Annotated in this window: 35 protein-coding genes, 3 pseudogenes and 2 CRISPR repeat arrays (2 of these 40 cut by a window edge); of the genes and pseudogenes, 22 read left to right on the plus strand and 16 right to left on the minus strand. The window is 32.8% G+C overall.

The features are described from left to right. Window positions 1-274, minus strand: partial view of a sugar ABC transporter substrate-binding protein gene (locus COB47_RS00475; protein ID WP_013289474.1) — the 5' portion only. 701 nt of this gene lie to the left of the window's left edge; the window shows 274 of its 975 coding nt (coding positions 1-274); its start codon is at window positions 272-274; its stop codon lies off the left edge, out of view. A gap of 214 nt (window positions 275-488) precedes the next feature. On the opposite strand from COB47_RS00475, the gene xylF reads away from it, so the two are divergent. The 5 genes from xylF to COB47_RS00495 all read left to right on the plus strand — a co-directional run bounded on the left by xylF (window position 489) and on the right by COB47_RS00495 (window position 6,570). Beyond that, window positions 489-1,541, plus strand: a complete 1,053-nt coding sequence (xylF, locus tag COB47_RS00480) for a D-xylose ABC transporter substrate-binding protein (protein ID WP_013289475.1) — start codon at window positions 489-491, stop codon at window positions 1,539-1,541. A 101-nt stretch (window positions 1,542-1,642) separates the two neighbouring features. After that, window positions 1,643-3,160 (plus strand): xylose ABC transporter ATP-binding protein, encoded by a 1,518-nt coding sequence (locus COB47_RS00485; RefSeq protein WP_013289476.1) that lies wholly within the window; start codon window positions 1,643-1,645, stop codon window positions 3,158-3,160. A 3-nt stretch (window positions 3,161-3,163) separates the two neighbouring features. After that, on the plus strand, window positions 3,164-4,285 hold the full coding sequence (locus COB47_RS00490; RefSeq protein WP_013289477.1) for a sugar ABC transporter permease: 1,122 nt from the start codon (window positions 3,164-3,166) through the stop codon (window positions 4,283-4,285). 160 nt (window positions 4,286-4,445) lie between these two features. Then, window positions 4,446-4,826 (plus strand): hypothetical protein, encoded by a 381-nt coding sequence (locus COB47_RS12400; protein WP_237698930.1) that lies wholly within the window; start codon window positions 4,446-4,448, stop codon window positions 4,824-4,826. Further along, on the plus strand, window positions 4,786-6,570 hold the full coding sequence (locus tag COB47_RS00495) for a methyl-accepting chemotaxis protein (protein WP_237698932.1): 1,785 nt from the start codon (window positions 4,786-4,788) through the stop codon (window positions 6,568-6,570). The genes COB47_RS12400 and COB47_RS00495 overlap by 41 nt, the downstream gene beginning before the upstream one ends. Before the next feature lie 71 nt (window positions 6,571-6,641). Here COB47_RS00495 and COB47_RS00500 read toward each other — a convergent pair whose 3' ends face one another. From COB47_RS00500 to COB47_RS00515, 4 genes are read right to left on the minus strand one after another with little or no spacing between them, the layout of a single operon-like run. After that, window positions 6,642-7,685, minus strand: a complete 1,044-nt coding sequence (locus COB47_RS00500) for a sugar ABC transporter substrate-binding protein (RefSeq protein ID WP_013289478.1) — start codon at window positions 7,683-7,685, stop codon at window positions 6,642-6,644. Window positions 7,686-7,701: 16 nt separating this feature from the next. Further along, the gene (locus COB47_RS00505; RefSeq protein ID WP_013289479.1) at window positions 7,702-9,234 is read right to left on the minus strand and encodes a response regulator transcription factor; all 1,533 of its coding nucleotides are present in this window, start codon (window positions 9,232-9,234) and stop codon (window positions 7,702-7,704) included. A gap of 23 nt (window positions 9,235-9,257) precedes the next feature. Then, entirely contained in the window at window positions 9,258-10,709 is a 1,452-nt protein-coding gene (locus COB47_RS00510) for a sensor histidine kinase (RefSeq protein WP_013289480.1), read from the minus strand. A gap of 14 nt (window positions 10,710-10,723) precedes the next feature. Further along, a complete protein-coding gene (locus COB47_RS00515; protein WP_013289481.1) occupies window positions 10,724-11,689 on the minus strand; it encodes a substrate-binding domain-containing protein in 966 nt (321 codons plus the stop codon). A 232-nt stretch (window positions 11,690-11,921) separates the two neighbouring features. Here COB47_RS00515 and COB47_RS00520 point away from each other — a divergent pair, with 232 nt between their 5' ends. The 3 genes from COB47_RS00520 to mglC all read left to right on the plus strand — a co-directional run bounded on the left by COB47_RS00520 (window position 11,922) and on the right by mglC (window position 15,666). Further along, on the plus strand, window positions 11,922-12,992 hold the full coding sequence (locus COB47_RS00520) for a galactose ABC transporter substrate-binding protein (RefSeq protein WP_013289482.1): 1,071 nt from the start codon (window positions 11,922-11,924) through the stop codon (window positions 12,990-12,992). 117 nt (window positions 12,993-13,109) lie between these two features. Beyond that, complete coding sequence (locus tag COB47_RS00525; protein ID WP_013289483.1) at window positions 13,110-14,627, plus strand: sugar ABC transporter ATP-binding protein; 1,518 nt, start codon at window positions 13,110-13,112, stop codon at window positions 14,625-14,627. Window positions 14,628-14,652: 25 nt separating this feature from the next. Beyond that, window positions 14,653-15,666, plus strand: a complete 1,014-nt coding sequence (gene mglC / locus COB47_RS00530) for a galactose/methyl galactoside ABC transporter permease MglC (RefSeq protein ID WP_013289484.1) — start codon at window positions 14,653-14,655, stop codon at window positions 15,664-15,666. A gap of 131 nt (window positions 15,667-15,797) precedes the next feature. Here the strand turns inward: mglC and COB47_RS00535 are convergent, their stop codons facing one another. Then, window positions 15,798-17,003: an ABC transporter permease gene (locus COB47_RS00535; RefSeq protein ID WP_013289485.1), complete on the minus strand. Its 1,206-nt coding sequence runs from the start codon at window positions 17,001-17,003 to the stop codon at window positions 15,798-15,800. Continuing rightward, window positions 17,000-17,725, minus strand: a complete 726-nt coding sequence (locus tag COB47_RS00540) for an ABC transporter ATP-binding protein (protein WP_013289486.1) — start codon at window positions 17,723-17,725, stop codon at window positions 17,000-17,002. Before COB47_RS00540 ends, COB47_RS00535 begins: the two co-directional genes overlap by 4 nt. Window positions 17,726-18,014: 289 nt before the next feature. Between COB47_RS00540 and COB47_RS12180 the strand changes: the two genes are divergently transcribed. Further along, complete coding sequence (locus COB47_RS12180) at window positions 18,015-18,176, plus strand: hypothetical protein (protein ID WP_154646006.1); 162 nt, start codon at window positions 18,015-18,017, stop codon at window positions 18,174-18,176. A gap of 994 nt (window positions 18,177-19,170) precedes the next feature. On the opposite strand, the gene COB47_RS00555 is transcribed toward COB47_RS12180, so the two are convergent. After that, on the minus strand, window positions 19,171-20,052 hold the full coding sequence (locus COB47_RS00555) for an ABC transporter ATP-binding protein (protein ID WP_013289489.1): 882 nt from the start codon (window positions 20,050-20,052) through the stop codon (window positions 19,171-19,173). Beyond that, on the minus strand, window positions 20,049-20,438 hold the full coding sequence (locus COB47_RS00560; RefSeq protein ID WP_013289490.1) for a GntR family transcriptional regulator: 390 nt from the start codon (window positions 20,436-20,438) through the stop codon (window positions 20,049-20,051). Before COB47_RS00560 ends, COB47_RS00555 begins: the two co-directional genes overlap by 4 nt. Before the next feature lie 266 nt (window positions 20,439-20,704). On the opposite strand from COB47_RS00560, the gene COB47_RS00565 reads away from it, so the two are divergent. The 10 genes and pseudogenes from COB47_RS00565 to COB47_RS00610 all read left to right on the plus strand — a co-directional run bounded on the left by COB47_RS00565 (window position 20,705) and on the right by COB47_RS00610 (window position 44,125). Continuing rightward, a complete protein-coding gene (locus COB47_RS00565; protein ID WP_013289491.1) occupies window positions 20,705-21,295 on the plus strand; it encodes a hypothetical protein in 591 nt (196 codons plus the stop codon). 193 nt (window positions 21,296-21,488) lie between these two features. Next, entirely contained in the window at window positions 21,489-22,274 is a 786-nt protein-coding gene (gene cas6, locus COB47_RS00570) for a CRISPR-associated endoribonuclease Cas6 (protein ID WP_013289492.1), read from the plus strand. Window positions 22,275-22,305: 31 nt separating this feature from the next. After that, window positions 22,306-23,961, plus strand: coding sequence for a type I-B CRISPR-associated protein Cas8b1/Cst1 (cas8a1, locus tag COB47_RS00575; RefSeq protein ID WP_013289493.1), 1,656 nt, complete (start codon window positions 22,306-22,308; stop codon window positions 23,959-23,961). After that, window positions 23,954-24,883, plus strand: a complete 930-nt coding sequence (cas7i, locus tag COB47_RS00580) for a type I-B CRISPR-associated protein Cas7/Cst2/DevR (protein WP_013289494.1) — start codon at window positions 23,954-23,956, stop codon at window positions 24,881-24,883. The genes cas8a1 and cas7i overlap by 8 nt, the downstream gene beginning before the upstream one ends. Window positions 24,884-24,885: 2 nt before the next feature. Then, on the plus strand, window positions 24,886-25,632 hold the full coding sequence (cas5b, locus tag COB47_RS00585) for a type I-B CRISPR-associated protein Cas5b (protein WP_013289495.1): 747 nt from the start codon (window positions 24,886-24,888) through the stop codon (window positions 25,630-25,632). Further along, window positions 25,622-27,955, plus strand: coding sequence for a CRISPR-associated helicase/endonuclease Cas3 (locus COB47_RS00590; protein WP_013289496.1), 2,334 nt, complete (start codon window positions 25,622-25,624; stop codon window positions 27,953-27,955). The genes cas5b and COB47_RS00590 overlap by 11 nt, the downstream gene beginning before the upstream one ends. Before the next feature lie 21 nt (window positions 27,956-27,976). Then, window positions 27,977-28,489, plus strand: a complete 513-nt coding sequence (gene cas4, locus COB47_RS00595; RefSeq protein ID WP_013289497.1) for a CRISPR-associated protein Cas4 — start codon at window positions 27,977-27,979, stop codon at window positions 28,487-28,489. 4 nt (window positions 28,490-28,493) lie between these two features. Next, window positions 28,494-29,474: a type I-B CRISPR-associated endonuclease Cas1b gene (gene cas1b, locus COB47_RS00600; protein WP_013289498.1), complete on the plus strand. Its 981-nt coding sequence runs from the start codon at window positions 28,494-28,496 to the stop codon at window positions 29,472-29,474. A gap of 24 nt (window positions 29,475-29,498) precedes the next feature. Next, window positions 29,499-29,762 (plus strand): CRISPR-associated endonuclease Cas2, encoded by a 264-nt coding sequence (gene cas2, locus COB47_RS00605; protein WP_013289499.1) that lies wholly within the window; start codon window positions 29,499-29,501, stop codon window positions 29,760-29,762. Between the two features lie 237 nt (window positions 29,763-29,999). After that, a CRISPR array of direct repeats spans window positions 30,000-41,685; the repeat unit is 29 nt; unit sequence GTTTTATCTGAACTATGAGGGATGTAAAC. Window positions 41,686-41,764: 79 nt separating this feature from the next. Further along, a CRISPR array of direct repeats spans window positions 41,765-42,652; the repeat unit is 29 nt; unit sequence GTTTTATCTGAACTATGAGGGATGTAAAC. A 187-nt stretch (window positions 42,653-42,839) separates the two neighbouring features. After that, a pseudogene (locus COB47_RS00610) lies at window positions 42,840-44,125 on the plus strand (IS110 family RNA-guided transposase). Between the two features lie 834 nt (window positions 44,126-44,959). Here the strand turns inward: COB47_RS00610 and COB47_RS00615 are convergent. Beyond that, window positions 44,960-46,203, minus strand: a pseudogene (locus COB47_RS00615) (IS256 family transposase). Between the two features lie 84 nt (window positions 46,204-46,287). On the opposite strand from COB47_RS00615, the pseudogene istB reads away from it, so the two are divergent. From istB to COB47_RS00625, 3 genes and pseudogenes are all read left to right on the plus strand, one after another. Further along, window positions 46,288-47,032: pseudogene (gene istB / locus COB47_RS00620) on the plus strand (IS21-like element ISCsa9 family helper ATPase IstB). A gap of 218 nt (window positions 47,033-47,250) precedes the next feature. Then, on the plus strand, window positions 47,251-47,802 hold the full coding sequence (locus tag COB47_RS12405; RefSeq protein WP_237698935.1) for a hypothetical protein: 552 nt from the start codon (window positions 47,251-47,253) through the stop codon (window positions 47,800-47,802). 24 nt (window positions 47,803-47,826) lie between these two features. Next, on the plus strand, window positions 47,827-50,409 hold the full coding sequence (locus COB47_RS00625; protein WP_237698936.1) for a hypothetical protein: 2,583 nt from the start codon (window positions 47,827-47,829) through the stop codon (window positions 50,407-50,409). A gap of 262 nt (window positions 50,410-50,671) precedes the next feature. Here the strand turns inward: COB47_RS00625 and cmr6 are convergent, their stop codons facing one another. The 6 genes in view from cmr6 to cas10 are tightly spaced (at most 28 nt apart) and all read right to left on the minus strand, a layout consistent with a single transcriptional unit that may run on beyond the window. Continuing rightward, complete coding sequence (gene cmr6 / locus COB47_RS00630; RefSeq protein ID WP_013289500.1) at window positions 50,672-51,742, minus strand: type III-B CRISPR module RAMP protein Cmr6; 1,071 nt, start codon at window positions 51,740-51,742, stop codon at window positions 50,672-50,674. Beyond that, entirely contained in the window at window positions 51,720-52,091 is a 372-nt protein-coding gene (gene cmr5 / locus COB47_RS00635) for a type III-B CRISPR module-associated protein Cmr5 (RefSeq protein ID WP_013289501.1), read from the minus strand. The genes cmr6 and cmr5 overlap by 23 nt, the downstream gene beginning before the upstream one ends. A gap of 19 nt (window positions 52,092-52,110) precedes the next feature. Then, the gene (gene cmr4 / locus COB47_RS00640) at window positions 52,111-53,166 is read right to left on the minus strand and encodes a type III-B CRISPR module RAMP protein Cmr4 (protein ID WP_013289502.1); all 1,056 of its coding nucleotides are present in this window, start codon (window positions 53,164-53,166) and stop codon (window positions 52,111-52,113) included. A 28-nt stretch (window positions 53,167-53,194) separates the two neighbouring features. Further along, complete coding sequence (gene cmr1 / locus COB47_RS00645; protein WP_013289503.1) at window positions 53,195-54,430, minus strand: type III-B CRISPR module RAMP protein Cmr1; 1,236 nt, start codon at window positions 54,428-54,430, stop codon at window positions 53,195-53,197. A 2-nt stretch (window positions 54,431-54,432) separates the two neighbouring features. Beyond that, window positions 54,433-55,689 carry a type III-B CRISPR module-associated Cmr3 family protein gene (locus COB47_RS00650; RefSeq protein WP_237698938.1) on the minus strand — a complete coding sequence of 419 codons (1,257 nt, stop codon included), beginning with the start codon at window positions 55,687-55,689 and terminating at the stop codon, window positions 54,433-54,435. Window positions 55,690-55,714: 25 nt separating this feature from the next. Then, window positions 55,715-57,671: the 3' portion of a type III-B CRISPR-associated protein Cas10/Cmr2 gene (cas10, locus tag COB47_RS00655; protein WP_013289505.1), read on the minus strand. 1,001 nt of this gene lie beyond the right edge of the window; only the last 1,957 of its 2,958 coding nucleotides appear in the window; its start codon lies beyond the right edge, outside the window — the gene reads right to left on this strand; the stop codon is at window positions 55,715-55,717.

Below are 57,671 nucleotides of genomic sequence, written 5' to 3' on the forward strand. Positions count from 1 at the left end.
TGTATGCATCTTTTGGAGTGTTATAAAAAACAATGTCTGTTATAATTTTCTGTTTTTCCGAGATATCTTTATACTCATTCAAAAACCAGTCCCAGTATGTTTGGTTTTGCGGCAATATCATCATGATCCGAACAGAGTTTTTAAAATTTGCTTTTTTCTCAGAGATGTTAATGAACCTTATATTATAGATATCATATAACGCAATTAATACAAATATAATTACACTGAAAAATACCATTATTCTAAAACTCAGGTTTTGCAATCTTTTTTTCATCTTTGATTTTTGCCTCCCTCAAAAATCATTATAACATTTACATATAGCTTGCCCTATAGTAATTTTTTGAGTTCAAAAAAGTGCTATTCATTTTGTAAGGAAAGTTTAATAATTCCACCAATATGTCAAAAAATAATAGTGTTTTTGATAATATTTGTTGTTAAAATGATATTGCAAATCAAACAAAAAAATCTAAGAGGGAGGTCAAATTGTAATGAAAAAGTCACTACTAAGAATTGTTTCCATTGTTGTTGCGGTAGCTTTCATAATTGGTATAGGCTTTGCAGTTGTTCCAAAGTATGCAAAAGCAAAAACTTCAAAACAGATTAAAATTGGTTTATCTCTTGCAACATTGCAGGAGGAAAGATGGCACAAAGACAGAGACGAGTTTGTAAAAGCAGCTCAAAAGCTTGGTGCAAAAGTTTTAGTACAAGCTGCTAACATGGACGATGTCAAGCAAAAAGAACAATGCGAAAATCTTATCAGCCAGGGTATAGATGTTCTGGTTATAGTTCCAAACAACGCAGAAGTTTTTACATCTATCATTGATGAAGCTCATAAAGCTGGCGTAAAAGTTATATCATACGACAGATTAATCAAAAATGCTAATGTTGACCTTTATGTTTCATTTGACAATGTAAAAGTTGGTGAGCTTCAGGGCAAATACTTGACATCGAAGGTTCCAAAGGGGAACTATTTCGTGTTCAGAGGTGCTCCTACAGACAACAATGCAACACTCTTTTACCAAGGTGCTATGAAGTACATCCAACCACTTGTAAAGAGCGGCAAAGTAAAAGTTCTCTTTGACCAGCCAGTAAAAGACTGGAAACCAGAAGAAGCATTGAGACTTTGTGAAAATGCACTCACTGCAGCAAAAAATAATGTCCAAGGAATCTTAGCACCAAATGATGGAACGGCAGGTGGAATTATTCAAGCTCTCAAAGCTCAGGGACTTGCTGGAAAAGTTGTTGTAACAGGTCAAGATGCTGACCTTGCAGCAGTTAAGAGAATCGTTGAAGGAACACAGACAATGACAGTGTTCAAAGATGTAAGACTTCTTGCTAAAAAAGCAGCAGAGGTTGCAGTTGAGCTTGCAAAAGGCAAGAAAGTTTCTCAGCTCAAAGATGTAAACGGCAAAGTTTACAATGGAAAATTCAATGTTCCATCAATACTTTTAACACCTGTTGCAGTTGATAAGTCCAATATCGATAAGGTATTAATCCAGAGTGGTTGGTTTACAAAAGAACAGGTTTATGGGAAGAAATAATCTGGAGGGTTAGCTATAAAATCTGTTGTTTTTCTGGGGAGGGGAAGCGTTTTTCCCCTTCTCAGAATTTAATTTTGAATGGGTGAAGGTGGTAAGTCGAGATGAGCGAGTATATTCTTGAAATGGTTCACATAACAAAGGAATTTCCGGGCGTCAAAGCACTTGACGATGTAACATTCAAAGTTAAAAAAGGCGAAATCCACGCTCTTGTTGGTGAAAATGGTGCGGGTAAGTCAACTTTGATGAAGATATTAAGCGGTGTGTATCCATATGGGACTTATTCGGGGGATATCTTTATTGAAGGCAAAAAACAACATTTTAGAAACATAAAAGACAGCGAACATGCAGGGGTTGCAATAATTTACCAAGAGCTTACTCTTGTAAAGGGTATGACTGTTGGCGAAAATATCTTTCTTGGCAGAGAACCTGTTGTAAACGGGATTATAAACTGGAACAAGGTTTATGCAGATTCCAAAAAACTTTTTGAAAAGTTGAACATTGAGATAGATGTTTATGAAAAGGTTGAAAATTTAGGAATAGGCCAGCAACAGATGGTAGAAATTGCAAAGGCTATTTCAAAAGATAGTAAGATTTTAATACTTGATGAACCAACAGCAGCACTTACAGAAAGTGAAACAAAACAGCTTTTTAGAATTTTGAAAGATCTCAAAAACCACGGTGTAACATGCATATATATATCTCACAGGCTTGAAGAAATCTTTGAGATAGCAGACACAGTAACAGTTTTAAGAGACGGCAAGACAATCTCAACAGATCCAATATCAGCATTAACAGAAGATGAGATAATACGAAGAATGGTAGGTCGTGAACTTACCCAAAGGTTTCCAAAAGTACCGCACAAGGCAAAAAGAACGATTATGGAAGTTAGAAACTTTTCTGTTTATGACAAAGACAATCCAGAAAAGAAAATTATTGATAATGTAAGCTTTGAGATAAAAGAAGGAGAGATTTTAGGGATTTCAGGTCTCATGGGGGCAGGAAGAACAGAGCTTTTTATGAGCATATTTGGTGCATATCCCGGAAGAAAAGAAGGAGAAATCTGGCTTGATGGAAAGAAGATAGAGATAAATAATCCAAGAGAGGCGATAGAGCACGGGATATGCTATCTTTCAGAAGACAGAAAACGATATGGGCTTGTGCTCATGATGGATATAAAGGACAACATTTTACTCCCGAACTATCAGAAGTTTGCCAACGGCGGGATAATAAATATTCCAAAGTCGCTTAGCACAGCTTTAGATTATGTTGGGAAGCTCAGAATAAAAATAGCTTCACCTTTTCAGAGAGTTGAAAACCTAAGCGGTGGTAACCAGCAGAAGGTCATCATAGCTAAATGGCTTTTGGCAAATCCAAAGGTCTTGATCTTGGATGAGCCTACAAGAGGTATTGATGTTGGTGCAAAGTTTGAGATTTATAATCTTATGAACCAGTTTGTAGAACATGGTGTTGGAATTGTCATGATTTCATCAGAACTTCCTGAGATTTTGGGTATGTCTGATAGAATACTTGTTATGCAAAAGGGCAAAATTGCAGGAGAACTCATGGCCGATGAGGCAACTCAGGAAAAGATTATGACTTTAGCAACAGGAGGAAGATAAGGTATGAATTTGAAAAAGAACTTGCGTACTTACACTCTTATCATTGCCATACTTCTTATCTGGACCATATTTACAATACTTACTGATGGAAATTTTTTGACCCCAAGAAATCTTTCAATGCTTGCAAGACAGATGGCGATCACCGCACTTGTTGCAATAGGAATGGTATTTGTCATTGTTGCAGGACACATTGACCTGTCAGTTGGTTCTGTTGTTGGATTTACAGGAGCAATTGCAGGTGTATTGCAAGTATGGCATGGCTGGTCAACACCAGCAACAGTTCTTGCAGTAATTGTGATAGGCATATTGATTGGTATCTGGCAGGGGTATTGGATAGCATACAGAGGTGTTCCAGCATTTATTGTTACTCTGGCAGGAATGCTAATATTCAGAGGTGGCGTGCTTTTAGCAAGCAAGGGTATCACTATCTCACCCTTTAAGGAGAGTTTTACATTTATCGGTCAAGGATATTTAAATAAAGCTTTGAGCATTGTGTTTGGAGCTGTTTTAATTGTTGGATACTTGCTTTTGACAATTAATCAAAGAAATAGAAGAAAGAAATATAACCTGGAAGTATTGCCGATGGGCTTAGAGATTGCAAAAGCAGCTGTTGTAATTGCATTGATAGCAGCATTTACAGGTGTTATGATAAGCTATGAAGGTATATCAATTCCTGTTCTCATATTAGTTATATTTACTATACTACTGACTTTTATTTCACAAAACACAACATTTGGTAAATATGTTTATGCGATAGGAGGAAACAAAGAAGCTGCAAGCCTTTCTGGTATAAATATTAAAAATATTACAATGAAGATTTTTATCCTGATGGGATTTTTATCTGCTTTGGCAGGAATTGTATTAACATCAAGACTTGACGCTGCAACCTCCGGTGCGGGAACAAACATGGAACTTGATGCAATTGCTGCTGCAATACTTGGTGGCACAAGCACGCTTGGTGGTGAAGGAACAGTTCCGGGTGCCATCATTGGTGCTTTAATTATGGCAAGTATCGACAACGGTATGAGTCTTTTGAATATGGAGTATTCATACCAGCTTATTGTAAAAGGTCTTGTCCTTGTATTTGCAGTATGGCTTGATATTATGTCAAGAAAGAAAGCATAAAATATCAATTTTGAAAGGCCATAGCTTTAAACGGGTATTATTATATTCCATAAGATGAATATATTCTAACAAGTTTGAAAGCTATGGCCTTTTAAACTTTTGGGTGCAATTTAAAAATTTGACTTTAGAATCTGAAATATATTAAGAAAGGTGGCTGTTTATGAACTCATGGATAAAACTTAGAACAAATGCAATACAAAAGTTATCCAAAAAAGGTAGCCTTGCTCAAAAACTTAGTATTTTTGTATTAACATTGCTATTAATACCAATAACTATTATTGATATATTTTCTGTGTCAAAAGCAGTAAATGCAGTGATAAGCGAAAGCAAAAAGTCATATTTGATTGCGACAAACTCAACAGCACAGTATTTTCAAATCTTATTTGAAACAGCAAAAAACGCTGCAATTCAGATTATGTCAAATGACAGCATACAATCTTTTTGCACAGGAGAAAGCCAAAATCTAAAGGACGAAAATGAAAAGGCAAAAATAGCCCAAGATGCAAAAAAATATTATTGCAAATCTTGTAGTTACATCTGAAATGTTCTCTGGTGCGTACATATTAACAAATAGACAAACTTCATTGATGTTTCCACCTTTAGTTTTAGATTATTTTGATTTTCAGAAAATAGAAAATTCAAAATGGTACAAAACGATTATGGATTCGGCAGGATATGTTTTGATTGATTCTCATAGAGAAAACTTTGATGAGGTTGCTGAAAATAACAACAGTCAGATTCCTGCTTATGCATGTTCAATTGGATTTCAATTTAGAGATTTGAAAACTAACCAGATAAAAGGCGTAATGCTTTTGGATATAAAGGAAGAGTGGCTAAGAGAAAAGCTTCAATCTACAGAACTCTCAAAGCAAGGCGTCACAACTATAGGTCTTTTAGCTGGTGGCAAGATAGTGCTTCCATTAGATTGGGAAAACAAAATGAATCAAAAGCTAAAACCAAACGAAAGACTTGTACAAAAAGTTTTATCTCAGGTTGAGGCTGGCAAAAAAGGAGGGGCTTTTGAAACAGTTTATCAGCAAAAACCATATCTTATAACTTTTTCAAAAACTCAGTATTTTGACTGGACTGTAGTGGGTATGATACCGGTTAGTGCAATAGTAAAAAGTGCACGCAGTATGGAAAGCGTAATTATATTACTTACAGTTGTATTTACATTAATTGCTATTGTGTTTGGCATCATCTTTGCTCTAAAAATAGTAAAGGATATTGAAAAAATAACCGATGTTATGGCGATAGCAGAAAAAGGCGACTTAACAAATACCATTAATATAAGGCGCAGTGATGAGATAGGGAGTCTTTCACGAAGCTTTAACAATATGACCAAGAACATTAAAAAACTTATAGAAAAGGGTGTAAATTTGACACAGCAGGTAACATCCTCAATAACTTCCCTGACAACAATAGCAAGTGAAACGTCGGCTGCTTCAAACGAAATAGCACGAGCAATTCAAGAGATCGCTGAGGGTGCAGGCAATCAGGCAAAAGAAGCTACAAATGTTTCTGAAATAGTATCACAGTTTGGTCAGAAAATAGAAGCTATTGTTTATTCAATAGAACAAATAAATAAACTTTCAAAAGATGTATTTGAGCTTTCAGAAGATGGCTCCGATGCTGTAAAAAGCTTAGATAAAGCAACTGTTGACACTGTAAATATTACAGATTCAATGATAAGAACAATAAATCAATTGACCGATTATTCAAAATCAATTGGGAAAATAATTAATCTTCTTGGTAGCATATCTGAGCAGACAAAACTGCTTGCACTTAATGCATCAATAGAGGCAGCAAAGGCGGGTGAGGCAGGAAGAGGCTTTGCAGTTGTTGCGAGCGAAATTCGCAAACTTGCTGATATGTCAAAAGAATCAACGCGCGAGGTTGATGAGATAATAAAGAAAATAATAAATCAAACAAAAGAAGCACAGGAGATAGCAGACAAAGTGGAACTTGTTATAAATAATCAAAACACAGCTGTTGAGACTGTCACAGGTGCGTTTGGTAAAATAAAGTCTGCAATTGAAGAATTATTCGAAAAAGTAGAAAGTATAAATAAATTAATCTTATCAATAGACAAAGAGAAAACATCTATAATTGAAAGTATAGAAAATATTTCAGCTATTTCTCAAGAAACTGCAGCCTCAACCCAAGAAGTTTCAGCATCAACTGAAGAACAATTAGCTGCAATTGAAGAACTAAAAGCCATGATTGAAAGACTAAATATTTTAGCCCAAGACCTGTATCAGGCAATGCAGGTGTTTAAGGTTTGAAAAATGGAGCAGGCATGTACTCTTAAAAACAGTGCCTGCTCTTATTTATGATAAGATTATATGATTTGTTTTTATTTTCCGAATATCTCTTCATATGAATGATAATTATCTTTGATAATAAGATTTATGTTATTTTTTGTAACAGCAACAGGCTCAACCAAATATGCCGGAACCATTTTATACCCGTTATTAACAAAATTCTTAGTATAAGGTAATTTATCTTTTTTAATAATCTTTTCAGCAATTTCTATTGTAAGATCAGATAGCTTTTTGATTGGTTTGTATACTGTCATGAGCTGATATCCATTTACAATCCTTCTGCAAGCGCTAAGCTCAGCATCCTGCCCAACAACTGGAACTTTGCCTGCAAGTCTTTTTTCAGCTAAAGCAGAAATAGCTCCTTCTGCTAAGGAATCATTTTGTGCCAAAATTGCGTCAATACGCTTTCCTGCCTGAAGAAGTTTTGCAACATATTCATATGCATATTCTTTTTTCCATTTATAACAGTAATCTTCAAGAAGAATATTGATTTTGCCGGAGTTTATATATGATCCTAAAATTCTTCTATATCCTTCTCTTATTTGATAAGTATTATAGTCTCTGGGATTTCCCAAGATAAAAACATAGTTACCGGAAGGTGACTGTTTAAGCAGGTATTTTGCCATAATTTCGCCGATCTTTTTATTATTAAATCCTACATAGGCATCTATGTTTGCATCTAAGGCTATTCGGTCGTAGCATATAACGGGGATGTTTTTCTGGTTTGCAAGTTCAATTGCATTTTTTGCAGAGTCGTAACTGCTGGGAACTATGATAAGTAAGTCTATACCTTTTGCAAGAAGGTATTTAACCTGCTGATACTGGGTCATATCATTTTCGTTTGCATTGGTCCATTCTACTTCAAAACCTTTCTTTTTTGCAGTATCAATGAGATATTTTCTATCAAAAAACCATCTTTCTTCTTTTAGTGTACTCATTGCAAATCCAATTTTGGGCGGCCGGTTAATACTAATCTTTTTTAAAAAGTGAATATAAGCAGACAAAAAAAGAGCGATAAGTATTATAACAATAGTGAGTGTTATCATGACTACTTTAAACTTTAATACTTTTTTCATTGTTATTTCCTCACCTTTATTTATTTCTGTTTCTTACCGAAGCAGGTGTTGAACCTGTATATTTTTTAAATGCTTTGATAAAGTAATTAGGGTCATCAAATCCAACTTCATAGGCTATTTCTTTTATTGGCATATTTGTCTCTATTAAAAGCTTTTGTGCATGCTCTATTTTCATTTTTATCAGGTATTCTTTAAAATTTATACCAACCGACTTTTTAAAAATTTTACTGAAATAGTAAGGGCTTATATTCAATACTTGGCTCATCTCTTCTAAAGAGATATTTCTTTTAAAATTGTTTTTGATATATTCAATTGCTTGTGAAACTATGTTACTTGAACTGTATGTTTTCTTTTGTATTGCTGCTTCGCTGATAATTATCTGAATTATTTCGGATGACTTTTGAGTTAACTCATTTTCATTGTCGATTGTAATAATATCTTTCAAAAATTTTTCCATTACATGTATAGCTTTTGCACTTTCTTTAATGTTAATTTCAATTAATAACTGGATTACAAAAAGAATTACTTTGTATCTTGCCTGATTGATTCCATATGCCGTAATATATTTTTTTATAAGTTCTGAAATCTGCTGTTGTTTTTGAATAATGTTAGTAGTTTTTAAAAGCGAGTTTAAAAGTCTTTTTTCCATTATCTCTATTTCAACGTACAAATCTGTTACATCTTGGTTATCATCAGAAATTATATTGCTATAGCTTTCGTAAAATGCTTCTTCAAAATCATCATAAAGGTTGCATAAACTGCTCAAACCTATCTGTATTTCGGCATCTGTTTTGGCTTTGATTATCTTCTGTAGTTTGTCTTTTAAAACATCTTTATAGGTCTCATTTTCAGCTGAGAATATACATAGGAGTGAGCTTGGGGATAAAAAAGAGACAACGCATTTATTTGAAAAAGCTGATTTAATTTCAGTTTTAAGATCATTTAAAATGTCTATATTATTTAATGTATTTTCCTGCTCTAACCTCACAATTGCAATAATGCCATACTGAAGGCTCTGAATTTCGAGAAACTGCTCTATTTGCCTTAGGTTAAGGTCAGAAAAAAGTTTGTTGTTCAAAATAAAAAACAAAAGTCCATTTTCTATTAAAGATTGCATAGCCTTGATTTTTCTTTTTTTCTCCATTTCCTCCTTTTGCTTAGATAGGATATTATCAATTTCTTCAAAAGCTTTTTTTGTTATGTTTACAATATCAGATACCAGGTATGGTTTTAGAATATAAGAAAATGCACCAAGTTCAACCGATTTTCTGGCATATTCAAATTTATCATGTGCTGAAATTATTATAAAAAGAGGAAAAGGTTCTTTTTTTGTTTTTCGAATTTCTTCCATAACTTCTATTCCACTCATGTCAGGCATTTGAATATCTATAAAAACTATGTGGTAATTTTCAAACATTAGTTTTTGCAGTGCTTCTTCTCCATCATAAGCTTCATCAATAGTCATCTGCTCAGAAAAATTTTTTCTCAATATATGCGAAATTGATTCAATTACTATAGACTCATCATCACAGATAAGAATTTTTTTCATTTTTTTCAACTCCTTATAAATAATTAGTTTATATAGGGAATAGTGATTGTCACTGTTGTTCCAATATTTTTCTTTGACTCAATAAAAATAGGCTCTTTTATTCCAAAGAAAAACTCAAGCCGTTTTTTGATATTTTCAATACCTATACCTGTAGAAGTCTTAGAAACAAAAGATTTTTTTGTAATTTCTTCTAATACTTTAGGTTCTATACCACTGCCATTATCAATAATTTGAATTTTTACATAATTAGAGTAATGTTTTTTTGCAACTATTTTTATTGTTCCTTCTCTCTTTTTTGCAAATCCATGAACGATAGAATTTTCAACTATGGGCTGAAGTATCATGCTTGGTATTTTTGCATCTTCAATATCTTTTTCGATATCAATTTCAAGATTGATTTTATTTCTAAATCTTATATTATGAATAAATACATAATTCTTCACATTTTCAATTTCTTCATTTAGCGTTACAAGTTTATTAATGTTTTGGACAGAATATCTGAGATAATTAGAAGTTTTTATAAGCATATCATAAGTTTTATCTGCATTTTCCAGCATTGCCATTTGAGCAAGGGTATTTAGTGTATTGAATAAAAAGTGAGGATTTATTTGAGATTGAAGTGATTTTAACTCAGCTTCTTGTAGAGCCTGTTGATACCTCACCATTTCTATTTCTTTTTTTGCAAGTTCTTTTTCAAGCTCAGCTTTATCTTCAAGTCTTTTGAGCATGTCTTTGATGTTTTCAAGCATGTCGCTAAATGAATTATTTAAAATTCCCAGTTCATCTGTAGGTTCAACCTTTGGTATTGAAAAATTGAGTTCTCCTTTTGCAACCTTATTTGAATAATGTGCAAGCCTTGATATTGGTTCGGTTAACTCTTTTGTAAAAAGGAGACTCACAACTATTGATAGCACAAACCACAATACTATTACTACATAATTCGTATTTGTAATTTTTCGAATAGAACTTTTCAAACTATTATAATATTCAACGCTGTGATTTATTTTACTTTGTGTAAACTTTTGCAAAAAATAATTTGCATATTCTAAGCTTTCAATGGTTTCAGAAAGTTTTTTTGTGTAATCTTTTCCCTGTTTCTTAAAAAGTATCACCATATCAATATTGTCATTTATTGTTTTGTATATATTAGTTATACTTCTTTTATAAACAATTTCGTCTTCGCTCTGACAACTGAGCTGATTTAGTTCATAAGATATAGAATTCAGGCTATCATAAACGTTTAAAATAGAATCTGAGTCTCCTGAAATAACATAAGATTGAATGCTCCTTCTTATTGTTCCAAAGTTATTTGTTATGGTATTTATGCTTTCTATGTTGTGGTATGTTCTATCAAAGTAGTTATGAAGAAAATTGACATTAATCTGAATCAAAAGATTTATTGTAATTGTTATAAAAACAAATGTTAAAATAAAAAATATAAGTTTTGCCCTGTATGTGTTAAAAAAAATTTTCATTTATAATCACCAGCCTACTTAACAATTATAGATATAGGAATAAATTCTCCTTTAGAAGATAGCTTTTCAAAGTCTTTCATAATCAAAATAGATCTAATTGCAAGTTCATCGTAATTTGGCATAACAAGCCTATCAATAAGTCCTTCATCTCTGTATCTTAAAAGCCGGGAATCATCCCCTGCTCCAATAAAAATAAAGTTTGAGTCTTTAGGAGATTTAACAAAACTATCAATAAATGCAAATGTCTCAAGCTCTTCTGTTGTATAATAACAGTTGTATTGCTGAGCAGTTATTATGTTATTTAAAAGTTTCTCTGAGATGGCATTTCCATATTCTATTGAAAATAAATCTACAGAAAAAGCTATTCCTTTTTCTTTTAAATAGCTTTTTATACCTTCAACTTCAAGCGTATCAGATATACTTTTGTTAATTGTATTTGTTATGACTGCAATTTTGAGCTTATCTAAATTTTTCTTTTTTGCTGTAGTTTCGATGTTGCTTGCAACAACTCTGCCTTTTTGAAAGTAATCAAAACCCAGCGTAGTATCAAAAAGGTCTTTGTTTTTGCTGCTTAAGATAGATATCACTTTAATTTTTTGCATTTTCAGCTGGTCAATTAAAGATTTAATCTCCTTGGTGGCAAAAAGATCACAGATAATGACAAAATCAAACTTTGAAAAAAGAGCCAGTTTTAACCCAAAAACCTCCTCCTGTTCAGATTCATAAAAGATTGTTTCTGATAAAACCTTTTGTGCCTGAGCAAATTGTTCAAACTCACCTAAAAATTCTTTCCAATACATTTCATTTTTAGGCAATATAACGGCGCAGTTTATATAATTGTTTTGTGAAAAGTTATTTAAATTGCCCATTTTACGAATGATTAGAAAATCACTTGCAGACAGCCACACCAGAATAAGCGCGAGTAAAATAAAAACTGTGATTATAAAGTATTTCAATATGAAATTTTTTGTTGAGGTCATTTTTTTACACACTCCTTTAAAAATTATTTTAACATCTGAATTCAGCAAGTTAAACTCTAATATACAGCAAAAAATTGACCACAAAAAATTGCAGTAAGTTTTTCATTTAGTTTGTTCATAAAACTGAAAAGTTGACAAATAAATTTAGTGATTTGCTATTAATTTTGATTTAAATTTGATAGTGTAATCAAATTTTATAGAAAAACTAAATAGTATAAGGAGGTTTTGGTAAATGTTAAACAAAAAGAAATTCTGGGTTGTTTTAGTATCAATTGTTTTAGCTATTTCACTTGTTCTTGTTGGTTGTGGCAAAAAGAGCACAAATGAAAATTCGGGTGGAACCTCAGAGGACAACAAACCTTATATCGGTGTTGCCATCTACAAGTTTGATGACACATTTATGACTGGTGTTAGAAATGCAATTGCAAAAGAAGGCGAAGGAAAAGCAAAGCTTGATTTTGTTGATTGCCAGAACTCTCAGTCTACTCAAAATGATAAAATTGACCTGTTCATAACAAAAAAGGTTGACGCTCTTGCAATCAATCCTGTTGACAGAACGGCAGCAGGTGTGCTGATTGACAAGGCAAAACAGGCAAACATTCCGGTTGTATTTTTCAACAGAGAACCGCTTCCTGAAGATATGAAGAAGTGGGACAAAGTTTACTATGTTGGTGCTAAAGCTGAACAGTCTGGAACTCTGCAAGGTGAAATTATGGCAGAGTACTGGAAATCACACCCTGAAGCTGATAAAAATCATGATGGTATTATGCAGTATGTTATGATTACTGGCGAGCCTGGGCACCAGGATGCAATCCTGAGGACTGAATATTCGATCAAGGCAGTTGAAGCAGCGGGAATTAGAGTAAAATGCCTTGCACAGGATACAGCTATGTGGGATAGGGTAAAAGGACAAGAAAAGATGCAGGCTTTCTTGGCATCATTTGGTGATAAGATTGAAGCAGTTTTCTGTAACAATGACGATATGGCGCTTGGAGCAATTGAAGCACTGAAAGCAGCAGGATATTTCAAGGATGGCAAATACGTTCCAGTTGTTGGTGTTGATGCAACAACACCTGGACTTCAGGCTCTTGAAGAAGGGACACTTTTGGGTACTGTTTTGAATGATGCAAAGGCACAAGGAAAGGCTACGTTCAATTTAGCGTATGTTCTTGCAAAAGGTGAAAAACCAACAAAAGAGAATGTTGGCTTTGAAATAACAGATGGAAAATATATCTGGGTTCCGTATCAGAAAGTTACAAAAGACAATTTAGAAGAGATGAAGAAATATGTTAATGAACAGTAATTTATAAAAACTTAGGATTGCCACCTTGTCAAGCAAGTCTTTTTTAAGATTGGCAAGGTGGCAGTAATTTTGATTTTGTTTTGTTGAGGAAAAATTTTTTCAAGAGGTGTATTTGTTATGGCAAAACCCGAGTATATTTTAGAGATGAACGGTATTACAAAAGAGTTTCCAGGGGTTAAAGCTCTTGACAATGTGACAGTAAAGATTAAAAAGGGAACTGTTCATGCACTTTTGGGTGAAAATGGGGCTGGAAAGTCTACCTTAATGAAATGTTTATTTGGAATTTATAAACCTGACAGTGGCGATATTATTTTAGATGGACAGCATGTTCATATCCACAGTCCGATAGATGCAATAAAGCTTGGGATTTCAATGATTCATCAGGAACTTCAACCAGTAAACCAGCGTAATGTGATGGAAAATATATGGCTTGGAAGGTTTCCACGACTTACCATTGGACCTTTTAAATTTGTCAATCACAAAAAGATGTATGAATATACCAGACAACTTTTACAAAAACTTGAGATTGACGTTGACCCGAAAGCCATTGTTGGTCATCTTTCTGTGTCAAAGGTACAGCTTGTTGAAATAGCAAAGGCTGTATCTTACAACTCAAAAGTAATAGTGATGGATGAGCCTACTTCTTCTTTGACAGAAAATGAGGTTGAACATCTGTTTAGAATAATAAGAGATTTAAAAGCAAAGGGTGTTTCGATAATTTATATTTCCCATAAGCTTGAGGAAATCTTTGAAATAGCCGACGAAGTGACAATAATGAGAGATGGCAAGGTTGTAGGTTCATGGTCAATATCAGAACTTACCCCTGACATGATGATTGCGAACATGGTTGGAAGACAGATGTCAGATAGATTTCCGCAAAAGACAAATAAACCAGCTGAGGTTATCTTGAAGGTCGAAAATTTAACTTCTATTGATTCAAAGTCATTTAAAAATGTTTCATTTGAACTTAGAAAAGGTGAGATTTTAGGTATTGGAGGTCTTGTGGGGGCTCAAAGAACAGAACTTATAGAAGCTATTTTTGGATTAAGAACTATCAAAGAAGGAAAAATTTTTATAAAAGGCAAAGAAGTTGTCATAAAAAATCCGCAAGATGCTATCAAAAACAAAATTGCATTGCTCACAGAAGATAGAAAATTAACCGGGATTATTCCAGAATTAAATATATTGGAAAATACAACTTTAGCAAGTTTGAAAAAATATTTAAATGGTTTTGGGCTTTTGAATGATAAAAAGAGGGTCCTTGATACACAAAACTTTATAGATATACTGAGGATAAAAACTCCGTCATATAAAGCTCTTATAAAAAATCTGTCAGGAGGAAATCAACAGAAGGTATTAATTGCCCGCTGGCTCTTGACAGAACCCGAGATACTGCTTTTAGACGAACCAACACGCGGTATTGACGTTGGTGCAAAGTTTGAAATTTATAACCTTATTAACCAGCTTGCAACAGAAGGGAAAAGTATTATTATGATATCATCAGAGATGCCAGAACTTTTAGGAATGTCAGACAGAATTCTTGTTATGTGTGAGGGACGAGTTTCGGGTATTTTAGAGAGAAATGAGGCAACAGAAGAAGAGATTATGAAGCTTGCAACTAAATTTTCAGCATAAAATGATTCAAGGAGGTTATTTTAAAATGTCATTTACAAAGAAAGCAAGACAGGTATTATCTCAAAACGCAATCTATTTTATTTTGCTTGCTTTAATAGTGGTTATTGCATTTATAAGTCCGGACTTTCTTTCATGGAGATGCTTCAGAGACATACTTTTGCAGTCATCGACAAGAGCAATCATCGCACTTGGTATGAGTCTTGTTTTGATTACTGGCGGGGTCGATTTGTCAGCTGGAAGAGCAGTGGGGCTTGCAGCAGTTGTTTCTGCTTCAATGCTTCAGACTGCTGACTATGCAAGAAGATTTTTCCCTGATCTTCCTCAGCTTCCGCTCATAGTTCCAATTTTGATAGCTATGGTAATAACATTGTTGTTTGGTATTATAAATGGTGTTGCAATCTCTCGTTTAAATTTACCACCGTTTATAGCAACATTAGGATCAATGGTTATTATCTATGGTGCTAACTCTTTGTATTTCAATATGCCACCCAACAATTCCCAGCCAATAGGCGGACTGAGACCTGACTTTACAAATTTGGGAACGGGTTATATTGGGATTTCAGGTGAGTATTCAATTCCATATATTTTAATAATTGCTCTTATAGTTGCACTTGTGGTATGGGTATTGCTTAATAAAACAGCTCTTGGGAAGAGTATATATGCAGTTGGCGGCAATGTGAATGCAGCAAGAGTTTCTGGGATAAATGTAACAAAGGTCTTAATTTTTGTATATGCATTTGCGGGACTTTTGTATGGGCTTGCAGGTGTGCTTGAAGCTGCAAGGACAGGTGGTGCGACAAATAACTATGGGAATATGTATGAACTTGACGCTATTGCAGCCTGCGTTGTTGGTGGTGTTTCAACAACTGGTGGAATTGGAACTGTTCCAGGTGTGCTTGCCGGTGTGTTGATTTTTGGGGTTATAAATTATGGTCTTACATTCATTGGAGTTGACCCTTACTGGCAGCTTATTATAAAAGGTCTTATCATAGGTGTTGCAGTTGCTCTGGATATAAGAAAGTATCTTGCAAAAAGATGATATTTTTTAGACTTGAATTTGGCACCTTTTAATCTTACACTTGCTCAAAGGCATAAAAAGATAGTTTTTAGAGTTTTTCAGAGGCAAAGAGGGGCTATCCAGTTATTTTTTTGGACAGCCCCGTTGTTTTCTTAATTTCTAAACAGCACCTTTTCATTTTCAAACATTCTTGAGGCAAACATTATTGATATCACGATGTAGACAATAGAAGAAATCACAAAAAGTCCAAGATGTTGAAGATTTACAATGTCATAAATTAGCTCTTTCAACACAGATATGGCATTTACAATTGGTAGTAAAAAGTAGGTGTCTGTAAGTTCATTTGGCATTTTGTACATTGTAAAATAAGGTGGAATTAAAACTATGATACTTATTGGAGAAAGATAAGTTTGTCCTTCTTTGAACGAGCGGGCATAAGATGCCAGGGCAACTTCAATTGCTGCAAAGATTATTGCTGTCAGGATCACAACAAGAAGCATTATCAGCACAGTCAATGGCGAAACTGAATAGCCGTAAAACGGACTATTTTTAAAACTTTCACCCAAAACTGACGGCAGAAGTACAAACGATGCAATAATGCCAAAAAGAGAAGAAAGTCCTGCTAAAAGTGCCATGATACTTACTGCAAGGTATTTTCCTGTTACAAGTGACGACCTTGTTGCTGCTGTTGTCAAAAGAGGCTCTAAAGTTCCTCTTTCTTTTTCACCTGCAGTTAAATCAATTGCTACATTCATTCCGCCGAGAGTTGCCCAGAGTGTCAAAAACATAGGAATCAAAAATGATAAAATTGTTGCTGATTGTTTTTTAGGTGGTGCAACATTTTCTTTGTTTATAACAACAGGTTCAATTATAGATGGGTCTAAGTTCTTTTGAATAAGCCTTTGCTTTACTATCTGCTTTGAAAATTCGTTTATCATATTGCTGAGGATATTTCCTACATTGGATGATTTCATATCAGCTTCGTTTGTAAGAATCTGTATGTTTACCTGTTTTCCTTGAGAGAGTAGCTTTTCAAAGTCCTTAGGGATTATTAACACGGCTTTTATTTTACTATCCTGCAGGTCTTTTTTGGGATTGGTTGATTTTACAATATTGAATTCTGATTTTTCAATCATTGAAGAAATTAATTTTGAGTTTTCTAAACCTATGACACATATAGGTGTCTTTTCAGGTTTTACTTCAACTGCGGATTTTGCAGCTATGGACGAGATTATGAATATCACAGGGATAAATATCATTGGCAATATTATGTTCACAAGCAGAGCCTTTCTATCTCTGAAAGCATCTTTTAGCTCTTTTTTAAGCACAATCCAGACATGTTTGAAATTTATTTTCATCTTTCATCACCTACCAATCTTAAAAATACTTCTTCAAATGAAGCTCCAGTAAATCTGTGTTTTATCTCATCAATAGTCCCAAGCGCAACAAGTTTTCCTTTGTGTATTATTGCAACTCTATCACACAGCTTTTCAACCTCATTCATCGAATGGCTTGAAAAAATTATTGTTCTTCCTTCCTGTTTACAAAGCTTTATAAAGTCATGCACTTCTTTGGCTGAAGAAACATCTAAGGAGTTTGTTGGTTCATCAAAAAGCATCACTTCCGGGTTATGGATGATAGACCTTACAAAACAGACCTTTTGTTTCATACCTTTTGAAAATGTCCCTGCAGGTTTGTTTATATAATCCTGCATACCAAATCTTTCAGAAAGGTCATCAATTCTTTTTTTCAGCTCATTTTTGTCCATGTCATGCAAAAGTCCAAAATATTCAATGTTTTCACGTGCAGAAAGCCTTGCATAAAGTCCACTTTCACTTCCAAACAGAATTCCTATTTTTCTTCTGACCTTTTCGGGCTCTTTTGTGATGTCAAGCCCAGAGATGATAGCCGTTCCAGATGTTGGTTTTAGCATTGTTGCAAGCATTCTAAGAGTTGTTGTTTTTCCAGCACCATTTTCACCAAGGATTCCAAAGATTTCGCCTCTTTCAATTTTAAACGACAGCCTGTTGACAGCTAAAACCTTTCCAAAGTCTTTGGTAAGCTCAATTAATTCAACCATAAAATTCCCTCCTGTTAAGTATTGTAAAAATATTATCAGTATTTTGACTATTAAAAGCTTGGATTTTTGAAATTATTATATATTTTAGCACAAAATATAACAAGATCTTTTCTTTATTAATTAGAAATCTTTTGAGTAAATGATTTTTATATTAATCCATAGAGCACATAAGAATAAAATTACTGAGCAAATAGAAAGTAATAAAAGGTTTTTAGGATTGTAATATAAATATGATAACAGGGAAGTATTATTTTTTGTTTTGCTCAGTGGAAAAATAAAAAAGTAAAAAGTGCAGAAGAATAAAGAATTAAGCACACCTAAAAGTATTGATGCAAAATTTTTAATTTTAACAATAGATACTAAAACGGCAAGTATTGAATATACTGAATATATTCCAATAACTACTGTTAATGGAAATACAAAAAGGGGCATATTTAAAGATTTTGAGTAAAATATATAAGGTATGTTAAGGACAAAGATATATATCAGAATAAGGATTACTTCTGATAAAAACTCCATAGTAACGATTGTTATTCTTTTAATTGGCAAAGATAATAGCAAAGATAAAAATGATAGAGATACAGTATTATTTTTTCTGGTCATCTCAGCATTTAAGTAAAATCTGCTTTGAACAAGGATGGTCAATATAAATATTTCGCTCAGAGAAAAAACTATCTGGTTTATCCTTTGAGGAATTAAAACAAAAAGGAGAATATTTAGCAATAGCAATATTAAAAGAAAAATAATTCTGCCACGAAAATTTTTTATATATACCAAATATGTTTTTATTTTTGACACCCCCTGTTTTTCAAAATTCTTTTTTTGAAAGTAGATAGGATGCTAAACCAAAAGAAATAACAAAGATGAAGATGATGTAAATGACAGATGGTAACATTTTATACAAATCAAAAAACTGAGGTTGTAAATTATTTAAAGGCAAAAGCATAATTATGATGATTAGGATTGACACTATATATAAAATTAAATTAGATAAGTAATTTTTAATTATTTGTACTGAACTCAAGATATTAAAAGGCACTACTAATAATGCTACCCCAATATTGCAGAATACAAAACCTAAAAACTGAGTTATAAACATATTTCTGTAGATGTCCGATTTTGGTGAGAAGAAAATAAGTAAGCCAAAGAATAATAATCCAATCAGTTGGGGTATTGCAATAAGCAGGATATTTCTTATCATGAAGAAAGCTACTATTTTCTTTACTTTTATTGGTATTGACAAAATAAATCTAAGAGTTGCTTGAAAATTTTTTTCATTGTAAAATACAGAAGCCAGAAAATAGATGATAGTACCTATCAAAAACATATTAAAATAATCATGTGAAGCCTTGCATATTAATATTGCATCTTTAAACGGGAAGTTTATTAGACACGTGACTACAATATATATTAACGAAAATATTCCGAATAGAAAAATTTCTCTTTTACATAATATCAAGTACTTTTTCATCGTTATCATCCTTCCTGACAAGCATAACATAGAATTTTTCAATGGAAGGTTTTTCAAAAACAAAGTAACTTCTAAACTCATCTTTTAAGCAATTTTTTTTGCACAGAGCTTCAAATATCATTGATGATTTTTTCAATGCAATTATAGAACTTTTTAAAAGCTTATCAACGTCAGCGGCAGAACCTTTTACAATACAGAAGCTATTTTGAATCTCTTCTGTATTTGTGCTGCAGATGATTTTCCCTTTGTCAATTATTGTTACAAAGTCTGCAACATTTTCAATGTCAGACACAATGTGTGTTGAGTAAAAGACAGCTTTTTCTTCAGACTGGACAAAACTCTGCAAAATCTCAACGAACTGATTTCTTGCAACAGGGTCAAGTCCGGAAGTTGGTTCATCTAATATTAAAAGGTCAGGTTTGTGTGCTAAAGCCAGAGCAATTGAAAGTTTCATAACAGTTCCTTTGGAAAGCTGAAAAATACTTTTATTTTGCTCAATTTCAAAAAGATCACATAGATTTTTGTAGAGTTTTTCATCCCACGATTTGTAAAACCCTTTCATTATTTCTTTCAGTTCTTTTGGCTTTAAATGAGTAGGAAATACAGGATTTTCAAATACAATTCCTATACGCTGTTTTATATCTACTTTATCGCAGTCAAAAGGCTGCTGAAAAATAAAGACTTCTCCACATTCTTTTTTTGCAAAATCAAGAATACATCTGATCAGTGTGGTTTTCCCCGCACCATTTCGACCAAGAAGGGCCATAATGTACCCACTTTCAAGAATAAGTTCTGGAATTTCAAGCTTGAAATTTTTATACCTCTTTACAAGGTTTCTTACTGAAAGAGCAATCATTTTTGAAATTCATCTCCCTTATAGAATTTGTCAACCATATCTATTAATTTATTCAATTCGATACCTAGTTCTTTAGCTTTTAAGACAACTTTTTCTAATTCTTCTTCTACTTCTTTCGTTTTGATACCTACAATTTTTTCTCTATCAATCTCAGCAACAAATGTTCCTCTTGCCGGAACTGTAATTATAAACCCTTCTTTTTCAAGCTCTTCATATGCCCTTTTTGTTGTGATGACGCTAACGTTTAGTTCTTTTGCCAAAACCCTGATTGATGGCAAAGCTTCTCCTGCCTTGAGACTTCCTTCTATTATCTGTTTCTTTATTTGATTTTTGATTTGTTCATATATAGGTTGTGTTGATGTATGCGAAATCAAAATTTTTATCACATTTTGCTTACCCCTTTTATATACTGTATATATACAGTATATACAGTTTTGGTTTAGCTGTCAATATTTTTTGCAAAGTATATTGAAATGATATAAAAATTATGGGAAAATAGTGTCAGAGTATGTAATCAAATAGTAATATCAAAGACAATTTAAAATTATACAAAAAGCTGCTATCAAGTATGGTTTTATTTAAATATCGTGAATTTTTTAATTTAATAGTAGTTTTAACTCTCAATTTTACCATAAAGAGGAGGAATTGAAAAATGAAAAAGAAAAGTTTTGAAAATCCTTTTCTGATAGCATTTATAGTGTATTTGGTTATGAGCTTGGTTGTTATTTTTATTTTTACTGCTAAAATGAACAGATTAGAAGTATTCAAGACAAACTACAATGCCAAAATACCTAATATCTTTTTTGCTGAATACTCGCACAATCTCTCTGATGCAAAGGATATACTAAAGCATCTTGTAGAAGATCAAAATGTTGATTTTTCGTACCTGAGAGGGAGAACAGAAGAATATTTTTTAAACAATACATTGACAATGTCAATTGCAAAAGAACCAGATATCTTTGAAGAAAGGGATATTGGCAGGATAATTGATGAGAGGTATGAACTTGTTGTTAATGTGAGAGATTTTTTAAAAAAGATAGACGAAAAGATAATTGCGCACAAAGACAAAAATCTTATCCAGAAAACCAAACCCGATATTGAAAAGATAATATTTTTACTTGATGCTTTGAATGAAGATTTACAATCATTCAGAGATGAAAATACAAAAAAGGTTTTCAAAGAGTATGAGAAGGAGCTATTGGAGTATTTAAATAAGGCTGATAAAATGATTTTGCAAAGCTAAGTACAATTCAAACTGAGACTGCCTTAATAGGGCAGTTTTTTTATTGTTCTTTATTGACCCAATAGAGCATCTTTTGAACATCTAAAAAATTAAAAATTTTTCAAAAATAAAGAAGGGTTTTAGAAATTAATGTCGAAATATAATATTAAATCCCAGATTGATGCAAATTATTATAATAGGTGGGATATTATACATGAGAGCAAAATTTATTTTTGAAGTAAGTGAAAGTCAAAGTGAGTTACATAATCTTCCTGTCTATTACAGAACTGTTTTCATGAGCTTTTTAAAAAGAGCACTATCGCTATATAACAAGGATTACTTCGATAGAATTTACTGGTGGGGTGAAAAAAAGAACAAGTGGCAAAAACCTTTTGTCTTTGCCCTAAATCTTCCAAATATGAATTTTCAAGATGATACAGTTTATTTCAGAGGAGATATCATGTTCAATCTTTCAACATCTGACTATGAGTTTTTTGTAAACATGTATAACAGCTTACTCAATAGCAATCTTTATCCGTATCCTTTAACAGATAACTGCAAGATTGCACTCAAGCGAATGTATTTAGTAAAAGAACCGGAAAAGTTTGACTCAAAAATGGTCTTCAAAACATTTTCACCAATTTTGATTGAGAAAAAAGAAGGCAACAAAAAGGTGCCTGTTTTGCCTTTTGATGAAGGGTTTGAAGATGTTTTCAACGAAGTTGTTGATTTTGAAATAAGAAATGTTCGGCTTTTAAGAGGGCAAAATAAAGGACTGCACAAAAGACTAACTTTCAGACCAATAAATGTTCAAAAGACTGTTGTAAAACATAGAATCTCTGAGTTTGTTGAGAATACAGGTAAAGATATAATGTTTTTGACAGGGTTTTCTGGAATATTTGAACTATCAGGAGACCCGGAAGATTTAAAAGAACTGTATCAAAACGGCATAGGATTTAGGCGTGGCCAAGGGTTTGGATTTGTTGAGGTGGCAAAGTGAGCAATATAGTAAAAAAGGGGAATATTCAGAGATGTTGGAAAGAGTATATTTAGGAGATTGGGCTTATAATGCAGGAATAATTGGTTTTATTGAAATTATGCTGGATGGAGAAGATATAGCTTCTCAAAATATCATCACAATTGGCTCAAACTATATAGAGTTTGACAGAAATAATTTAAAAGGGTTTTCTGACAAGTTTTTTAAAAAAGCTTATCAGAGGTATCCCAGAACAGATGAGTTACTTGATTTGGGGAATAAATTATTGCAAAGATTAGAAAATAATGATTTTGATAAAAATTTAAAACAAGAAATAAGTAACTTTAAAAAGAGAGTAGAAGGATTTTCCAAGTTAAAGCAATTGGTAGATAGCTATAAGCTAACTTTGCCAAGAAATTTTAATAACGTTGACGCTGAACAGTATATATCTCAAATAATTGATTTATTGAATGCAAATAAACAAGAGTTAATCGAAGATAATGTTAAAACTTATCTTAAAAATACAAGTTCAATATGTGGTGATAGAAGTTTTCTAAATAGGAATTTTAAAGGAGAATTAAAAAAGAAATTTTTTGATGATTTTGAAGGACCAATAGTTAACCAAACAAATAGGCAAGACAAAAATCATGATTGCATCTTTTGTGGACTAAGACCTGCAAAAAAGGATGCTTTATTAGACACGGGACTTGTAAGCTTTTTGGGTGCTAATAAAGATAACAAGAATTTTTTCTGGAATTTCAAGCCGCAGCTGCCTATTTGTGAGATTTGTGAATTAATATACTTTTGCATATTTGCAGGCTTGACCGAATTTAGAATAGGACAAACCAAAAAGTTTTATTTTGTAGATAGGAATACCTCTGTGTTGGAGCTTTATCAAACAAATAAGCTGTTTATGGAGATGATGGCAAAAGAAGAAAACATATTAAAAGAAAAAGGTATTTTGAATTTTATTAATGACTATTTGTTGACAAAATTTAAAGAAGAAAGTAAATTTAGATTAACCAATAATATTATGTTCATTGAAATAGATTTAACTTCTTCTGTAGCACCAAAGCTTTATGGCTTTAGTATCACAAAACAAAAAGCAGAATTTATAAATTCAAACTATGATTTACTTAAAAAAACAACGGGAAGTTACATTAGAATTAAAGAAAATGTTTTATATCCTTTTAGCGAATTTATGCAAAAGTTTATAAACAATACATTAAGCTCTCAATTTTTATCGTTTTTAGAATACCAATACTTGAATTCCCAAAAACCAAATTCCAAGATAAAAACAAATCTTTCTCCTTATAGGTTACAAATTTACAACATGCTCATATATAAATATCTAAAAAGTGTAAAGAGAGGTGAAGATTTAATGGATGAAAAATGGTTGTGGAAAATGTATTTCTTTGGTCAAGAGCTGAAGAAAAAATTCTTGGAATCAAAAGCTGAAAATAAAGTGACCAGCCTTGCTTACAGATTAATTTCAGCTCTAAGGATTGGCGATATAAATACATTTATGAATCTTATTATTAGAACGTATATGAGCTATAGTATGGAAGTTCCTGCTTTGTTTGTGTCGTGTATCAAGAATGAAGAAAATTTTTGTGCACTTGGTTACAGCTTTGTAAATGGACTTCTTGGTGTTGAAATTGAAAAGGATGGAGAGATAGAAAACAGTGAGGAGGTTGAAGAGAATGTTTAAAAATGCAGGAATTACATTGACAGTTGTGTTTGAAGCGATGAGCTTGAACTATGGTGAGAGTATAGGAAACATTTCAGAGCTTAAAAAGCTTACGAGAGAAAATAAGGTATATACTTATATGTCGAGACAAGCTTTGAGATTTGAAAAGTACAAATTTATGATGGAAAACGCTGGTATCAAGGAAACTCCAGTAACAGGTGATGAGCAGGTGGTCCAGTTTAAAAAAGAAGCAACAATTACAGAGTATCCAGAGATAGACTTGTTTGGTTACATGAAAACATCAGGGCAAGGTCAAAATGCGCAAACACGAACAGCAGTTGTAAAAATCACACCAGCCATTTCTTTAGAAGAGTACAAGAATGATATGGAATTTGCTACAAACTTAAATTTGGCAAAAAGAGCAAATACTAATCCAAATCCATATCAGCTTGAACAGCACAAATCCTTATACACTTATACAGTAGCAATTGACTTGGACAGACTGGGTAAAGATTTTAATGAAAAGGGAGAATTGGTTGAAGAGATTCCAGCTGATGAAAAACTTAAGAGGCTTTGTAGCTTATTTGATGCAATAAAGTTTTTGAGCAGAGAAATTAAGGGAAGAAGAGAAAATTTAAGCCCGCTTTTTGTGATAGGAGGGCTTTATCCAGTAAAAAATCCATTTTTCTTAAATAGAATAAAGCTTATAAAAGAAGATTCAGCCTATGCAATTGATCCAAGGCTTCTTCGTAGCACATGTGAGCTAACTCTACCAAATGGGAAAAAGGTCTTTGATTACACTCTATTGGGAATATTAGAAGGCTTTTTTGTAAATGAGGAAGAGTTCAAAAAACTTCTCCCAGCTTCAAGTGGCACAATTGATTACTTCTTTGAGAATTTGAAGGAAAGAGCAAGAAAATATTATGAAGAGGGGACAGTTTAAAGATGCTCAATAGCCTTTTAAAAATTAAGATTTATCAGCCTTTTGCAAATTTCAGAAAACCATTTTCATATGGGATAGTAGACTCTTATCCTCTGCCACCACCATCTACTGTGAAGGGGTGGCTTCACAATATTTTAGGTGCTAAAAATGGTGAGTATTATGAAATGGCAGTATCAGTATGTGGGAGATTTAATTCTATTTCATATGATATTCAAAGGATAGTAAAATTTGATAGACTGAGGAAAGAAGACACTATTGCTCCTGTTGTAAATGAGGTTTCTGCAAGAGTACAGAATAGCATTATATATGTGACAAACCTTGTTGATGTGCAGCTGTGTATTCATGTAAATGCTGAAAGGAATGTTTTAGAAAAAATATACAAAAACATCTTTGATTCTTACTGGGGTTTGGGTCGAAAAGAGGATTTGATGAGGATAGACGAGATAAAATTCTTTGAGCCAAGAAAAGTAGAGTACAGAAAATATATAAAGAAAAGACCTCCAGAGATAGGAATGTATTTGAAAAGCTCAACTGCTGAGACACTAATGATTGATGGAATCAGATTCAGGCTCAACAATAGATATGAAAAGACCAAAGATGGTTTGAGGATATTTACTGACAAAAAAGATGTTGTTTTTGTTGAAACGTTGGTTCAGTTAAACCCAATGGCAATCATTGAAAAAGAGGTTTTTGTAGATGATGAGGACATTATCATTGATTTAATAGGTGATGAGATGTATGAAAATTGATATATATAAGGATATAGAACTTTATGCAAAGAGATTTAAAAGTAATAAGGGAAATAAGTATCAAACTATCTATCAACACACGATGGATTTATTAAACAATATGGAAAAACTATTTGAAGAGTATAATGAAGAGATTGAGGAAAGTTGCATAAAACTGCAAATAAATTACCAAAAGCTCAAATATCTTTTAAAATTAGCAATAATATATCATGACTTGGGCAAGGCAAATTCGAAATTTCAGCAAAAAATAAGGGATAAGACAAGAGTAAAGGAGGTACCTCAAGTTAAAGGTTTGTCTAAAGAGGTGCCTCATAACTTTATATCTATAGCTTTTGTCGATTTGGAAGATGAGATAACAGCAGGAAATATCACTGTTGAAGATTTAGAAAATCTACTTTTTGCAATTGCGTTTTCGCATGATAGAGATTTTGATTTTAATTGTCAGTATTTTGAAAAATATATTTGTGAAGATGTTTCAAAGTATATAGAGAATAAGACATTAAAACCATTATTAGAACTCCTTCCCTCAGTTCTTGATAGGGATTTAATAATAAATAATTCAAACTATACATACAGAGTAATTAACCAATTAAGAGAATTAATGCTCAAAGATTCATATAATTTTTCCAACAAAAATACAATTTTCAGGACATTTTTGAAAGGTTTATTGCACAGACTTGATCATTCAAGTTCTGCAGGAATTAGCACAGAAGAACCAAAAATTAAAAATTTTCCTGAAAAGGTTGAAGTTTATTTAAAAAGCAAGGGGAGTTTTAGTGGGTTTAAGGATTTTCAGAAAAAAGCAGTGGAACTTTCAGGAAGAAATATTATTTTATTTGCTCCGACTGGAAGTGGGAAAACAGAGTTTGGAATAAACTGGGCATTTAAAAGTAAGTTAATTTACACTCTTCCAATTCGTGTTTCGATAAATGCAATGTATGAAAGACTTGCGAAAATCTTTGGTGAAGATAAAGTTGGAATTTTACATTCTGATAGTATGATATATCTGCTTGAAAGATATATGGAAATATATCGTGAAAATCAAGAATTAGAAACTCTATTTGATAGTGTTGATCTTGCTAAGAATATGAGTCTACCAATAATTGTTACCACAGGAGACCAGATTTTTACCTCGGCTTTGAAGTGGCCAGGCTTTGAAAAGATTTATTCTCTGTTTTTATATACAAAGATTATAATAGATGAGCCGCAGAGCTATTCACCAGAATCTTTGGCAATTATAATAAAAGCATTACAAGAAATTATAAGTTTAAACGGCAAGTTTTGTTTGATGAGTGCAACAGTTAATCCACTTATTTTGAAATACCTTGGGAATTATGCTGATTATATACAAGCATATTCAGATGAGGAATTAAAAAAGAAATATTCTCATATTATTAAAATCAGGCAACTTTCAATTTTAGATTGTATTGATGAAATAATTGAATGTGGAAGGCGAAAAAATGTACTTGTTATATGCAATACCGTAAAAAGGGCACAGGAAGTTTACAAGGTTATACATGAAAATTTAAGAGGATTTGAAAAAATTCATGTTGAGCTTTTACATTCACGCTTTTTAGAAGGGCAGAAGACACAGAAGGAAAAAATTATTATTTCAAATCAGATGAGAAACGGGATTGTAATTTCAACTCAACTTGTTGAAGCATCGCTTGATATAGACTATGATATATTGTTTACCGAGCTTGCCTCAGCAGATTCTTTACTTCAACGAATGGGAAGAATATATAGAAAAAGACAATATGAAGAAGCGGTTCCGAATGTCATCATTTTAACAAAAGAGCCGAGTGGAATTGGAAAGGTATATCAGAAAGAAATTGTTGAGAGGACAGAAACATTTTTAAAAAAATTTCACGAGAATAAAATTACAGAGTATGATAAAAAAGAACTTAATGAGTATGTATATGATATCGATGCACTTTCAGCTACAAATTTTATAAACAAATTTAATAAAGCATATGAAATTTTAAAACTTGGATTTAGATCGGAGAAAAAAATTGAGGCTCAAAAAATTTTTAGAGATGTTGTTACGATATCAGGGATACCAAGAGAGGTATTTAACAAAAATATTGACGAGATAGAAGAAATTGTTGATAAGATAAACTCAAAAGATTTGAATTCTATTGAGAAATTAAAGTTAATTTCTCATATCAGAAAATATACAGTAACTGCCCCGCTATACTTTTTTGAAAAAGGTGGAATAAGCTGTTATGATAAAAAGTTAGGATTATATCTTCTTGATTGTGAATATGATGAACAATTGGGTTTAAAGCCACCAAAAGATATAGAAAAATCTGATATATGGTAAAAACCAATTGGAGTGGTGAAAGTGGAAGACGCCATGGAATTTTCTGACCTCAAGTTCCAAGGAATAAAAATCAACTACCTTTACATCTGCAAAAGAAAACTTTGGCTATTTAGCAAGAACATAACTTTTGAGAACAAGTCTGACAAGGTGCTTCTGGGCAAAGTGTTGCATGAGTACTCGTATCCCAAAGAGAATACAAAAGAGGTTTTGATAGACAATCTTATCATGATAGATATTTTATCAGATGGCAGCATCAGAGAAGTAAAGTACAGTAGTAAGATGAAAGAAGCTGATATAATGCAGGTTATGTACTATCTTTACTATCTTAAGCAAAAAGGAATTCACAAGCAGGGGATAATAAATTATCCCAAGGAAAAAAGAAAAGAAGTGTTAGAACTTACACCTGATTATGAAGAAAAAATAAAACAGGCACTAAGAGAGATAGAAGAGATAACAACAAAATCAATTCCGCCACCTGCGCAAAAACAAAAGATTTGTAAGTCGTGTGCGTACTTTGAGTTTTGCTGGGGGTAAAATCATGCAGAAAACATTGTATATTACTTCAAATGGAAGGCTACGAAGACATGAGAATACTTTGTATTTTGAATCTGGGGAAGAAAAAAGAGCAGTTGATATAGAAAATATTGAGCAAATTCACATCTTTGGAGAGGTAGATTTGAACACAAAAGCTTTAAATTATATCTCTCAATATGGAATTATTCTTCACTTTTACAATTATTACGGATTTTACTCTGGAAGTTTTTTGCCTCGCAAGAAAAATGTATCTGGAGAAGTAGTAGTAAGACAGGCTCTGCATTATCTAGAGAGAGAAAAAAGATTGTTTTTGGCATATTGTTTTGTTGAATCAGCTGTGCATCACATGATGCGAAACTTAAGAGAAAGAAAAGAAGCTGAAGCCTTTTTGACTGCAATTGAAGATGAGTGGGAAAAGGGAAGATTTGCTATATCGAGCGTTACAGAGCTGATGGGCCTTGAGGGGAGAATTCGCAATATATACTATCAATCTTTCAATCAGTTTTTACCAGATGATTTTGCAATTGAAAAAAGAGAAAAAAGACCACCTACAAATCCTATTAATGCTTTGATTTCGTTCGGGAATAGTCTGATTTATAGTCATACACTTTCTCAGATTTATCAAACCCAGCTTGATCCAACAATTAGTTTTTTGCATGAACCAAGTGAAAAGCGATTTTCTCTAAGTCTTGATATTTCAGAAATTTTTAAACCACTGATTGTTGACACTGTAATATTCAAACTTCTAAATAACCATCAAATTACTCTTGAACATTTTGATGAAGATTTGAATTATTGTTATCTTAATCAAGATGGAAGGAAGATATTTATAAAAGAGCTTCAAACCAAGCTTGAAACCACAGTGCGACACAGACAGCTCAATAGAAATGTTTCTTACAAGGGTTTTATAAGACTTGAATGCTATAAGTTGATAAAGCATTTTATAGGTGATCAGGTTTACTCGCCACTTAAGGCATGGTGGTAGATAAATTCAAGGGAGTGAAAAAAGATATTTGTCATAGTCACATATGATATCAATGAAAAAAGAGTTAACAAGGTGAGAAAGATTTTGAAAAAGTACTTCACATGGGTTCAAAACTCAGTGTTTGAAGGTGAAATTACGCTGGGCAAGCTTGAAAAATGTAAACGTGAACTTTTATCGGTTATAGAAAAAGATGAAGATTCAGTGTATTTTTATGAAATGGAATATAAACTTGTGTGCAATAAAAAGATTTTAGGTCAAGAGAAGAATTATGATTCTATTATAATTTAAAAATTTCAGGCCAAATCTATTGATGAACTCGTATTCCATAATAATCCATTTTGCAGCGAGGCTTATAACTATTTTAAAGTTTCTATCTTCTTTTCCTCCAAGCTTCTCAAGACTCTTTGCTATTTTATTACAAAAACCCAACTATCCCCTCGCTGCAATTTATTCTTATTGTGGAAAATTTGCTGATAGGGTATAATATAGATGTAAGATGGGAAAAGGGATATTTATTATTAATGGGTTTTATCTGAACTATGAGGGATGTAAACTCTTTTTTCTCTTTAACAAATCTTGATATGCCAACTCTGTTTTATCTGAACTATGAGGGATGTAAACAACGACAAGCTAACGTACAGGAAAAACTCCCATGACGGTTTTATCTGAACTATGAGGGATGTAAACGTTCAATTCTGATTATATCAGACTTAAAGTCCGTTGGTTTTATCTGAACTATGAGGGATGTAAACTCAGTAGAATTTTTAAAAGATTATTTGACTTTAGGTGGGTTTTATCTGAACTATGAGGGATGTAAACGACAATAGATTATACGTGCACGTTTCAAACGGCAAAGGGTTTTATCTGAACTATGAGGGATGTAAACGTTCTAAGTCATCAATTAACTCATCAATTATTTGTACGTTTTATCTGAACTATGAGGGATGTAAACAGCAGACACACTCTATCAAATTCCCTGCCGTCTGTTCGTTTTATCTGAACTATGAGGGATGTAAACGTATATGATTTAGAGAAGAACGATATAAGGTCGTTTAGTTTTATCTGAACTATGAGGGATGTAAACTGATATATCAAATACACCTTAAAGCCATCATCATGACGTTTTATCTGAACTATGAGGGATGTAAACAGGGGCGGGGGAAGAAAAAAGAAAAAAAGCTATCGGTTTTATCTGAACTATGAGGGATGTAAACTTCTTTTATTTGAATATCTTTACTTTAGTCGCTATAGTTTTATCTGAACTATGAGGGATGTAAACACTCAAACAATTTGAAGAACGATACGAAATATTAAAAGTTTTATCTGAACTATGAGGGATGTAAACATACTATATCATAGCCCAATTTCCTACTCTGACTAAAGTTTTATCTGAACTATGAGGGATGTAAACACATTCGATACAAAGTCATTCTCATCATCAAAAGCAGGTTTTATCTGAACTATGAGGGATGTAAACTGCAAGCATTACTATTGCCTCTTCCCTCGTTATAATAGTTTTATCTGAACTATGAGGGATGTAAACACATCACGCATTAAATTATACTGTCGTATAGTAACTTGTTTTATCTGAACTATGAGGGATGTAAACGAGGCTATATTATTATTTTTAGAAGCTTCTTTGCTTAGTTTTATCTGAACTATGAGGGATGTAAACTTATACACCCTAACACTGCCAATTGTCAATATATTTAAGTTTTATCTGAACTATGAGGGATGTAAACTTGAAAGTGCATGTGCGTGTTACATTTTGGTATGGTGAGGTTTTATCTGAACTATGAGGGATGTAAACACGTATAATTTAACTGCTACAAGCGGTAAGGACTATGGTTTTATCTGAACTATGAGGGATGTAAACAATTTTCTTTCAAATCATTTATACTCACATCTTTTATAGTTTTATCTGAACTATGAGGGATGTAAACAATACTACTAATTTTTCTTGTATACCCATACTCAAAGTTTTATCTGAACTATGAGGGATGTAAACAACCATTGTGGCGAATCCTTTTCCATATCTATCTGGTTTTATCTGAACTATGAGGGATGTAAACTAAATGTATCGAAACTGTCTAAGCGATCAGGAACTAAAGTTTTATCTGAACTATGAGGGATGTAAACTCCCATTACTCCATTCAATTCCTGTTGCATCTTATTGTTTTATCTGAACTATGAGGGATGTAAACAAAAAATCTTTTTTAGAAAAGATTTTTCATTTTCTTGTTTTATCTGAACTATGAGGGATGTAAACGATACTATTCGAATGCACACCAGAAAACTTATTTTAGTTTTATCTGAACTATGAGGGATGTAAACGTGCAATTAAAAACTTTATTTGCGTATTTGAATTATTGTTTTATCTGAACTATGAGGGATGTAAACCACACCAAACAGCAGTAAACTCTAACATGTCTTCAATGTTTTATCTGAACTATGAGGGATGTAAACGTGCTTCATCTATTACTAAAAGACAACTACCTTCCTTGTTTTATCTGAACTATGAGGGATGTAAACGAGAAGCCTGTTTTTGATTTTAATTTTAAGTTGTTGGGTTTTATCTGAACTATGAGGGATGTAAACCTTCAGCTATAGCCTGTGCTATCTTGTCCTGAACATTGTTTTATCTGAACTATGAGGGATGTAAACGATTCTCCTTTTCGAACTATAACATTTCCGGTGCAAGTTTTATCTGAACTATGAGGGATGTAAACGCTGTTGTAATTGCAAAATATATAGCTCGTTTAGCAGGTTTTATCTGAACTATGAGGGATGTAAACATAGCCAAACATCACCTCGTTGAGTGCAAGGTTGAGGGTTTTATCTGAACTATGAGGGATGTAAACCTACAAAATCACCAAAAGCCCACGCATTAATGATGTAGTTTTATCTGAACTATGAGGGATGTAAACTTCTTTCTGTGTATGATATCTTTGTAATAAATTTGGTTTTATCTGAACTATGAGGGATGTAAACAAAGGCTTGTCGAGGAAGCATTAAAAGAACTTTTTGGTTTTATCTGAACTATGAGGGATGTAAACAGGGGTTAGTTTATGCGATAAAAGTTGAAGAGTTTTGGTTTTATCTGAACTATGAGGGATGTAAACTATCTCTGCCCCTGAACTATTTAATTTTCTAACATTTGTTTTATCTGAACTATGAGGGATGTAAACTTTCTTTACAGTGATTCTTATTTTGCCCTCAACAAGTTTTATCTGAACTATGAGGGATGTAAACCATTTTTTGTCTCCTCCAGTTTTCTTAGTGTTGCTTCGTTTTATCTGAACTATGAGGGATGTAAACTTGTCAATAGACTTGAAGTTCGAAAAATCGAACTTCAAGTTTTATCTGAACTATGAGGGATGTAAACGTTTGGGGCACTCTTCAGGGGCGCCTTGCTTTCCCTGGTTTTATCTGAACTATGAGGGATGTAAACCCGGTTGCGGTTTTCTTATTTTTCGCTGGAGGCTTTCGTTTTATCTGAACTATGAGGGATGTAAACGTTCTAAGTCATCAATTAACTCATCAATTATTTGTACGTTTTATCTGAACTATGAGGGATGTAAACTCGCTATCTCAGCATCAGTTCGGGCACGGTTGGAGATGTTTTATCTGAACTATGAGGGATGTAAACTTTTTCTATCTTTTCAGCTTTAACAATTTCACAATGTTTTATCTGAACTATGAGGGATGTAAACCACTTACTTTTTGTTTTACAACCTCGTTTATTTGCTCGTTTTATCTGAACTATGAGGGATGTAAACGTCGTTTTGCAGCCTGTAAAAAAGTTAGCTGATATGGTTTTATCTGAACTATGAGGGATGTAAACGTCTTTATAGCTGGATGAACAACGTCAAAAGCAATTGGTTTTATCTGAACTATGAGGGATGTAAACCACAGTAAGAGAAAAGCTAAAAGCTCTAAAAATCAATTGTTTTATCTGAACTATGAGGGATGTAAACTCCTATAGGGAGTACAGAACTATAAGAATAAGAACCGCGTTTTATCTGAACTATGAGGGATGTAAACTTGTACGTGCGGCTTCCACCGCCTCTGTTTCCATGTCAGTTTTATCTGAACTATGAGGGATGTAAACATTATTATCCTTAAAAATTCTTTGCCAGCCCGCGTTTGTTTTATCTGAACTATGAGGGATGTAAACATTCAGTAACGGTTTGTTCAGGTACTTTAGGTGAAACGGTTTTATCTGAACTATGAGGGATGTAAACTATTTACTTGTATTCCTGCTCACATTAGCCAAAACGGGTTTTATCTGAACTATGAGGGATGTAAACACCGCTGCGACCTGCAGCGTAAATTGTGTTTTGAGGCGTTTTATCTGAACTATGAGGGATGTAAACAGTGTGGTGCTTTGAAAAAAAGGCAAAAACAAAACTGAGTTTTATCTGAACTATGAGGGATGTAAACCTTTCTTTTTTAAAAAATCAATTATTTGAGACAATCCGTTTTATCTGAACTATGAGGGATGTAAACTTGATGGTTTTAAAGAACCACCGGGATGGTTATGCGGTTTTATCTGAACTATGAGGGATGTAAACAAATTGTGGCGGAAAAAATTTTGAGTTATACTTTCGGTTTTATCTGAACTATGAGGGATGTAAACTTCTTCTTTGCTTTTTTTGTCTTTCATTATGAAGCTGGTTTTATCTGAACTATGAGGGATGTAAACTTGAAACTATATCGGGTTGTGGGTCTACAGAAAAATGTTTTATCTGAACTATGAGGGATGTAAACACAGCTCTGGACAACACGGATATGTCGGACGTACCGGTTTTATCTGAACTATGAGGGATGTAAACCGTAACGAAAGAGAAGGGGAATATCTTACTAATACAGTTTTATCTGAACTATGAGGGATGTAAACATAGAGCTTTAGAGATAGTTAAAAAGGCTATGGAGAGTTTTATCTGAACTATGAGGGATGTAAACTTTGAATATATTTCAAGAAAAGGAATTGTTTGTTGTGGTTTTATCTGAACTATGAGGGATGTAAACAATTAGAAGAAATTAATAGAGAATTATCAAATTTAGGTTTTATCTGAACTATGAGGGATGTAAACGAACAAAGAAAACTTTATAATGCTATTAGAAAAGAAGGTTTTATCTGAACTATGAGGGATGTAAACAATTGTGGAGAGGTTATAGTGTTAGAGGGGGATAGTGCGTTTTATCTGAACTATGAGGGATGTAAACATGTCGAGACTTTTAGACATTGCTATAAATGAATTGTGTTTTATCTGAACTATGAGGGATGTAAACAGAATGACTATTTTAGGGTTTGATACGGGTGTTTTATGTTTTATCTGAACTATGAGGGATGTAAACAGTCCTAAAATTTGGAAATGATGGCAGGGGGTTCAGAGTTTTATCTGAACTATGAGGGATGTAAACCACAATAGGTTCTCTTTTTATTCCCACAGGTATGTTTTATCTGAACTATGAGGGATGTAAACTTGTAATTTTTTGCTTCATCTTCTTTACCTATTAATCTGTTTTATCTGAACTATGAGGGATGTAAACATTGATGAAAGACGTAAGCGAGAGTGAGGAAGGTTTTGTTTTATCTGAACTATGAGGGATGTAAACCTATAATAGGGTTCATCCTGATAGAAACTGGACATAAGTTTTATCTGAACTATGAGGGATGTAAACTTATCAAGCATAACGAAAGCATTATCGTCGAGTAAAGGTTTTATCTGAACTATGAGGGATGTAAACTCTATTGAATTATTATCATAATTTACTTTAAAAATTTTGTTTTATCTGAACTATGAGGGATGTAAACTACTCTTAAATTTAGAAAACACAATACATTTTTCTTCAGTTTTATCTGAACTATGAGGGATGTAAACAAAACTTTCTCATATTCAGGCTTAACAACCCATGTATGTTTTATCTGAACTATGAGGGATGTAAACTTGCATGGGAACAAGTACGTAATAATTAAAAGTGGTAGTTTTATCTGAACTATGAGGGATGTAAACACAGCAGAATCATTAGAAGAGTTAGAAAAGCTAATTAAGTTTTATCTGAACTATGAGGGATGTAAACTAATTATTTTACTTGGTTATTAGTTTAATCATTAGTTTTATCTGAACTATGAGGGATGTAAACTATACACAACCTCCTTTTTGTGTTCAAAAGTATTTACAGTTTTATCTGAACTATGAGGGATGTAAACGATTTGAACAAGTTAAAATCTTCGAGGTATGGATATGTTTTATCTGAACTATGAGGGATGTAAACAAAGCATAGTTGTTAAGAACAAAATTTATCAACTCTTGTTTTATCTGAACTATGAGGGATGTAAACGTAAGATTCAACTATATTGTTAAAATAATTAGTCTGCGTTTTATCTGAACTATGAGGGATGTAAACCTTTATTACTCAAAAAATATTCATAAGCCCTGTTTAAGTTTTATCTGAACTATGAGGGATGTAAACCTAATTCCCAATTCCTTTTAAATATATACGAATCTTTGTTTTATCTGAACTATGAGGGATGTAAACATACTTATCTCTTCTAAATGGTATCCGTCATAAATTTGTTTTATCTGAACTATGAGGGATGTAAACTAGTAATGCACTGTAACTTTTACCAGAACCTGGTGTAGTTTTATCTGAACTATGAGGGATGTAAACATAATCAAACGGCAAACTAAAAGGAAACTTTCTCGATATGTTTTATCTGAACTATGAGGGATGTAAACATGAATGAGATAGCTAATTTACTTAATTCTGAAGATGGTTTTATCTGAACTATGAGGGATGTAAACTTCGGCAAGTACCCATGAATGGTGAACAGTCCGTTATGGTTTTATCTGAACTATGAGGGATGTAAACCATACTAACGTATGCGTTAACACTGATTGCGGCTAAGTTTTATCTGAACTATGAGGGATGTAAACAATTTTTTTGCGACGTTAGTAAAGCTTAGTCGTTAGGGTTTTATCTGAACTATGAGGGATGTAAACGTTAATAGTGAGTACAGTTGCAGTGCGTTTCCCTGTCTGGTTTTATCTGAACTATGAGGGATGTAAACAAGCTTTCTTTTTTTTTTTCTTTTAAGCTCTCTTCCTGTTTTATCTGAACTATGAGGGATGTAAACTATCTAAAAACTGAATAAATCTCTCCTCAGATACATTTGGTTTTATCTGAACTATGAGGGATGTAAACTTCTCAATCTATCAATTTTATAGTCTATGAAAAATATGTTTTATCTGAACTATGAGGGATGTAAACACTTTCTTTTGTCTTATCCATAATAAATGAGTTTTTAGTTTTATCTGAACTATGAGGGATGTAAACGATAATTTTATAGATTGTTCGTCGAAGAATGTTAAGGAGTTTTATCTGAACTATGAGGGATGTAAACGATATTCTCTTCTTTTCGAACTCTGCACATTTGGCTCGTTTTATCTGAACTATGAGGGATGTAAACACATTTAACTTGAGAGATGTTTGTGATGCAGTTATAGGTTTTATCTGAACTATGAGGGATGTAAACCGTATTACTTGTAAATATTTTACGCTTGTCATTTTTTCGTTTTATCTGAACTATGAGGGATGTAAACGTAGTAAAGGTGAGTATTTTAGGTGATGATGTGAGGGGTTTTATCTGAACTATGAGGGATGTAAACATAGCATAACTAAAAACTTTTCTATCAAAATCTTCACGTTTTATCTGAACTATGAGGGATGTAAACGATAGAGGGTTATTTGAAAGAGACAGCTAAGCATTTTGTTTTATCTGAACTATGAGGGATGTAAACATGGATTGGAACGAGCAGGAGCAGAAATATAACTGGGGTTTTATCTGAACTATGAGGGATGTAAACTTTATATCCTATGTAAGTTCGACAGAAGCACTATAGTGGTTTTATCTGAACTATGAGGGATGTAAACAGGAACTTTTTCTAAAATAATTACCTTCTGTCCTTTGTTTTATCTGAACTATGAGGGATGTAAACAGAAATTATTCTAATGCTGAAGGTAAAATTACAAAAAGGTTTTATCTGAACTATGAGGGATGTAAACATAATTTTAATGATTTTTATGCGAGGGCTGATTTAAGTTTTATCTGAACTATGAGGGATGTAAACATGGATTGGAACGAGCAGGAGCAGAAATATAACTGGTTTTATCTGAACTATGAGGGATGTAAACGTGAGGATAAAGGGAGATATGAGCTCAGGTCTAAAAAGGTTTTATCTGAACTATGAGGGATGTAAACATAATTTTAATGATTTTTATGCGAGGGCTGATTTAGTTTTATCTGAACTATGAGGGATGTAAACTAACAACAGCTGCCTCTGTATTAGCTACCTCACCAATAGTTTTATCTGAACTATGAGGGATGTAAACTCAGCAAGATACCAGATAAGAATTCGATCATTTTCTGTTTTATCTGAACTATGAGGGATGTAAACAAGCAGGAAGTTGGGTTATGATGTAGTGCTGATTACGTTTTATCTGAACTATGAGGGATGTAAACAATGTTAGGGGGTTAGTTTTTTATTTTGTAGTAACAGGTTTTATCTGAACTATGAGGGATGTAAACATAGGCTGTATGCATTAGGGTTAATAGATCGGATAAGTTTTATCTGAACTATGAGGGATGTAAACATATACCTGACATTATTAAATTTAACAGTGCTATTAAGTTTTATCTGAACTATGAGGGATGTAAACACGTATAATTTAACTGCTACGAGCGGTAGGGATTATGTTTTATCTGAACTATGAGGGATGTAAACAATTTTATAAGTGGTTTGAGTGATTATGATATAGTAGTTTTATCTGAACTATGAGGGATGTAAACGACGGAAGCTATAAATTGTCGATAACAGCTTTAGTAGTTTTATCTGAACTATGAGGGATGTAAACTATTATCAGATAAAGTTCCTTTCAGGACCAAATCTTGGTTTTATCTGAACTATGAGGGATGTAAACTCAGAATCTCTAAAAATATTCTTTCTAATTATACTGGTTTTATCTGAACTATGAGGGATGTAAACCATTATAAACATTATGTTTGCGTAAAGTGTTTTTAAGTTTTATCTGAACTATGAGGGATGTAAACATGATATGTCTGAAATACTTAGTGATAACACTGTGAGTTTTATCTGAACTATGAGGGATGTAAACTAGGTTCCGCTTCAAGCATACTCACTAAATGCACTAAGTTTTATCTGAACTATGAGGGATGTAAACTTACTTAAAACCTTACCCTCTAATCCTTTAATATACGTTTTATCTGAACTATGAGGGATGTAAACTTCTCTTCACGTATAATGTCTTTTAAGCACAGGTAAGTTTTATCTGAACTATGAGGGATGTAAACTCAGAACTATATGCATTAAGCCAGCGTTGCATAGTAGGTTTTATCTGAACTATGAGGGATGTAAACAAAGCCGTTTCTGTTGGATAATACGCTGAGTAATAAGTTTTATCTGAACTATGAGGGATGTAAACCAAATTTCTCTACATGTAACCTTCACTGTCTACCACCGTTTTATCTGAACTATGAGGGATGTAAACGTCAATGGGTTTACTAACCTTAACCAGTTTGAACCTTGTTTTATCTGAACTATGAGGGATGTAAACGGTTAACTGTTATGTATAATGGTCCTTTAGGATATTTGTTTTATCTGAACTATGAGGGATGTAAACCCTTATAACCATTCTTCTCACGCGGAACAAACACATCGTTTTATCTGAACTATGAGGGATGTAAACACTCTTTAAACAGTGCTTTCATAAGATTTTCGGCATCGTTTTATCTGAACTATGAGGGATGTAAACTTGCACAACCTTCAGCCCATCCCATCCTTAAGCTTTGTTTTATCTGAACTATGAGGGATGTAAACGCACTTAAGGTTATAGGTATGTTTACTACTGGAATAGGTTTTATCTGAACTATGAGGGATGTAAACTTCTCTTCACGTATAATGTCTTTTAAGCACAGGTAAGTTTTATCTGAACTATGAGGGATGTAAACTCAGAACTATATGCATTAAGCCAGCGTTGCATAGTAGGTTTTATCTGAACTATGAGGGATGTAAACGGATATATTTTAATAAGGGTGATGGATTTAAAGAGAGTTTTATCTGAACTATGAGGGATGTAAACATTCTCCATGCAACCCGCCATTAATTTAATAAATTAAGTTTTATCTGAACTATGAGGGATGTAAACAGTTATGTACCGTTGTTCATAGACCAGCCCGAATAGGTTTTATCTGAACTATGAGGGATGTAAACATAAGGGGTAAGAGATATAGATTCGGGAAGTTTAAAAGTTTTATCTGAACTATGAGGGATGTAAACAAACGACAACGTATGTGGAGTATACAGGAAATGGTAGTTTTATCTGAACTATGAGGGATGTAAACGCGACGCTAAAAGGTTGACAAGGGAATCCTGCACAAGTTTTATCTGAACTATGAGGGATGTAAACGAGGCTAAAATCTTTATCTCCATCAGAAATCTGGCCCGTTTTATCTGAACTATGAGGGATGTAAACACATGGCGATAGGTAAGTTCGTGGCTGGTGAGGCTGGGTTTTATCTGAACTATGAGGGATGTAAACGCTCTGGAACGGAGCTGGCACTGTGAAGGTGGTTATTGTTTTATCTGAACTATGAGGGATGTAAACTTCACCGCCGTAATGGTCACGGTGCCAGCAGCGCCAGGTTTTATCTGAACTATGAGGGATGTAAACTTCCAGTTATGCAATCTATATTGCCTAAAGCTCTGATAGTTTTATCTGAACTATGAGGGATGTAAACTCTACTATCATCTCTTCTGTTCCTTCAACCACATCAGGTTTTATCTGAACTATGAGGGATGTAAACGATTACAGACTTTTGGCACAGATAGAATGGTACGATGGTTTTATCTGAACTATGAGGGATGTAAACTGTGGGGATTGGGAAGGTGTTTGTCAAATTGGTTATAGTTTTATCTGAACTATGAGGGATGTAAACAAGGGAGAGCTGTTCAGAGACACAGCAAAATTTCTCGGTTTTATCTGAACTATGAGGGATGTAAACATCTCAAGACGCTTTTATAGTCTGTTGCTGTATCTGGGTTTTATCTGAACTATGAGGGATGTAAACAATTAGAAGAAATTAATAGAGAATTATCAAATTTAGGTTTTATCTGAACTATGAGGGATGTAAACGTTAGAAGACGCAGAAGAATATTAGAACTGTTACAGGGTTTTATCTGAACTATGAGGGATGTAAACAGAATAAAGAAAAACAGGGAGAGCTCAGGAGTCTGTGTTTTATCTGAACTATGAGGGATGTAAACGAGACAGTTGCAGGAATACTTGTAGGATTGGGTGTTAGTTTTATCTGAACTATGAGGGATGTAAACTAGACATAGTGTAAAAGAATTATATCATTCTTTAGAGTTTTATCTGAACTATGAGGGATGTAAACCAAGTGTTACTATCATTTTCATTAGCCCCCAATTTAGTTTTATCTGAACTATGAGGGATGTAAACTCTATCAATTGTTGGTCTGCTTTTGGAATATTTTTGAGTTTTATCTGAACTATGAGGGATGTAAACAGGTTTGCGATAGCAAGAACTTTTGTAACAGAACAAAGTTTTATCTGAACTATGAGGGATGTAAACTTAATTCTTGATTTAATTGAGTATAAAAGACGATAACAGTTTTATCTGAACTATGAGGGATGTAAACATGATAAAAGTTTTGGGAATAGATGCTTCATTAACCAAGTTTTATCTGAACTATGAGGGATGTAAACAAAAAATAGTCTTTGTAATAAAACTTTCTTAAGTGAAGTTTTATCTGAACTATGAGGGATGTAAACTAAGCTTTTAGTTTCTGAAGAGGTGGAATTTTCGTTGGTTTTATCTGAACTATGAGGGATGTAAACGCGTGTTCGTGTATAATGTCTCAAAACCTCGTCAATTGGTTTTATCTGAACTATGAGGGATGTAAACGAAAAGGACAAAGAAGCTATCAAACGTAAAATAGCAGTTTTATCTGAACTATGAGGGATGTAAACACAAGCGAAAAAAGCACATTCGAGTGTTATGGACTAAGTTTTATCTGAACTATGAGGGATGTAAACTTGCTCGCACTGACGATGAGATAGCGGCGGCATATGCAGTTTTATCTGAACTATGAGGGATGTAAACTCAATGGCTAAAGGTTTTATCTGAACTATGAGGGATGTAAACTCAAAATTTACAACAGACATTTTCTCTTCTTTCTTCTCGTTTTATCTGAACTATGAGGGATGTAAACGCACAAAAACTGTGGACTACACTTTTTAAATCATTAAAGGTTTTATCTGAACTATAAGGGATGTAAACGATACTATTCGAATGCACAATAAAAAACTTATTTTAGTTTTATCTGAACTATGAGGGATGTAAACTTGAGAATAAGGATAATCTAACGAAGGGGTAACACCAGTTTTATCTGAACTATGAGGGATGTAAACTCTCTACAGGAAATAATTTCATTAAATTATTCATAAAGTTTTATCTGAACTATGAGGGATGTAAACGCGTCTGTTATGGTTTATGCAAGGAAGCTTCTTTGTGTTTTATCTGAACTATGAGGGATGTAAGCCAGGGTTTTGCATTTGGAACGACTTGCTCGAAATAGGTTTTATCTGAACTATGAGGGATGTAAACTTTTCTTTTCATTTGTGGATTATACTTAATTACAAACGTTTTATCTGAACTATGAGGGATGTAAACATGACACAAATTCAAATTTTGCAACAAGCAATAAACAGTTTTATCTGAACTATGAGGGATGTAAACTCAAGCACATCGTTGTTTGCTTCTCTGACACTATAAAGTTTTATCTGAACTATGAGGGATGTAAACGAATTCCAATTATCTGGGTTAAATATATTGTTTTTAAAGTTTTATCTGAACTATGAGGGATGTAAACAAGAACGTATCTGTCTGTCAATCATTCTGTCAAACTGGTTTTATCTGAACTATGAGGGATGTAAACGATTCACCTTTTCAGGGTATAGACGCTGGAGTAATAAAGTTTTATCTGAACTATGAGGGATGTAAACAAATATGCCCGTCTTGGAGAAAAGTCTTTCATTTTTAGTTTTATCTGAACTATGAGGGATGTAAACTTTATAGATGTATTTTTCATAGTACAGATATGCAACAGTTTTATCTGAACTATGAGCATTCCTGTAATGAACGAAAATGAGTGAAAATGACGAAAAATGAGATTTGAAAAGATAAGGTACCTCCTGGTAAAATACAGAATGTAAGTTGTACAACTTACGACAAAACACAACAAAGGAGGTACCCTCTTTGAAGTATACACAAAATGAAAAGATATTACAAGTAACAGAAAAAACTTTAGTTGTAGGAGTAGACATAGCGAAGGAAAGGCATGTTGGAAGAGCATTTGATTTTAGAGGAGTGGAGCTTGGCAAGAGAATAGAGTTTGAGAATAGAAAAGAAGGTATGGAAAAATTTTTGGATTGGGCAAATAAGATAATGAAAGCCAATGGCAAAGACAACATGATAGTTGGGATAGAACCTACAGGGCATTACTGGCTGTGCTTTGAGCAGTACTTAAGAGAGAATGGCATAAAAGTGGTTTTAGTGAATCCTTTTCACGTAAAAAGGAGCAAAGAACTCGATGATAATACACCAACAAAGAGCGATATAAAGGATCCGAAGACGATAGCGATGCTTGTGAAGGATGGAAGATACACAGAACCAAATATACCCGAGGGTATATATGCTGAGATGAGAGTAGCGATGAACATATATGAAAGGCTACAAAAACAGCTGAACGTTTTAAAAAATCAAATAATCAACTGGCTGGATATCTATTTTCCAGAGTTTTTAGAGGTATTTTCTGATTGGGAAGGCAAGGTAGCGCTATTGACCCTAAAAGAGATGCCATTGCCAAGTGATGTAATAGAAAAGGAAGTAGAAGGGATTATAGAGTACTGGCGTGACAAAGTAGATAAACGTGCGATTAGTCGCAGGAGGGCGATGGATTTAGTAGAGACTGCTAAAAGGAGTATAGGTAAAAAGAAGGTAGAAAGCTGGCAAGACAAGAGATAAAATATTTGCTTGAAGAATATGAGCTTTTAAAGAAGCAGGTAGAAGAGATAGAAGGTGAGATGGCAGAGCTTTTGAAAGATGTGCCGAATGGTGATAGGCTGCTTGAAATAAAAGGTGTTGGTGTAAAAACAGCAGTTGGGTTTATTTCTGAGGTTGGAGATATAAGGAGGTATGAGGATGCGAGACAGATCCAGAAATTAGCTGGTCTTAATATAATTGAGAATAGTTCTGGCAAGTACAAGGGGCAGACATGTATAAGCAAAAGAGGGCGAGGGCGGCTTCGAAGTAGTTTGTTCAGGGCCATGATTACAATAGTAGCAAAGAATGAAGAATTTAAACAGCTGCACATGTATTACACAACGCGGCAGAACAATCCATTGAAGAAGAAGCAATCACTGATAGCGCTTTGCTGTAAGTTGATAAGGATATTTTATGCGATTTTGAAAAAAGGGATAAGGTATGATGGTAATAAGATGTTGAGCGATATAAAGAGAGAGACATTAGCAAGAACAGCGTAAAAGAATAAAAAGATAACTTGAGAAATCTTAGTTTAAAGTAGGAGCAATAGTTTGAGTGATTCACATCTGAAGGGGTAAAAGTTTCTTAGCTTTGCGAATGGAATAAAGTCATGTCAAGAAGCAAAGCGCCCCTTTTGGTAGGAGTTCAAATCATAGAGAATGTGTTGAGGGTAAGAAGTGAAGGAAAAAGGAATTAAATGATTTTTTATAGGTAGATTGAAAAATGAGAGCGGGTGGTCGGAGTACATCCCCCATAAGGGCGAAGACCCTGCATACGAGCATAACCGACTTCCACGCCATGGTAGATGGGACGAAGGAATTGAGGGCAAATAAGCAAAGACCCTGAGAGACATGAGAGGGTAAACGCCATGGTTATTGTGGGTAAAAACCCGCCGTAATATGGTAAAATATCTAAATTAATACAAAAAGTAGGTTGAGTTTAATCTTCGCATGGTAGAATAAAGCAATAATAGCAATATCAAGAATGATATTATTTGTTTCGATAGCGAAATTTAAAGAAATCGAGAGATATTTTGAGAAAATCAAAGATACATTGAGAGAGGGATGTAAACTGAAAACAAGAAAGATTTTAATATCAAGCCTTTGAACAGTTTTATCTGAACTATGAGGGATGTAAACTTCTTCAAAGCTTGCTGAAGTTCTTGAACTCTCTTATGTTTTATCTGAACTATGAGGGATGTAAACTCAACTTTAAGTTGCTGTAACAACGCCTGTGCTGACGGTTTTATCTGAACTATGAGGGATGTAAACACAAGATTTTAATGATTGATGCTGTTATTCCGGATGAGTTTTATCTGAACTATGAGAGACTTGTCAAGAATTTTGTGTCTCCAATTTATAACGTAAATTGTAAAGTTGGGTTATGTTGTTAATGCATTTTCTAATACTGGGAACTCCATTTTTCCATTTTGTACGGCGTAAGTTCTCTCGCTGTAAGTAAATATTAATTTCTAAGACACAGGCAGCTTAAAGTATCCACCTGAATTTACTTCTTGCCTTCTCAATCATGCTATTTACACATAAAGCGGTGTTTGTAGAAAGAGATTTCTTAATTCCTCAGGGTATTTCATATGGACAGAATAAAACTCTGCTTTTTCTGATATTGCAGCAATAAAATCGAGGATATTTTGGAAGGTATCCATCTCAAAGTTCTTTAAATTTCAGTACAGCTCAATCAAAAAATCGGAGGAAGAAATTCTAAGTTTGTTCTTAACTCTTGTTAAAAGCGGAAAGCTTTATCTTTTGTCATATGTTTTCTGCTATTTTGTTGGAGGTGGACAAAAGCAAGCTAAAGGTCAGCAAGAGGGTAAGCAAGTTTGACAGCATCTATAATACCAGGAAAGTCATCGCTTATGACAATTAAAACTTCTTTAAGACCTGTTGTAATTAAATCGTCAAAAACTTTCATCCAGGTAAGCCTTATTTTCTTTGCCGAAGAAAGGGCAGAATACCAAAAATATCTTTTTTACCTTCTAAGTCGATGCCGAGGACAACATAACAAGTAGCTTGTTTAACCTTAGAATGATCCTTAACTTTACTTTTGAATAACTATCGATGATAAGAGCAAAAGCACTTGCAGGTAAGTTCTCTTTGTTTGGGAAACTCAAGCTCATTTTTAAGGTCTTCTTTGATTTTTAGTATTTCATTTTCGGAATATGGAAGATTCAAAGCTTTCAAAGTTTGAACAAGGGAACGCTCAAGAATAACCATTGGCATACTTGCGACATAAGCAGGTAAGTAGGAAAACTATCAACTCTTTTGTAGCGGGAAGAAGAGGATAGAAGGTCGGAAATTGGAAGTAGCGTGTGCGAGGGACAGAGATTTCAAGACTTGAGGCAGGTGTTGCAAGTTTTGTTTCAATAAAAACCATTGCCTTTGTCATTGTCATTTTTAGCAAGGTATACTGCTCTTTCCGATAACATAAAGCAATCGAGCAAGTTTTACTTTTAGTTGTTTTAGAGCTGGGCGGTTAGGATCATCACAGGAAGCAATACATATTTAATACTTGCTTCTTTTGCCATGTTTTTAGCAGTCTCAATAATTTCGTTTTTATTCATTCTTAAGTAGCCCCCTTTGATGATTATTTCAATACTAATTATACAGTGGACACAATTTTATTTTAACTCCCGAAATTATCTGGGATAATAAAAAGTTTTGATTTAAGAGTAGAGGAAGCTATCAAGAATAATTTTTCGTATCAAGAGTTTTTTGAGATATTGATAAATGATGAAGTGAGTAACAGGAGAATAAACAGTAATCAAAAGAGGATAAGCAAAGCGAGGTTTCCATGGCACAAGACATTAGAGGAATACAATTTCAGTTATCAGCCTTCGATAAATAAGAGGTTTATATACAATTTGGCGACCTGTGAATTTGTCCACAAGAAAGAGAATGTGGCTTTCATAGGACCGCCAGGGACAGGGAAAACACATCTTGCAATAGCAATAGGACTTAAAGCTGTAGCACTTGGATATAGAGTTTTGTTTACCACAGCAAACGAGATGTTAGAAGAGATGTATATTTCAAGGGCTGATAATTCGTATCAACAAAAGTTAAAAAACTATGTTAATGTGGACCTTTTGATAATAGACGAACTGGGTTTGCGGAAATTTAATCAAAGCAGTGTAGATGATTTTTATGAGATAATATCGAAGAGGTATGAGAGAGGATCGATAAATAATAACTACAAACAAGGTATTTGAAGAGTGGCCGAGGATATTTTATGATCCAGTTTTAGCGACAGCGATTTTAGATAGATTTGTACATCACTGTCATTTTGTAGTTATCAAAGGTGAAAGTTATAGGATGAAGCAAAGAGAGGGTGCTATAAAAGCTTTAACAGATGATTCCAAGAATGAGTCAAATCAGTTAGATAATGATAATTAAATTTTTTTGAAAACAGGTGGGGAAAAAATATTATCAAAAGTGGGGAAAAGGTATTGACAATAACAGGTTGGTAGTTTACTTCAGATTACTATCGATGAAAAATATTGGTGCAGGGCTATCATTACAATGGATGAAATTAAAGATAGTATTTAGAAGAAGTATTAAGTTGGGTAAATATATCATATCCCAAAAATTTTTTGTTAGAGAGGTTAAAGGTGATGAGAAGAATAAGAATAAAGTCGAGAGTTGTTGTAACTGCAGCTTTCATTATAATTGCAGTTTTGCTTGTTGTTCCTGTAATTGTATGGTTTTTAAAACCTGCAATTTTGCTAAATATGTGGATTGTTGATAAAACAGTACCCCAGAATGATTTTAGAGAACACGGTGGGCTATTCTGGATTTTCAATTTTGAAAAAATAAAAGATAAAAATCAAAATCCATATAATCTAAAAAAAGACTATTTCGGATTTCATCCCGATTCAAAAAATTACAGAATAAGAGATATTGGTTTTAAGGATATACAGCAAAAATATTATCCAGATATAATTTATCTTACAGATGCCTATGGTGTGTACAAAGACGATTTAAATAAAAATTCAAAACTTGACACAAAATCTGAACTTATATATGGTGGAATAACTAAAAACGACCTTTTATATATCAATGCAAGTCTTAAAAATAATATCCTGGTAGGGGAATTTAATATATTCCAGTATCCTACTGAAAAGGCTGTGTCTGAAAGACTTCAGGATATTTTTGGGGTAGAGTAGACTGGTTGGTATGGAAGATATTACTTGGATTTGAGCAAGGGGATTGAAGTACCAGATTTTATTGTTGAACTTTTTGAGAATAGATACAAAACAAAATGGAATTTCAAGGGACCAGGCATTATTATTTTGTCTGAGTCAGGAGATATTGTGGTTTTAGAAAAAGGGAAGGATTTTTCAAAAAGACCTATTACAATAGAGTTTTATAAGAATTACAGAGATTATTACAATGCAAGCAACAATGTTGCCTTTTATTACTGGTTTGAGATTGTAAAACCAAATGGTGCTCAGAAGATTGCAGACTTTAAGTTGAATCTCACACAGCAAGGCAAGCAGCGACTGAAGAATTTAAATATACCCATGATATTTCCTGCAATTTTGAAAAATGGATCAAACGAGTATACTTCATATTATTTTGCAGGAGATTTTGCTGATTTTAAAATAAAAAATGGTGTATATTTTTACAACATAGCAGACAAACTTCATCAAATATTTACGTTTGAAAAGAGTGGTTTTCAGGACGCATTTTACTGGAAGGTATATGTACCTGTAATGAAAAAAATTATAGCTGAGGCAAGCAAGAAAGAAAATATTCAGAAAGATTTGGTAGAAAAACTTGCTAATGAAGATGGTCTTACTTTAAAGTCAAGTATAAAGAACAAGGAATTAGTTATATACGATGAAAACAAATGGGAGAAATTCTTTATAAAAGGAGTAAATTTGGGTTTGGCACTTCCTGGTAAGTATTTTACACAGATGCCAGATGACCCGAATATATATTACCAGTGGTTCAAGATGATAACAGATATGAATGCAAACACAGTAAGGCTTTACACACTTGCACCACCGGAGTTTTATCAAGCTTTGAAAGTTTTTAATCTCAAAAGTTCCAAAAAGGTGTATCTTCTGCAAGAAATATGGCCTGACGAAAATGTGCCTGATAAAAATTATTTCAACAAATCATATACTGAAGAATTTAAAAAAGAGATAGAACATGTTATTGATGCACTGCATGGCAATGCTGATATTCCAAAAAGAACAGGTAGGGCATATGGTAAATATAATTTTGATGTTTCAATGTATACAATTGCAATACTTCTTGGAAGAGAACTTGAACCTGATGAGGTTATTGAAACCGACAGAAAAAATAATATTAACGAATATAGTGGCAGATATGTAAAGGTTAAGGGGAGTCCATCGGAAGTTTGGCTTGGTATGTGTTGCGATTATGCATTTGAGTATGAAACCAGAAAGTATTCAATGCAACACCCTGTTGGTATAGTTTCTTGGCCGACTCTTGACCCGATTAACCATCCGTCTGAGTTCAACGCTCAAGGTAGGAAGGATTTAGAATACAACGACAAAGCACAGATTCAAATTGACGATTTTGACATTGGTGAGAAAAATAAAGCGGGGTTGTTTATAGCATATCACATATATCCTAACTACCCTGATTTTATGAATAATGAAGAAAAGTACAAGTCATATAGAGATGAAAAAGGGCAATTTTTGTATGGTGGATATTTAAGGGAACTTAGAACAGCTCATAAAAAGTTTCCTATACTTGTAGCAGAGTTTGGGCTTTCAACCTCTGTTGGGGTAGCTCATAAAAATCCAGACGGATACCATCACGGAGGAATTGACGAAAAGACACAGGGGGAAGGAATTGTAAGGATGATGAAAGTAATCAAAAAAGAAGGTTATATGGGTGGTATAATTTTCGAGTGGATGGATGAGTGGGCAAAAAGGACATGGATAACAGAACCTTTTATGATTCCATACGACAGACATGTTCTGTGGCACAACAAGCTTGACCCGGAACAAAATTATGGGATTTTAGCAAATGAATCTCTGCCTCCGGATGAAAAAGTGAAAGTTTCAGACAGCAAAAGGGTAAAAAATATAGAGATATCATCCAATCCAGAGTATTTGTACTTAAGAATTAATTTAAGTAATGAATTTTCGAGCCGTACAAGTCTTTTGGTTGGTATTGACACATATGACAGGCAAAGAGGAGAGTTTGTTGTTGTCCAGAGTGATAAAAAAATAAATCTTCCAACGGGTATAGAATTTTTATTGAAGATATCCTCAAATGAAACAAAACTTCAGGTAATACCAAATTACAATTGGGCGAAATCAAGGTATTCATCAGTAAAATCTTATTCAGGGAAATTTGAAGATATCATTTTTGAAATAAACAAAGAAAGAGTTACACAGGATGGTAAAAGAATACCTGCAATATATCATAACTTTAGTATACTTCCAAAAGGTAAATTCGACGATTCTAAAAGTACATGGTATATAGATAAAAACACTGTTTTTGTTCGTATACCATGGGGACTTTTGAACGTCTCTGATCCTTCAAGCAGGACTGTTTTGGATGATAGCAGAACAATTTATCAGCCAGGAAGGGATATGCTAAAAACATCAAAAACAGATAGTTTTGTATTCTATTTTATACTACTTCAAAATGGAAAAACTGAAGATGTGTTACTAAAACAAAATGAAAAGCTTATAAGTTTTCCGCTAAGTAAATGGGAGGATGTCAATTTTTCCTGGCGACTTAAAAAGAGCTACTATATAATTCAAAAATTTTTTTGCAACAATTAAGTAGGTTAATGTGATTGTAATTAAAAATATTACTGACTTTTGCAGATGATTGAAATAAAAATAGCCTGCAATTCTTTAGGAAGAAAGGATTGCAGGCTATTTAGTTTTAGCAAAAAGTCATAGTGGAAAATCACTTATTTGTTTCACCTATGTAGTCTGTATTTTAATATTCCAAAGTCCTTTATAATGTTTATTATCTTCTTCGGCAATTTTTGTACATTCTTACAAAAATAGCATAGTATCCTTCAAATTCTTCTTTTTTTTAGTTATCTCTACGAACTTCTTCAAATAAACCATAACCTAATCGTGTTTTTGCACCTATGCCATAAAAGTTTAAAGCGGTTTTTATTATGTTTTTAAAGATTTTAAAATTATCTTTTTCTAGTAATTGGATTAGCTCAAAACATATGCTTTTTGTTTCACATGTGCTTTTTGTTTCAAAAAATTCTACTAACTTCTCGGCCCGGTGTTTGTCATAAAACACAATGAATTTAAATTCAATTCCTGGTTTGACTGCTAAGAAGTTAACAGGTTGTGGGTTGTACCAGTCCCCAGCTGGATTGTTTATAGGATTGCTGTAATAATCAGGGTAATGGGAATTTATTATATCTAATTCAAATATAGAGGTTAATTCCGATAGATTTTGAGGATATGCATCTAAAAATGTAAATAACCCTTCAAAATTCTTTGTCCCAAATATAAGTTTATATAGTAAAATTCTTTTATTAATATCGCTAAGATCTAATAGTTTATAGTTTTCAAAATAAATGTCTTCATTATATAAGTTTTGGAAAACATATTTTGCTACTTCATTAATTTCGTCTTGAGAAATTTCTTTTTGAGATTCTTTTTTATCATAGTTATTTAATATTAACGAAACTATTTCCCAGAATGCAGCAGCCTTACATCCACCTTTAACAGCAGAAGATGGTATATAAGGAATTCCCCAAATATAATCAAGAGTTAAGGATGTTTCGAATACATGTTCAGAACCTAAACCAACAACGAGTCTTGATATATTTTTCATATTAATATCAATAACCTTTAAAAAGTGATTAGCAAGCAAGTATTCTTCAATACTTTTCAATTTGTAATTTATTTGATTTTGAATAAGAGGTAATTTTTCTTTTGCTTTGCTAATAGAAATTGATTGTAAGTATACTTTTTTGCTTTTTTGATTTATAAGATCAAAATTTTTATTTTTGCGTATTTCAAAAGAAACACCTTTTAAAAAAGCAAGTGAAAAGTTATCCCACTCTGCTATAGCTGAATTTAACTGCCGATTTGCTTGTTGATCACTTTTCAAATTTTTACTCTTCTGTTGTTTTGACATCTTTTATTTCCACCTCAACAATTCTTTTTAACCAATTAGCAAGTTTAAGAACTTCGGAGGTTTTAAAAAGAAGATCTTCATAATTTTCTTTAGTTAAATATTCAATTAAATCAATATTTTGTAGCTTGTTTGAAAACCAGCCATTTATGATATTATAAACATTTTCATTAGATTTTTTAAAAAATACTAAGGTTGCCAGAAGACCATTATTGGTTATCATAGCAGGAAGTCTTCTTATATCAGATTTAAACTTTAAAAGTTCATCACTTTTATCTAATTTGATTTTATAGCTTGAAATTTCATTGAAACAAAACTGAGCCATTTCTTGTTCTATGCTTTTTATATTCATTTAGCTATCTACCTCCTGATTATCCTTGGAGTTTTGAAGTAGCTTTTACCTTTACAAAACCTCTTCCAAGAGTTGAATCTGCACCAAGTTGAAGAAGTCCATTGTCAAGTAGTTTTTTAAGTTGATTTATAACATCTTGAGAAGACAAATACCTGTCTTCACATTTTTCTCCAGCTGCTTCTTTTAATATGTTTAACTTTTCGGTGGAAACAGAACTACCCAATTCTTCCCAATCGACAGATGATAATTTCAATTTGTTGTATAAATCATTACCAATACCAAAAAACGGGTCGGTTGAAAAAATAAAACCGTAAAAAATACTCTCTGAAGGCAAAAGTTCTTCAGTAAATAGTGCTTTATCGTCAACAACACCTGTTATTTGGTCTATTCTTATTCGAGTTCTAATTTCAACAGCATATTTAACAAAAGCTGAAAAAATATTGTCTGAAACTATTGCTAATCTCTTTTCAAGTTCTTCTGTGAGTGTATTTGTTGGGAGAATTTCTTTAAAAAAGCCAATAATTTTATCATTGCTTACAACTTCTGATGAGAATTCAAATTCTTCCAGCATTACTTTTTCTGAAGAATTTTTTATACAGCTATTTTCATCAATCAACACTACTTTGTTTTGAGATATAGGAGTTTCTATAGAAGTAATCCACTCATTTATTGCTTTTAATATATCAGGATTATCGCATAAAATACCAGTATATTCCATTTCTTGGATAAATCTTTTTATAACAAATGGACAGGTTAACCAAGCAAAGATGCCGTTTGCTGAACGCACAGGGTAAAAAAGTATTTTTGCATCAGTAAAGCTTATACATGATGCAACTAAATTATCAGAAGATTCTTCTGCCTCAGAACCAAAGATATATAAAAGTTTTGTTTTACTCCATCCGCTTCTCAAAGCTTTATCTCGGGCAACACCTTTGATACTGCTTGACCAGATAACAGGGAAGTCTGTGTGTTTTTCTCTTTGAATTGGCAGGTCTACGTATGATATACTTTGTCCAGAACCCATATGTAGAGGAGTTTCACAATAATATGTTGCCAAGATTACATCTTTGAACATTTTACCACTCCTTTAATTTTATTCTCTATTAAAAGTCTAATTTATCAATTAGATCACAATATTTTAAGGTATTAATAAAACTATCTATAGCATTCCAATTATTTGTTGAACATTTTATTTCATTATTTTCATTATTTTTATTATTTTGAATATTTAAAAGTATTTCCATGTTGTTTGGTAAAAAATCAGACTTCATTACTATAAACAAACATTCAACACTGTTTGAAGAATTTGAGGGAGAATTTAATAATAATATTTTGAACCACAAAGGTGATGCCCGTCTACTTTTAGAGTTTTGTGATTGTTTGTAACAGGCATCTACAGAATAATTATAATTCCCAATTCTAAAAGGCAAAGGCAAACCAAACACAGATCTTTCAATTGTTATTCCATTATTTTTTGCCGACAAAGGATTTTTAATTGCAGAAATTAAATTTTTATAATCAGGCATATAATAATTTCTAAATTCCATGAGTAAACAACCCATAAATGACAATGCTTTTAAAGGGTTACCCAGCTCAAAATCTAATGCTTTTAAATGAGGCATATATTTATTTTTTTTCTTGTTTTTGTATATTTCACTGACCCATTTTTTATATGAATCTTCCAAATTGCCTTTTTTGAGATAATATATTTCTACACTATTGTTAAACAAACAAGGAATAGACTCTCTTTCTTTTGAAAACAAAATACTTTTTATCGAATTAAGATTTTTATTAAACCAATCTTTTAAAGGTGCTGTAGGAATAAATTCAAGGAATTTAAATATTTCATCACTACCATCTATTTTATTAACTTTTACAGACCCAAAACCTCTTCTTGCTCTTGCACCAAAGTTACCAAGATTCATAGCAAGCCATACACTGCAAAAAAACTTCTTTATATCATCTTCTGTTGCTAAAGGTGAAAAACGGAAGGTTAGCTTAAACTGTTGTCCACATTGAAAACAAAAATTTTCTCGTTTTCTTAAAAAATAATTCAGATAATCAAAGCCTTTTTTTAACTCAAAGTTGAGTTTCTCGCTCCTTTGATAAGAATCTTTATTAGAAGTTTGTTCTACTATTATCTGCACAAGTCCTTTTCTGCCATTGTTTCCTCCAAAACCAAATATTCTTTTTTCATCTTCTAAATCTCCTCCTCCAATTCGAAACCAATACCTAAAAAGCCCATTAAAAGACTGACTTCTTAACTCTAATTTTTCTTTTTCACTCCCACACATATAAAGAGGAGTAACAATTTCACAGTGAAAGTTGTATTCCCTCATTTTTAGGTTTTCTCCTTTCTAATAAGAACAAGATTTGAACCAATAAAACTATTTATTGGCAAAGATGAAATATTTCCTGATGAAATTTCAATATCTTTTTCAGCAATAGCCCAAATTACTGTACCAGCCGGAATTGCTTTTGAGAAAAATCTTGTATTTTTTGATGAATATAGTGTTATATTAAGACAACTGTTCATTGTCATGGTGATAGTTCTAAAACCGCATTTGTCGAGCAAATCTGGCAAAAAGTTATCAAATACCCCATGGGTAAGAAATAAAATTTGAATTTGTTCATCTTTTTGTATCTCTATAATTTTTCCTGGGAATTCTGGGAATATTAATAAATTATTATTCTCAAACTTTAAAAATCCAACAAAAGTATTTTCAACTTTAAGAAGATCTTTTATTTCATCAAAAAAAGACACTTCTTCAATCTTGTAAGATACTATTCTTGACTCACCACCAACTTTCAGTACACGTGGTGATTTTTCAAAAATTGCTTTTATTTGCTCATATCCTAAATTAGTTTTTTTGAGATTTTCATCTTCAAGATTAAATTCTACCCATACAACAAATGAGAACTTTTCTGCAGGCTCAATTTTGAGCTTTTTAAAAGATACTCTGTAAACACCACTTTTTTTTTCAACAGTTCCATCTCTATGATTTATTTTTATACCAATTCTGTTATCGTTTTGGCATATCTCATCAAGCTTAATAATATTTTTTTTGTTTTCAATATCAATATTTGTATTTGAAAGTTTATTTTCTAACGAACCTTCTAACCAATGTTTTAAATATTCTATTGAAATAAACCCAGTAAAAGGTTCAATTTCAGTTTCATCTTTAGTGTAAACACAAAATGTAGAGATTTTATCTGGCTTGTTAGTATTTTTAGAAAAAAATAACTTCAATGCTCGATTTTCTAACGGCTTTAATATACAGAAAAAATTAGGATTATCTTCTTTTCTGGCAGTGTATATATTTGAAGGTATAGAAAAAAATATAGTTTCCTTTTTCTGACATGAGTTTGTTTCTTCATTGTATGTTTCTGTAAGTCTTTTCACAAAAGGACCATATATATATTTTATTACTTTTGAAGATTCTATATTGAGAAAAGTTGCAAGTTTTTTTGATATTGCTCCGGCAAAGGTATGCGAAAACGGGGGAAAGATGGAACTTGCATCATCTCCCCTGTTAAAAGCTTTTCCACTTCCAAAAAACAAAACATCAAAAGGTTCAAATTCAAATTTTAGCATCATTATTTAAACCACCTCAGGTATAATTTTATAAATCAAGATCATTCTTACCTGTCAAAAATTTTGCTAAAGCAAAAAGATAACCAAACATTAAGATATTTTGTGTTTTGAATTTATTGCAATTCTCCTCTTTTTCAGTTATACATTTTCTAAAACAATAAATTATATCTTCTATCTTTAAGACAGATTTTTTATCTTCATTTTTCTTCTTTCTTTTCCACAACCTTTTTATTTCCAGTTCTAAAATATCTACTATTTCCTCTGAAACATATTCCTTTTCAGTATCTAATAAACGATTTATAACCTCAATAATTTGATTGCAAATAACTTTAGGGACTGAACCATTTTGAAATTCATTTTTTACCTTATTTATAAATTCCACTAATTCCCATTTGCCACCACATTCTTTAATTTCGCCAGAGTGGGTTATAAGCTGAACACAAAAAGCATTTCTGCCAAGCTTATTTTTTGCTTTTTTTTCTGCACTTCTTACTGCTTTTAAAGCAAGTGATAAAGGATATTTATGATAAGCTATAACAATTCCTGCACTCATTGTAGCCCGGGAGATTACTGTTTTTTTGTATCGCTCTTGAAGTTCATACGCACAATTTAAAACAGTATTTACAGGAAGCAATGCTAAAACATCATCGCCACCCGCATATATCAATTTTCCGAAATATTTTTCTTCAACAATTTTTCTTACGTCATATAGGGCAAAAGAACATAATCTACTGCTTAATATTTGATGGTATGTAGGGGTAGCAGGATGTATTTTATTAAAAAGTTCCTCAATACCATTAGAATTTTTTAACAACTCATTATATACATCAGGATGAATAGTTTCGCCAATTGTAGGAAATTCAATGTTGTCACCCTCACTTTTCCCAAATCCTCTAATCCATTTGCCCATATGGTCGCCATCCATTTGCAAAATTGCAAAGTATCTTGAAAAATTTAAGTTTGCGCTTTTCAAAAAATTTCTCATATTTTCAAGAATGCTTTCATCAATATTTTCGATACCTAACTCATTTTTAAGATAATCTTTTGTGTAACTTTCTTCCATAAGCCACTGACCATCAATAAAAGCGAAATCTTGGTATTTAGTACCAAAAAATTTTTTCAAAGCAGGTACTGTTTCAGATGAAGGAAATTTTTTGCCACTTGATTCTATCTGCGTTTTAAATTGGTTATATTTCTCTATAAATTCTTCAATAAATTTTGGATTAGTTTTTAACAGTTTTTCTTTGACTGGTATACAAGCAATTTCTGAAGTAGATGGGAATGATGAAATTTCAAAACCAAATTCTTCCTCAAGCAGTTTTGGAAAAAGTCTTTTAAATAAACATACCCCACAAAGCCTTTCATTTTGTTTCAAAAGACCAGGGTTTTTTTCTCTTAGTTTGTGCCAATATAGTTTATTTTTCTCTTCATCCTTAGCTAAAAAAACTATTTCATTTTCGCCACACAAATGGCATTTTTCTCTATTATAATAGGGGATAAATTTAATTTCTCGAACACTTTTTCGTGCACCTAAAAGTTTTTCTAAAAGATCGATCAACAAAGGATATGCCCTGCCTATGCCAACCTTAGAAAAATCAATATCTTCTTTATTTTCAAGCCCTTGCTCAATTCTAATTATTTCTTCTATTAAATTTCGAATTTCGCTTTCTTCAAATAAAATTTTATGGTCATGAAATACATTTTCGCTTGTTAGTCCACCAGGAATTTTGCCAGAATTTTGCAGGTTGCATTTATTAGTAGTCCAAGGTAATATTGCATAATAAACTTGAAAATATGACAAAAGTTGAGTTTCAATTTCATCACAAATAGAGGGATTGATTTCTAATTCATCTGAATGCTGATTTTTAACAAATTTTTTATTTTCCTCTTCTTCTGAAAGTTGTTTTTTGATAAAATTTACGATTTTCTTGGCAAAGTTTTTAAGTGCATTTTCTAGAGCTTTTTTGCATTCCTCAACAATTGTG

This window comes from Caldicellulosiruptor obsidiansis OB47 (genome assembly GCF_000145215.1).
Lineage (GTDB): Bacteria > Bacillota > Thermoanaerobacteria > Caldicellulosiruptorales > Caldicellulosiruptoraceae > Caldicellulosiruptor > Caldicellulosiruptor obsidiansis.

Bases quoted from the DNA above. Each gene is read 5' to 3' on its own strand.
- xylF (WP_013289475.1), top strand. From the start codon at position 489: ATGAAAAAGTCACTACTAAGAATTGTTTCCATTGTTGTTGCGGTAGCT.
- COB47_RS00485 (WP_013289476.1), top strand. From the start codon at position 1,643: ATGAGCGAGTATATTCTTGAAATGGTTCACATAACAAAGGAATTTCCG.
- COB47_RS00490 (WP_013289477.1), top strand. From the start codon at position 3,164: ATGAATTTGAAAAAGAACTTGCGTACTTACACTCTTATCATTGCCATA.
- COB47_RS12400 (WP_237698930.1), top strand. From the start codon at position 4,446: ATGAACTCATGGATAAAACTTAGAACAAATGCAATACAAAAGTTATCC.
- COB47_RS00495 (WP_237698932.1), top strand. From the start codon at position 4,786: ATGCAAAAAAATATTATTGCAAATCTTGTAGTTACATCTGAAATGTTC.
- COB47_RS00500 (WP_013289478.1), bottom strand. From the start codon at position 7,685: ATGAAAAAAGTATTAAAGTTTAAAGTAGTCATGATAACACTCACTATT.
- COB47_RS00505 (WP_013289479.1), bottom strand. From the start codon at position 9,234: ATGAAAAAAATTCTTATCTGTGATGATGAGTCTATAGTAATTGAATCA.
- COB47_RS00510 (WP_013289480.1), bottom strand. From the start codon at position 10,709: ATGAAAATTTTTTTTAACACATACAGGGCAAAACTTATATTTTTTATT.
- COB47_RS00515 (WP_013289481.1), bottom strand. From the start codon at position 11,689: ATGACCTCAACAAAAAATTTCATATTGAAATACTTTATAATCACAGTT.
- COB47_RS00520 (WP_013289482.1), top strand. From the start codon at position 11,922: ATGTTAAACAAAAAGAAATTCTGGGTTGTTTTAGTATCAATTGTTTTA.
- COB47_RS00525 (WP_013289483.1), top strand. From the start codon at position 13,110: ATGGCAAAACCCGAGTATATTTTAGAGATGAACGGTATTACAAAAGAG.
- mglC (WP_013289484.1), top strand. From the start codon at position 14,653: ATGTCATTTACAAAGAAAGCAAGACAGGTATTATCTCAAAACGCAATC.
- COB47_RS00535 (WP_013289485.1), bottom strand. From the start codon at position 17,003: ATGAAAATAAATTTCAAACATGTCTGGATTGTGCTTAAAAAAGAGCTA.
- COB47_RS00540 (WP_013289486.1), bottom strand. From the start codon at position 17,725: ATGGTTGAATTAATTGAGCTTACCAAAGACTTTGGAAAGGTTTTAGCT.
- COB47_RS00555 (WP_013289489.1), bottom strand. From the start codon at position 20,052: ATGATTGCTCTTTCAGTAAGAAACCTTGTAAAGAGGTATAAAAATTTC.
- COB47_RS00565 (WP_013289491.1), top strand. From the start codon at position 20,705: ATGAAAAAGAAAAGTTTTGAAAATCCTTTTCTGATAGCATTTATAGTG.
- cas6 (WP_013289492.1), top strand. From the start codon at position 21,489: ATGAGAGCAAAATTTATTTTTGAAGTAAGTGAAAGTCAAAGTGAGTTA.
- cas8a1 (WP_013289493.1), top strand. From the start codon at position 22,306: ATGTTGGAAAGAGTATATTTAGGAGATTGGGCTTATAATGCAGGAATA.
- cas7i (WP_013289494.1), top strand. From the start codon at position 23,954: ATGTTTAAAAATGCAGGAATTACATTGACAGTTGTGTTTGAAGCGATG.
- cas5b (WP_013289495.1), top strand. From the start codon at position 24,886: ATGCTCAATAGCCTTTTAAAAATTAAGATTTATCAGCCTTTTGCAAAT.
- COB47_RS00590 (WP_013289496.1), top strand. From the start codon at position 25,622: ATGAAAATTGATATATATAAGGATATAGAACTTTATGCAAAGAGATTT.
- cas1b (WP_013289498.1), top strand. From the start codon at position 28,494: ATGCAGAAAACATTGTATATTACTTCAAATGGAAGGCTACGAAGACAT.
- COB47_RS12405 (WP_237698935.1), top strand. From the start codon at position 47,251: ATGAGAAGAATAAGAATAAAGTCGAGAGTTGTTGTAACTGCAGCTTTC.
- cmr6 (WP_013289500.1), bottom strand. From the start codon at position 51,742: ATGTCAAAACAACAGAAGAGTAAAAATTTGAAAAGTGATCAACAAGCA.
- cmr5 (WP_013289501.1), bottom strand. From the start codon at position 52,091: ATGAATATAAAAAGCATAGAACAAGAAATGGCTCAGTTTTGTTTCAAT.
- cmr4 (WP_013289502.1), bottom strand. From the start codon at position 53,166: ATGTTCAAAGATGTAATCTTGGCAACATATTATTGTGAAACTCCTCTA.
- cmr1 (WP_013289503.1), bottom strand. From the start codon at position 54,430: ATGAGGGAATACAACTTTCACTGTGAAATTGTTACTCCTCTTTATATG.
- COB47_RS00650 (WP_237698938.1), bottom strand. From the start codon at position 55,689: ATGATGCTAAAATTTGAATTTGAACCTTTTGATGTTTTGTTTTTTGGA.